Below are 55,540 nucleotides of genomic sequence, written 5' to 3' on the forward strand. Positions count from 1 at the left end.
TTCCAGTACATACAGGGCGCCGAGACAGGCAGCGGGCTGGGCAAGAATCGGGAGCTCGCAGCAGCGAGGCAGGGCATCGATGGCGCGCTTATCCAGGCCGAGAGCGTGAAGATCGCTAACAAGCGTGGGCGTTTTCACACGCAGTGCTGTGTCAAAGCCTTCGGGGATCAGATCACTGTCATACAGCGCCGCTTCCATTGGCTTATAAAAGCCGTAATACGCTTGGAGCAAGCGACGGTACCCCTTGGCATCCAAGTACTCGGAAAAAAACGGCAGGCGCTTTTCCAGCGCGACATGCAGCAGTGCTGTGCCTGTGCGCAGCGCTTCCAATAAAGAGGGCGCACCAACGTCATGGGCCTGTGACTGCATTCAGTAAGCTCGAACTGTAGGCCTTTCGGCGATGAGTGACGTGCGCAAATGGACGACGATTCTACACACCTCAAGGTCATCAGCCGCACGTAATGGGCGAAAATGCTGACAAACAAATCCGAAAAGTCGCTGCTTGCTCATTCAGAGACCATAGCGCACGCCGTGAAGTTCGGCTGAGATGATGTCGCGACGTTATCAATGCATGGACAGCCCCTGCTGGGACAGCGCCGCTTGCACACAGTCGATCAGGTGCTCAGTGCTCCAGGGTTTGGGCAAGAAACGCACCGACCCACCTAGTTGTGCTGCAATCCTGGTGTTTCCGGACGTCAGCACCACCGGCACCGTTGGCCACCGATGCGCGACCACTCGGCTTAAGTCATAACCGTTAAGCAAACCTGGCATCTGCACATCGCTGACGATCAGGTGCACCGGATCAGCCTCGCGCTCCAGGTAAATCATTCCCTCATCCGCCGAAGGAAATGACGTCACTACCGCCCCACAATCTTCCAGTACATCCACCATCAACGCCCGAATGATTTCGTCGTCTTCCAATACTAATATCGATGGCTGAGCCATTTTCGTTACTCCACCATCAGGGTTCATAAGGTGGAGTGGGTCAGGAATGTAAGAGTTTCGATGCGAAGTTTTTTTGCCGATGGATGGTCATGTTGCCGCACGGTTTGGTGTATTGGGCTGGCTAGCAGGCATAATTGCACCACCGTTGCTGCCAGCAGCACTCGATGTGGAGCCCCCCATGAAATACACCGCCTCACTGGCGCTGATTCTCGCCGCTGGTATGTCCAGCCCCCTGACCTATGCGGCGGGCGACGCCGAAGCGGGCGGCAAACTCTTCACCAAGACCTGCGGCGGCTGCCACAGTGTCGGCGAGGGCGCACGCGGTGGTTTCGGCCCTGAACTCAACGGCATCATCGGCCGACCTGCGGGGATTACCCCTGACTATCAGTATTCCGATGCGATGAAAAACTCCGGTGTGGTCTGGACCCGGGACAAACTCGCCGCCTACATCGAGGCGCCGAAGAAGGTGGTGAGTGGTACGCGGATGATCTTCTGGGGGATCAGTGACCAGGAGAAGATTGAAAACATCCTCGCGTATCTTGAGACGTTTCAGCCCAAGTGACGGCGTTGTCGGAGCGGAACATTTTGTTTAAATGCAGGTCCGTTCCTCACACCTATTTCACCGATAAGGACATCTCCCTGTGAAACGGATTGCACTGCTCTCCCTCATCACCCTGGCCCTTTGCGCCTGCCAATCCAACCAACGTGACTCATCGCCCAGCTTGTTTAAAGACGGCATTCAACTGCGCCAGAAAACCGTAGCTGTGGATGCGGAACACGCGAAAGTCATCATGAAGGCTTACGGTGGCACCAACCCCGTCCAGTTCGCCATCCGCCGCGAAGGTGACCCCGATCAACGCCTGGAAACCCTCGGTACCGTCGTGGACAACGGTGAAGGCCGGGTTTTCAACTGGATCGCCAAAGTCAACCAGACCGCGTCCAGTGCGGTGTTCAAACGCTTTCCGCAGTTGGAGATCCAGGCGGACCCCGGCAAGAAACTAACTGTATTCGGCAGGGCAGGAAGCGTGGGCAATGGGGCTTATTACAGCTGCGTGCCGCCGGAGAGCACGTTCATCCCGGAGAAGGCGAAGGTGTATCTGGTGGAGTTCCAGTTCACGCCTAGTCGTTCGGCGTGTGCGCAGCAGGTGTTTGATATTACGGATCCGGCGAATCGGGTGTTGATTGGGGGGGAGGGGAGTGAGGTGAAGGCGAGTTAAAAGGGGTTGATTGAACGGTGGGCGTTGTCCACCGTTTGCGTGGTAGCGGTTGGGCGAAAACCACTCCGTTGAAGGTGTGGGTGCAGCAGTCGCAAAAGGGTTTCATCTGTTCGGGCGTCAGCTGTGCGTTGACCTTTTGCAGCAGGCCGGCTTCGTCGACCCATAAGCCGCTGTAGTAGCTATTTTCATCCGCTCTCACGTAATCCTGCTTGTCGCATTCATGCAGCGCAACCATCCAAAACACTGGCTCTGGACGATCCAGGCGAGCGTTGGCTTCGCTGAAAACCTGATCCCACGGGTGGCCGACTTTGGATAGGAGAAACCGGAAGAGCGGGGTGTAATCAAAGCCATGCCGTTGATGGCTATGCATCGAACCGCGGTTTGATTGTTTGTCTTTTTCGCCCTTGGTGTGACGCTCATACTGATAGGCGCGACAACTGCCGTGGCGCACGCCGTGGGTTCGGGTGTTGACTGAGCGGTAGAGGAGGGGCTTTTGCAGCGTAGGTCTCATTGCATTAAGACTCCTTCTTAGGTTGCTTTGGAGGCGGTGGCCAGGCGCCTTGGTAGCGGAAGGAAATTTGGTAGTCGAGGTAGTCGGGTTCAATCATGTGCTGGAAATACGGCTGAATAATCGTTATCCAGTTAGGCAGCATGTTGAATACATCGGCATATATCGCGGTCTCCTCGCCTAAACCCAATGCTTCAAAAACACTGTCTGGATCTGCGATATCCGCTGAATACTCATCCGCCTTCAAGTCATTGCTGTGCTTTTGGTACCACCGCAATCTGATTTTCATCAGCATTATGGAAACCTCTCTCAATCGGTAATTGCGACGGTTTTGGTGAAGACGTAACGGGGAGGCGTGGCGCTCTGCGGTGTCTTATTACAGCTGTGTGCTGGTGATGAGCACGGTTTGCTCCGTAGAAGGCAAAGGTGTCTGGTGGAGTTCATGTTCAAACTCGATTCCTCGGCGTATGTGCGGCAGGTGTCTGATATTACTGATCCGGTGAATCGGGTGTTGATTGGGGGTAGGGGCGCGAGGCGAAAGAAGGTTAAGCGGACAGACCGAACAAATGCGGATGCTGCGCTTGGAAGGACCGGAAGGTTTGATACTTCCAGCGCTCTCCGCCAGTGGCCTCATCGGCCGTGCTGACTTCGCCGAAGTACCAATGCTCTGACTCGAAGACGTTTCCTTTTTCGTCCTCATGGACAAAATGAAAGCCAACCTCGTGAAGCCCCGGCGGAACTGTCAGTCCCCATTTGCTGGCAAGGCTTCGGCCGGTAATGCGGGTTTGGCGGAAGTACTCATAGTCGAAGGGTTGGGTGTGTCCGAGATAGCGGGCTTTGTCGGTATAGATACAAACACGGCTTGAGAACATGTCCGGGACCATAATGCAGGCGACAATCCAGCATTCGGGGTCATCGTCTGATCGCGCTTCAACCAGATGGCCTGCTACTTTGATCAACTGTTGAGCGCAATGCGCCAGAATTCCCGGTGTGGTTTGATAACCTTCAACAAGATTTTCGATAACGGGGATTCTTACGTTTACGTAGTCGGGTTGCGACGGTAACTTTTCGTAAAAGCAGCCTTCGAAGCTATCTGCCCAGCGGGTCAGGGCTCTGAGATGCCTGGGAATGTTGCGGATTTTTTTGTTTGTCAGTGACAGTTTGCGCATGAAGCTGAACTCTTTAAGTTTGTGTTATTCGTTTGCATTTTCGTAATCAAACGCGATGAAGTAATCGTTTTCTGAAAGAGTAATTTCATGAGAGAAATGTGCCTGTATGAGGGGTAGCCACTCCCTCCGCAGTTCAAGCATGCCATTATTGACGTCTTCATCTGCCGACAGCCCAAGCTTAGAAATCACGGAGTAGTCATCTCCTAAGTCTGCTGAGTTCTCCGTTCCGCTCAGCCGTTCTGTGGTTCTGTCGAACCATTCCAATCTCACTTTTAGTCCCATGTAGCCCTCATAGGTATTTTCTGATATTTCGTTTTTTCTTCGGTCCTTTTAGCTGCTCGCCGGTTACGTGGCTGAACGCACCTAGATGACTCCCATCACTTGCTAGATAAACTTCCAACTCCCCATGTTGAGAGTCCCATTCATAGATTCTCCGGCCTTTTTCCTCAATCCAACGCTCTCTCAACCCGGTACCACCCTGTCTGGGAGTCATGGGTTTTGCTTTTATCAGGTTTTCAAAGCCAGTTATTTGTTCAGTATTAGGCGCCTTGTGGTACTTGTGATCACCTGCCTTAACACTCACCACCACATACAGCGGCCGAACCCCCGACTCCACCGGGAACACCAGAATAAAATCCCGATACTCCGGCGGATAAATCGGGTTCACCAGAATCTGCGTGGCCTTCTCCGTCGGCGGGTAAATCCAGATCACCGGCGCTTGCGGTGCAGCCTCCAAGGCTGGAATACCTAACGTTTCACTAGGATCAATAGCGGGCGTCCAGATCAGCTCCACCCCTTCACCCAAATCCGCCACAAACTGATCGGCACGGCGTTGAAACTGCACCACATCAATCATTTGCCAATCGGCATTGTTGCCCGTGTAAAATCCATACCCCTTGAGCGTGCCGTCCTCGCGTTGCTCGATATGCAATCGCATCTGCGAACGCGCCCGTTGCATTGAACGCAATTGCTCCTCGCTGTAGAGCGCGCTATCACCCAGATCCGACGGCCAAGCCAGCGCTACCAACCCCGTCAACAAGCCACCGGCTACTGAGCCGACGGCGGTGGCTGCTGGCTCCAATACCGCCGAACGCAACGCCAACTGCCCTAAGCCAACGGGCAGTGCGCTGCCGCTGATCTTGCGCAAGGCAACCACGCCCTTACCGTCCACTTCGCGGCCACCCAACAGGCTTAAATGGCCGTACTCCTTGATCAGCTCCAACGGGACGTACCCGGCGGGATTGAAGTAATGGGTGATGCCGTCAGGCAGTTGGCAGGGCTTGATAAAAACGCAGCCGGGAGGTTTGGCTAGCGTAGGTGCTGGGGCGGGGAATGGCTCGAAATAATCAACAGACGGCGAATACGGCACACGCGACGGCTGCGGAGTCAGGATCGGGGGCAAGTCGAATCGTCGTACCGCCCCCTCCGATATTTTAATCCGGAAACATCTGTTGAATTGTTTAAGCAGCGAAAAGGCCTTGGGACGCCAAGGTCAGCTCAGCAGATGCTTGGAGATCAGCCTGGAGATCTCGACTATGGAAGTTTTCCCCGTGAACTCAAACTTCACCTTCCCCAGCGACGAAAAGTAAATCTCCAACTCCGAATCCAGATCAAATGTCCCGGACGTCTCCACCGAATACGCCACGATGTTCTTGTACGGCAGCGACGTGAAGTCCTTCTTGCTGCCAGTAATCCCCTGCACATTCACCGCGATAATCCGCTTGGTGGTAAACACCACGCCATCGCGCATGGCCTTGTACGCGTCGACTACTTCTTCGCCGTCCAGCAACAGGGCGGTGACGCGTTCGGCGTATTCGTTGTTTTGCTTGAGCTTGAAGAAACCTTTGTTGTTGAAGTCGATCATGTGCCTGCCTCTTGTGTGTATGCCGTTTTGCTCGCGGATCTGTATCTAACGCACGCATTTTGAACGCCCTACCATAGCGTCCAACCCTACAACGTTGACCAAATGTTTCGCGTCGACAGCACAACCGTCCAGGAGCCAAACCATGCCTGAAGTGTCCAGCTGGCTAGCCTATGCACTGATCTCCCTCGGCATGGTACTGACGCCCGGCCCGAACATGATTTACCTCATTTCCCGCTCGATCTGCCAGGGCCGCACCGCCGGGTATATTTCCCTGGCCGGCGTGGCGTTGGGTTTTCTGGTTTACATGCTGTGCGCGGCGTTGGGGATCACGGCCTTGGTCATGGCGGTGCCGTTTGCGTACGATGCCCTGCGTTTCGGCGGTGCGTTGTACCTGGCCTACATGGCTTGGCAGGCGATCAGGCCGGGTGGGCGCTCACCGTTCCAAGTGCGGGAGTTGCCCATGGACAGCCCGCGCAAGCTGTTCACGATGGGCCTGGTGACCAACCTGCTGAACCCCAAAGTTGCGGTGATGTACTTGTCGTTGCTGCCCCAGTTCATCGACCCGAATGGCCACGGCAGTGTGCTGGCGCTATCGCTGGTGCTGGGCTTTACGCAGATTTTTATCAGCGTGAGCGTCAACGCGGTGATCGCTACTCTGGCGGGTTCCATCGCGGTGTTTTTCGTCACCCGGCCGGGCTGGCAGGTAGTGCAGCGCTGGTTGATGGGGTCGGTGTTGATGGGGTTGGCGGTGCGTATGGCGGTGGAAGGGCGGCGGTAGGTTCGCCTACTGGATGTCTTTGAGGTAATCCCTGAGGTTGGTTAGCGGTGCACGCAGTTCATCGAGCTGATCTGCGTTTTGCACGTCAGCTGCCAGCCTCTGCAGTTCGCGGCCCATTACCGTGTCGGCCCCGCCCAATGCACTCAGTGCTTGATCAACACATTCCGCTATTTTGGATTGAATAACCGCCAAATTCTCCTGCCGCACCAACAACCCAAACACCTCCCGCTCATACCCATCCATCACCAGATCATCGCGCAAAAGCGGGCTGCCGCCGTCCGTCTCGTGCACCAGTTTCAGTGCGAAGAGCGCAACCGCTTCCAGCGTCAATTCCATGGTCTCGGTTCCTGGGGCTTTGGGGGGACGGCGATGATCCCTGTTCTATGGCTGAAAAAAAAGACCCGGGGCTGTATGCCGTCTGTTGCGGTGCGGTCGCTTTTGCTCGTTGTGGTGGCCACTTTTTCTCATTACCATTGGGAACAATTCTTATTCGTAGGGCTTTGTATGCCCCCGCTTCCCGAGTCCGTCGCCGCACCTTTCAGCGTTGGCAGCCTGTATTCGGCCCATCACGGCTGGATTCAACGCTGGCTGGCCAGAAAACTCGGCAATGTCAGTGATGCCGCCGAGCTGGCTCACGATGTCTTTGTCAGGCTGTTGAGCCATCCGCGCGAATTTGGCAGCGAGGGGCACGCGCGTGCGTACCTCAGCACCTTGTCACGCAATGTGTGCGTGGATTTTTTCCGACGCAAGCAGGTGGAGCAAGCCTGGCTTGAGGTGTTGGCGAGCCGACCTGAGGAATGCGCGCCGTCGGAAGAACACCGCGCGTTGGTGTTGGAGGCTCTGGTGCATTTGCAGGCGATGCTCGATCGCTTGCCGGCCAAGGTGTCCGAGGCGTTCTGCCTGGCCCAGATCGAGGGCTTGAGCTATCGCGAAATCGCGGCGCGCATTGGCGTGAGTGAGCGCACCGTCACCAAATACATCGGCCAGGCCATGTTCCAGTGCATGGTGCTGGAGGCCGAGTTGGACGGTGCCTTGTCATGAACACCCACCCCGGCGGCCTCGACCATGCCACCCTGCAACAAGCCGCTGACTGGTTCGCCCGCCTGAGTGCCGAGCCCAACGCCTTGCCACTGCATGAGGCCTGGCGCCAATGGCATGGACACAGTGAAACCAATCGCCTGGCCTGGAGCTATGTCGCACGCGTAGGGCAACGATTTGCGCCGTTGCAGGAAGATGTCGCGGGGGCCAATAAGACGCTGGAGAATTTGCGCCATTCCCAGCGTTCGCGGCGTCAGGTGTTGCGTGGGTTGTCGGTGGTCATGGGTGGCGCGTTGCTGGGGTGGGGCAGTTGGCAGCAGCGTTGGTTACCGGGGGCCTGGAATACGGATTTCCATACGAGCACCACAGTGCTGGGCGAGCAGCTTTTAGCCGACGGTACGCGCATCTGGCTCAACAGCGGCACGGCGTTGGATGTGAACTTCAACGCCGGCCAGCGCGAGTTGAAGCTCTACAGCGGCGAAATCCTGATCAACACCGGCAAGGACAGCCGGCCTTTTGTTGTCGACACGCCCCACGGCCGCTTGCGTCCGCTGGGTACACGATTCAGCGTGCGTGAACAGGACGGCCGCACCTTGCTCAATGTCTTTGAAGGCAGCGTGGAGGCGACCTGCGTTGATACCCATCAAACCCGCATCGTGCCGGCCGGGCAGGGCGTTACCTTCGACCGACAGCGTCTGGCCGCAACGCAACGCGCGCAGCCGGGGCGTGAGGCTTGGGCAAAGGGCGTGTTGATGGCGAACGATATGCGTCTGGAGGACTTTATCGGTGAACTGGCCAGTTATCGCCATGGCCATCTGGGAATCGATCCACAGGTCGCCAATCTCCGGGTGATGGGCACCTACCCGCTGCAAGACACCGATCAGGTCCTGGCCATGCTTGAGCAGGTACTGCCCGTGCGCATCGAGCGTCGATTTGCCTGGTGGACCACGGTGGTTCCGCGCTGACGGTTTTTTTGCATTCAGGCTTCCGGTTTTGATTTTTCATTCGAATTAGAGAAGGACAACGGCTTGATGCCTCCTTCGACCGGAACTGTTTTATGTCCTCATTCCTGCGTAACTCACCACAACCTTTAACGCTGGCTATCGCTTTCGCCTTGGCGATTCCCGCCTACCTGAGCATGGCGCCACAGGCGGTAGCCGCTGAACAGTCGAGCGTCCAGACCTACGATCTGCCCGCCGGCGCCCTGGCCGATCAACTCAACCAGCTCGCCGCGCAGGCCGGTATCTACCTGGCCGGTAATGCTGCGCTGACCGCCGGCAAGTCTGGCCCGGCGCTGCGTGGCAGCTACACGGTTGAGCAGGCACTCCAAACGTTATTGGCGGGCAGTGAACTGACGGTGGTGCAGACCGGCGAAGGGCGCTATCAACTATAGCCTGGCGCAGGCGGCGCCTTGCAACTGGGCGCGGTGTCGATTTCCGGCATGGCGCCGGGCTCCACCACCGAAGGTACCGGGCTGTACACCACCTACTCGTCCAGCAGTTCGACGCGGCTGAACCTGACCCAGAAAGAAACCCCGCAATCGCTCACCGTCATCACCCGCCAGCGCCTCGACGACCAGAAGCTCACCAACCTCACCGAAGTGCTGGAAGCCACGCCGGGCATCACCGTACTGCGCGTCGGTGTGGGTGCAGAGAACGATACGTACTGGTCCCGTGGATTCCAGATCAACAACTTCGAAATCGACGGCGTACCCACCTCGGCGCGCCTGGACAACACCACGCAAAACACCGCAATGTACGACCGCGTTGAAGTGGTGCGCGGCGCCACCGGCCTGATCAGCGGCTCGGGCACGCCCTCGGCGACCATCAACCTGATCCGCAAGCGTCCTACCGCCGAGGCCCAAGCCAGCATCACCGGCGAGGCCGGCAGTTGGGATCGCTACGGCACCGGTTTTGATGTGTCCGGGCCGCTGAACGACAGCGGCAATATCCGCGGGCGCCTGGTGGTGGACTACAAGAAACAGAACTCCTGGGTCGACCGCGTCAACACCGACTCCCAACTGGTCTACGGCATTTCCGAGTTCGACCTCAGCGAAGCGACCATGCTCACGGTGGGTTTCAGCTACATCAACAACCAGGTCAACGACCCGCTGCGTACTGGTTTCCAGATGTTCTACAGCAACGGCAACCGCACCCACTTCAGCCGCTCTGCCAACAGCGCACCGGACTGGGCCTACAACGACCGCAAGCAGACCAATGTCTTCACCTCCATCGAGCATCAGTTCGATAACGGCTGGAGCGGCAAGGTGGAAGTCAGCCATACCCAGAATGAGTTCGATGAGCTGATCAACTACATGAACGGTGATATCGACCAAGCCACCGGGCAGGGCGCCTACCTGTATCCCAACCGCTGGTCCGGCACGCCACGGCAGAACAACCTCGACGCCTACCTCACCGGGCCGTTCAACCTGTTCGGGCGCGAGCATGAGTTGATCGCCGGCGTCACGATGTCGCGCTACGAGGAAAACACCCCAAGCCACGGCGGCTGGTTTGGCCCCTGGACCGGCTATAACGGCACCGTGCCGAACATCTTCAATTGGAACGGCAGCGGCGCCAACCGCCCGGACACCACACCCGTGGGCAAAACCCACATCGAAGAAAACCAGTACGCGGCCTACCTGACCTCACGCTTCCACGTTACCGACAACACCGCCGTCACCGGTTATGAAGTGGGGCTCAAGGGGAGCTTCAACGACGACAAACTCAACGCCAGCCTGGCACTCTTCAAGATCGACCAGGACAACCTCGCGGTCTACGTGCGCAGCCCGGACATCTACCGCCTGGAGCAAGGAACGACCACCCAAGGCGTCGAGCTGGAACTCAACGGCGAACTGAGCGAAGGCTGGCAAGCGTCGGCGGGTTACGCCTACAGCGTAAGTACCAACCAGGATGACGAACGCATCGTCACCACCAGCCCGCGGCATAGCCTCAAGACGTTTACCACATATCGCCTGCCGGGCGTGTTCGACAAAGTGACCGTGGGCGGCGGGGTCAACTGGCAAAGCAAGACAGGGCAGGATCTGCATACGTTTGAGCAAGGCAGTTATGCGCTGACCAACCTGATGGCGCGGTATGAAATCAGTAAAAACCTCAGTGCGACGTTGAACGTCAACAACGTGTTTGATCGCAGTTATTACGCCTACGCCGATAGCTGGAGCGTCTACGGTGCGCCGCGTAACTTCATGACGAGCTTCAAATACACGTTTTGAGGATTAAGTTGCGGCGACCAAGGAACGATATTAATTAGCCATGTTCCTACGCGCAGTGCCAGGCTTCCCGGTCACACAGATGACCGGGTACAAGGCTCATTTGGCGCTGCGTTGACAGCCCGCACTTTACCCACTGACAAGGACGCAAACACCCATGCAACCATCTCCCACTCATGCCCCAGCCACCACGGGCGAACTGATCGCGACGTTCCGCCAAGGCAAAGCTTTCCTGATTTTCAGCCTGATATTGGCCGCTGCGCTTTTGGGCCTCGCCGTATTCGTCTTCTACCTGAGCACGATTGTGCCGATGGGCAATGACGGCCCGGTTAATGGAAGCTATTTCGAAATGATAGGCAGGGGGATATGAGATGGACGTGGTGAAGGTCCAGCAGCAACTGCGTGACTTTGCGAAGGAACGAGATTGGGAGCAGTTCCATACTCCCAAGAACCTTGCTTCTGCTCTGGCAGTGGAGGCGGCGGAGCTGCTTGAGAATTTTCAATGGTTAACTGATGAGCAGGCTCGCTCGGTCAAGGATGATGCTGATCGCATGCGCAGGATTGAGGAGGAAATTGCCGACGTAACATTGTATCTATTGCGTCTTGCTGATGTTCTTTCTCTGGACCTGCAGGTTGCAGTTGACCGGAAGCTGAAAATCAACGCTGATAAATACCCGGCTGATAAAGCTCGCGGGAATGCCAAAAAATACAACGAGCTCTAAGGACATGAATTAGGTATGGACATCACTTCACGGATTTTTGAGGGAATTGCAAAGGGTGAAGCCCGCAAGGCCAATGGCCCGATAGAGCATTGGCTGACTACCTTAGCCACAGGGTTTTGGGGCTTCGATGCTGATAAGGAAAGTGTTTGGAGCGAGCTGAAAGAGGGGGATGTTCTGGTCTTTCAGGCGATTCCACCGAACGACAACTTCGTCATAGGGCATAGTCCAAAAACGAAGACTTCTGGCTTCATTGGGGCTGGGATTGTTGAGCGTATTTCAAAAAAGACGGAACCTCGCTGGCTCTCCGAAGTGATCGAAAGCCAAAGCTCGAACGTCTCCTCCCCCATGATGTGGCCCAATTTAGTGCACTTTTCCGATGTGCTCTGGTTAGGGAATGTGGACCAAATTCCTGCGCAAACAGTGCAGGCTATGATTGAAGGATGTGCGGAAGAGAAACTTGACCTGGGCATTCATATTGCGCACTTGGCAAACAATCGCTTGACCCTCAACGCTATGAAGGATGTTGGCTTTACATATGCCCCAATGGGCACTGGCGGGCGTCTGAAGAATAATGCCGCCAAGCTTGCCGGGCTCTTCAAGGTTCAAGCGGGATTGGCAACTCACATTGTCTATGGTGCCGCTAGTCAACCGATTGTCGCTCCGTCGTCAACCGTCGACTTTGATCCTTCGGCCTTTACCTATGAGGGCACGCGCCTCCCGACAAAGAGTAAAGCCAAGCTCCCATCTACTTCTGAGCTGAAAGGCAAATCTCTGCGTAAGAGAGATTACCTACAGGAGGCTGCTAATAATCAAAGCCTCGGGCTTGCAGGTGAGTTGCTGGTATTTGAGAGAGAAAAGCATCGTGTGCGTATCGCGCTTGGTGATGAGTACGTTAGCCAGGTTGTGCATTTGCCGGTAACTGAAGGGGACGGTGCAGGCTATGACATCCGCTCTGTGCGAGACACAGGCTCAGGTGTGATCCCGTATTACCTAGAGGTCAAAACCACCTCGGGAGATGCAAACACCGCGTTCTTTATCTCTGAGAATGAGGTGAATTTTGCGGCAGATAACCCCCAGAGTTATGAGATTGTACGGATTCACTCTCTGGATATGCGCAAGCTAACGTACCAGGATTACAGGCTGTCTGCTGACGAGCTATTGAGCATGCCCAAAACCCCGGTGAGCTATCGAGTGAATGTAGGTATTGAGCCTGATCAGTTTGAGTGAGCATGTGATAGTGCTCGCTACTGATCCAGGTGTTAGGTGCAGCGAGAATAACTCAGGAGTTCGCCCTCGACGCCTCAAACCCGCCGGGGCCCCTGAGGATTTGTTGGTCACACGGGGCATGAAACCCGCGGGATCGTGGTAGCGGCAGTCGCACCAGCTTACTGAAATTTCAACGTTGAAATTGAAAGGATCTTGAAGAGAAAAGGCCATCCTTACCGGATCTGTAACGGTCATGGGTTTCGTTCAGGATAGTGAACGATTGTCCTGGTCAACTCGGTCAACCAGTCAACTAACTTTGGAGCCCAGCCACTAACGAGATCCGGCGGGTTTTATGCCCCGTGTCTATCCGAAATGCCCAGGGTCCCCAGCGGCTTTTCGATTCATAGGGCAAATGCACTGGTGAACAGCAGTTCGCCCGGTTCACCTGTTCACTAAGCTGGGCACCTCTCCACTGACACGATCATGCGGGTTTCTACCCCGTACCTGGAAGAATACTTCAGGGTCCCCACCATCGAACCAAAGCCAAGAGCGTGCCCCACCTCGATTCGCTGAAGGCGTAATACTAAAGGGGCTAGGGGGTTAGGTGCTGTGTATTCCTTGCCGCCGTCGACGCGTTTGCCGTTCGGCAGCCATTGAGCAAGCACGCGGTCGATGTTCTTCAAGGCAGCGATTTTTACGTCGGCAAAGCTGGGACGTTTTGAGGTGTTGCCGGTGCGTTGAGTCATGGCGTAGTCCTCGCTGCATACAGCGCATCGTTGACGTCATCGATCAGTGCTTTTGCCATCTCGCCCAGGTAGAACGCCGGCCAACTGAAACGCTCGCCCTCGTTACTCATGGCAGCATCGAGGGTCAGTTGATTGGCGTAGTGCTGGAACAGTGAAATTGCTTCAAGCGCATCCTCAAGGGGCACGCCTGCATTCACTCGGAATAGTTTCTGATGAGTGTCGTTAGCACAGGAGAATTCGGCACGCCCGAGAGTAGTGGCAGTGTTCACATGGCACCGCCTTTCTGGCCCATTGGCACAGAGGAGGCGTCACCGTACAAAGCGAGTGTTTTGATCAAGCCCAAAGTGCCGCGCACGTCCCAAATAACGGATGACAGCACACGGTTGGAGAGCGCGGGTTTATCACCGTCTAAATGATCTTCCAGCAGCATCAGAACTGAATCGGCACGGTCGAGGGCGCAGGTGATGGCATCGATGGGAATACCAGCTTCGGCTTCCTGGCTGACGCAGAGCAGGTCCTCGGGCAGTGAAAAACCTGGGAGCATGCTCATTGGGCACCCCCAGCGGCTTCGAGGGCGCGAGCCTTTGACATATGGGCGTTGTAACGAGAAAGACGTGTAGCGAGGCTGGAGTTGGCGTGTAAAGCGGCGAGAGCCATTGCTCGATGAGCAGCAGCGCGAATTTTGGACGGATTGAGGGCGTGCATGGGGCGAAACTCCTATTGTTGAGGAGCTGCCACACTTCGTCGCCAAACGAATTAGGGTGGCAGCTGTGCGCAGGTTGGCGAACCGGGACAATAGGAACCCGGCAGACCCGAAGGTCTCCCACGCACAGCCGCCATAACACGTGAATGCGGGCACAAAAAAAGCGCCTGCAATCGTAATGGGGGCGCCTGTGCGCCTATTGTAGATCGGGTCGCCAAACCCGGTTGCTGAATTTGCAGCGACGGCCAGAGAGTAACGTCCGTTTTTTGAAAGTGCAACTGTGCAGATCACTTGCAGATTTTTTCGATGCGGCATAAATTGCTCAGGCATGTAGATTTACCTCAACGCCTCCGGTTGCCGCCGGGGGCGTTTTCGTTTCAGGCATGGACTTCCCAGCGCAGGGAGACAAAGGGCAACAGGTCGCCTTCGAGGCAGGCGCGCGCATCCTCGTAGGCGTCGATTTGTTGGCCTTCGTCGACGATGATTGCTTGCGGGGCTTGGCAAGGAACTGACAATGCGCACCAGATGCCATCTCTCCATCGCATCACCATGACGTCCCGATTAAGGCGTTTTTGCTCCGTGCGGTAACGTTCAAAACGCTGCATACCGCGTGATGAGAAACCCACTTTTCTGAGTACAGAAAAGGGCTGCAGGATTGCCCTGTTGGCAGATCGATTTTTCATGCTGCCACCTGATCGCGGGCAGCGATGCGTGCTCGGGTCCATGCCTGCACTTCCCCCAATACCCACGCAACCGGAGCACTTCGAGCATTGCTGTTACTCAGCTTCACCGGCAACGGGAATCCGCTTTCAGGTTGACGCATCAGCTTGTAGATAGTCGGGCGTGCGAGCCCTACGATTGAAATGACCTCGGGCATGCGGATGAGGGTCATGGAGGGGTCATGCGAGGGAATTGCTTTTAATACTGTAGTCATATCGAGCTAACCCTTTGTTAATTGAGACAACGGGTCATACGCTACGCAGGGGAGGGAGAGTGGACTGTGTCCGCTCCCTTTTTTATTTCAAAGGTCTAAGGCCCAGAGCGGTCAAATGCTCTCGAATGGTTTTTTTTGTGCCGTGGCTCTTCCGTTCGAAAAGAATATTGGTCAGTTCAGCATCGGACAGACTACGTTTTTCACTTTTCCGGCCGCTAATGATTTGCTCTGCGGCTGCCTTAATTTTTGCCCGCCTATCCGTAGCGGAGGTCTGTATCGCTGAGTTGGGATTACGGTTCCCATTACCTGCTTCCTGGCCCCTTCTCGTCGCCTTTGTCGAAAAAGCGTCGTCGAGAATTCGATGCATCAGGCTTGATGTGTTGAAGCCTTTTTTAAACACATCCATCTGCTCCACTTGACGATAAAGGCTCGCCATCAACAAAGCCTGGTTCGCCTCACCTAACAACGTAGCGAAGTTTTCTCGTGCTCGGATTTCGTTTCCGCTACTGCGGTCTCGCTCTTTTTCAATCAGGGCAAGGTACTGGCGTGGTGAGTCATGTTTCAGCTGTTCTATGAGATCTGCATCAATGCCGTAGGTCGCAAGCTCAAGGTCGAATAGCCAATTTGCAAGCGTCTCCACTGCCTGGGTTCCCAGTACCAGGGCAAAGGTCGCCACGAGCTGTGAGTCTGCTGCGGAATGACTCACCCCAAGAAACCGTCGAATGACACTGGGCAATGAGCCTGCCTCTGCATAACTGGCATGCTCGCGAATTGGATCGCGAAGTCGATAAAGGGTTCTTGTTACCGACTCTGCGCACGGAGCGTAGGAGCCGTCCTCAAGCCAGAACGATGTAGCGGTGTTGATCAGATCGAAGGCATCTTTGAAGTGTTCGTTGAACTGCGGAAACAGCACAAGATTGCGAACGGCAATCTCGACTTCGTCCTGATCCCACACCAGGCACGTTACGTCGACGCCTGCAATTTCTAGCTCCTCTGCCTCGATGCCTCGCTCAATGTCCATTTAGGTCTCCCCGACGCCCCGAGGTCAGTGTGCTAACGCAGCGATTTGCGGATAAAAACGCGGATGCCAGCAGGGTCGCGGGTGTGGCGGTTCTGTAACACGACTCCACCATGTAACACGTGGTGCTCAGAATTTTTTCAGCGCGTGTAACGCTGAATATATTCAATAAATACAATGGGTTATTGGGCGACGTAACACGCGTAACACCCGTAACACGATTTTTGAGGAGGTATAGGGTTGACGGCTTCACACGGCCTTCCCAAATTGATCTTGCACTACATTTCCGGCCTCTAGGGAATCAAGGTGATCGGCGTACCATTGCATCATTTTTACGCGTTGCTCAAAGTATTGGGCCTTGTTGTATACCCCCGAGATGCCTTCTTCTTTGTGAGCCAACTGCGCTTCAACATGTTCCTTTGGCCAGCCATGTTCTCGAAGTAACGTGCTCGCGGTGTGTCGAGTACCGTGTCCTACTAGACGCCCTTTGTAGCCGATGGTAGCGAAGACTTTGTTAATTGTGTTTTCGCTGATGGTTGGGTTCTTTGCTCCGACGCCGGGGAAAAGCCAGCGACTCCGTCCCGTTAAACAGTGCAGATCCCTCAGTGCTGTAACGGCTTGGTGGGGAAGGGGGCATACAAAATCCCGACGCATCTTCATCTTGGCAGCAGGCGTCGTCCAAATGGCCTTCTCAAGATCGAACTCTTTCCATTCAGCCAAGCGGACCATGCCTGGGCGGGAGGCCGTCCAGATACAAAGCCATGCGGCGGTACGTGCCGTCAGTCTGCTCGGAGTGTTTTTGAGTGCTTGGAGGAACTCAGCGAGTTCAGGCTCCAGCAAGTGTGGATGCTGCTGAGTCTTGGGCGCCTGGGCGGCAATGTCGCGAAGGCGGCTGCCCGGATCGTTTTCGGTGAGTCCTAAACCAATCGCTCGGCCGAATATTTGGTTGATCCAGGTGCGGCACTTTTCCGCCACGTTGTGAGCGTCTCTAGCTTCGAGGGATGCTTGGAGATCTGCACAGTCGGTACGGGTGATTTCGTCGAGGGGCTTATCTCCCAATGCCGGGAGTATGTCCTTGTCGAGGTAGGTGCGGATTTTGTGAAGGGTAGAGGGTGCGAGGCCCTTTTCTTCTTTAGCCTTGAGCCAGGCCTCAGCAGCAGCTCGAAACGTTCGAGCCTTGGCCGCATCGATTGCAGCTTTAGCAGATCGTTTCTGCTCAAGGGGATCTGCGCCGCTACTCACTACTTTGCGTAGATCGGCAGCTTTCTCTCTTGCCAGCGCACCACTGACCTCTGGGTAACCCCCGAGCCCCATCCAGGCCCAATTGCCCGCCGGACGTTTGTAGCGTAGCTGCCAGGATTTACCACCATCAGGTTTGACCCTGAAGTAGAGGCCGTTTCCGTCTAGCTCCCTGTATTCCTTTGACTCCGGCTCCAGCCCTGCAAGCGTCGTGTCTGCGAGAGGGCGGCGCTTGATATCTGCGCGCTTCATCCTTGTATCCCAAAGTTCGGTATTTTTCTCAGGATACAAGCAGGGATACAGGGATACAACGGATAAGGGGATACAGAGGTAGATAGCCAGACACAAAAAAACCGGCTCAAGTAGCCGGTTTCTTTGGGCCTGAAAGCCTGGTAGAGACTTTCAGATACTGCTATATGGTGCCCCGAGGGAGAATCGAACTCCCACTTCTTTCGAAAACGGATTTTGAATCCGCCGCGTCTACCAATTCCGCCATCAGGGCTCAATGGCGGCGAAGTATAGAGATGAGATTACCGTTGGTCAATCACGTTTCATGGTCAATTTTCACTATTTCCGCTAGACTTCCCGGCCCTGCTAGACGAACCCCATCATGCGCGTTGCTGACTTTACTTTTGAGCTCCCTGATTCGCTGATCGCTCGCCACCCTTTGGCCGAGCGTCGCGCCAGTCGACTGCTGACCCTGGACGGGGTGAGCGGTGCCCTCGCACACCGTCAATTCACTGATTTGCTTGAGCATTTGCGCCCAGGCGATCTGATGGTGTTCAACAATACCCGGGTGATTCCGGCGCGGCTGTTTGGCCAGAAAGCTTCCGGCGGCAAGCTGGAAATTCTGGTGGAGCGGGTGCTGGACAGCCATCGTGTGCTGGCCCATGTACGCTCCAGCAAGTCGCCGAAACCGGGCTCGGTCATCTTGATCGATGGCGGCGGCGAAGCCGAGATGGTGGCGCGTCATGATGCGCTGTTCGAGCTCAATTTCGCCGAAGAGGTGTTGCCGCTGCTGGAGCGCGTCGGCCATATGCCGTTGCCTCCTTATATAGACCGCCCCGACGAAGACGCGGACCGCGAGCGCTATCAGACGGTGTACTCCCAGCGCCCCGGTGCCGTCGCTGCGCCGACGGCCGGGCTGCATTTTGACCAGCCGCTGCTGGATGCGATTGCCGCCAAGGGCGTCGAGACCGCTTATGTGACCCTGCACGTGGGGGCCGGTACGTTTCAGCCGGTGCGTGTGGATAACATTGAAGACCACCATATGCACAGTGAGTGGCTGGAAGTCGGCCAGGACGTCGTGGATGCGGTTAACGCGTGCAAGGCGCGTGGCGGGCGAGTGGTGGCGGTGGGGACGACCAGCGTGCGCTCGCTGGAGAGTGCGGCGCGTGATGGCGTGCTCAAGCCGTTCAGTGGCGACACCGATATCTTTATTTACCCAGGCCGGCCGTTCCATGTGGTCGATTGCCTGGTGACCAACTTCCATTTGCCGGAATCCACACTGTTGATGCTGGTGTCGGCATTTGCCGGTTACCCGGAAACCATGGCCGCTTATCAAGCCGCCATCGCTAACGAGTACCGTTTTTTCAGCTACGGTGATGCGATGTTTATCACCCGCAATCCGGCGCCGCGCGGCCCAGAGGAACAATCATGAGTCGTATGTCGTTTGAATTGCTGGCCACGGATGGTAAAGCTCGCCGCGGCCGTTTGACCTTTCCACGCGGAACCGTGGAGACCCCGGCCTTTATGCCAGTGGGTACCTACGGCACCGTTAAAGGCATGATGCCGCGCGACATCGTCGCCACCGGTGCCGAGATTATCCTCGGCAACACCTTCCACCTGTGGCTGCGCCCGGGCACGGAAGTGATCAAGAAGCATGGCGACCTGCATGACTTCATGAAGTGGCAAGGCCCGATCCTCACTGACTCCGGTGGTTTCCAGGTGTTCAGCCTGGGCGCCATGCGCAAGATCAAGGAGGAGGGCGTGACCTTCGCCTCGCCGGTCGACGGTTCCAAGGTGTTCATGGGCCCGGAAGAGTCGATGCAGGTGCAGCGCGACCTGGGCTCCGACATCGTGATGATTTTTGACGAGTGCACGCCGTACCCGGCTGACGAAGACGTCGCGCGGATTTCCATGGAGTTGTCCCTGCGTTGGGCCCAGCGTTCGAAGAATGCCCACGGCGACAACACGGCGGCGTTGTTCGGTATCGTCCAGGGCGGCATGCATGAAAGCCTGCGTAAACGCTCGCTGGAGGGCCTCGACAAGATCGGCTTTGACGGCCTGGCCATCGGCGGTTTGTCGGTGGGCGAGCCCAAGCACGAGATGATCAAGGTGCTGGATTACCTGCCGGGCCTGATGCCCGCTGAAAAACCTCGTTACCTTATGGGCGTTGGCAAACCGGAAGATCTCGTAGAGGGTGTGCGCCGCGGTGTGGACATGTTCGATTGCGTGATGCCAACCCGTAATGCCCGCAATGGGCATCTGTTCATTGATACAGGCGTGCTGAAGATCCGTAACGCGTTCCATCGCCATGATGATTCGCCGCTGGATCCCACCTGTGATTGCTACACCTGCCAGAACTTCTCCCGTGCTTATCTGCACCATCTGGACAAGTGCGGGGAAATGCTGGGTAGCATGTTGAATACCATCCACAATTTGCGTCATTACCAAGTCCTGATGGCTGGTTTGCGCGAGGCTATTCAACAGGGTACATTGGCCGCCTTCGTCGATGCCTTCTATGCCAAGCGCGGGCTCCCTGTGCCGCCCTTGGACTGAGTTTTCCGACCCTAAGATTCACTATTTGCAACTGGAGTGCTAAATGAGCTTTTTTATCTCTAACGCCATGGCTGACGCCGCTGCGCCTGCTGCTGCCGGCCCTATGGGCGGTGGTTTCGAGTGGATTTTCCTGGTCGGCTTCCTGGTCATCTTCTACCTGATGATCTGGCGCCCACAGGCCAAGCGCGCCAAAGAGCAGAAAAACCTGCTGGGCAGCCTGCAGAAAGGCGACGAAGTTGTGACCACCGGCGGCATCGCTGGCAAGATCACCAAGGTTTCCGATGCTTTCGTGGTGCTGGAAGTCTCCGACACCGTAGAAATGAAGTTCCAGAAGGGCGCCATCGCTGCCACGCTGCCAAAAGGCACGCTCAAAGCGATCTAAGTAACAACCTTTACCAATCGACGGGGCGCGCAAGGCGCCCCGCGTTATAAGCGGGCGGCGTGATGCTGAACAAATACCCTCTGTGGAAATACGTACTGATCCTGGCGGTGCTGGCGATCGGTTTTATTTATTCCGCTCCCAATCTCTATCCTGATGACCCTGCGATCCAGATCTCTGGCGCCAGCACTTCGCTGCAGGTCAATCAGGCTGATCTGGACCGTGCGAGCAAAGCGCTCACTGACGCGGGCATTCAGGTTAAAGCGGCAACTTTGGCGGCTGGTTCGAAAGGCGGCTTGTTGCGCCTGACCAAGCAAGAAGACCAATTGCCGGCTAAAGATGTCGTGCGCAAGGCCATGGGTGACGACTACGTCGTTGCATTAAACCTGGCACAGACCACGCCACAATGGCTGCGCAGCATTGGCGCGCACCCGATGAAGCTGGGTCTGGACTTGTCCGGTGGTGTGCACTTCCTGCTGGAAGTCGATATGGACAAAGCCCTCGACGCCCGTCTGAAAGTCTACGAAGGCGACGTGAAGAGCCTGTTGCGTAAAGAGCGCCTGCGTTATCGCAGCCTGCCGCAGCTCAACGGTGCCATCCAGCTGGGCTTCTCTGACGAAGCTTCCCGCGAACAGGCCCGTGCGCTGATCCGCAAGAACTTCAACGATTTCGATATCGTACCGGCTGACCTCAATGGCCAGGCTGTACTGCGTCTGGCGATGAGCCCGGCCAAGATCGCGGAAATCCGTGAATACTCCATCAAGCAGAACTTGACCACGGTACGTAACCGCGTCAACGAGCTGGGTGTGGCCGAGCCGATCGTTCAGCGCCAGGGTGCCAACCGCATCGTGGTTGAGCTGCCGGGCGTACAGGACACCGCTGAAGCCAAGCGTATCCTGGGTAAAACCGCCAACCTGGAATTCCGCCTCGCGGCTGAGCCGGGTGCTACCCGCGCCACTTCCGAAGAGTTCGAGTTCCGCGAAGGTAACCGTCCTCCAGCGCTGATCGAGCGTGGCTTGATCATCACCGGTGACCAGGTGACTGACGCCAAGGCGGGTTTTGGCGAGCACGGTACCCCTGAAGTGAACATCCGCCTGGATGGCCACGGCGGCGAACTGATGAGCCGCGCCACGCGCAGCAACGTCGGTCGCAGCATGGCGGTGATCTTCATCGAGCAACGTCCGATCACCACCTACGCCAAGCAAATGGTCAACGGCGTAGAGAAAGACGTACCGGTACAGACCTTCAAGGAAGAGAAGAAGATCATCAGCCTGGCGACCATCCAGTCGCCGCTGGGTGCTCAATTCCGCATCACTGGCCTGAACGGCCAGGGCGAATCCTCGGAACTGGCCTTGCTGCTGCGTGCCGGTGGCCTGGCTGCGCCGATGTACTTCGCTGAAGAGCGTACTATCGGCCCGAGCCTGGGGGCGGACAACATCACCAAAGGTATCGATGCGTCCCTGTGGGGGATGCTGTTCGTGTCCCTGTTCATCATTGCCATCTACCGCTTCTTCGGTGTCATCGCCACCGTGGCCCTGGCGGGCAACATGATCATGCTGCTGGCGCTGATGTCGCTGCTGGGTGCTACGCTGACCTTGCCGGGTATCGCCGGTATTGTGCTCACCATGGGTATGGCGGTAGACGCCAACGTGCTGATCTTCTCGCGGATTCGTGAAGAGATCGCCAATGGTATGACCGTACAGCGTGCAATTAACGAAGGCTTCGGCCGGGCATTTACCGCGATTCTCGACTCCAACCTGACCACATTGTTGGTGGGTGGGATTCTCTTCGCCATGGGCACCGGCCCGGTCAAGGGTTTTGCGGTGACCATGTCCCTCGGTATCTTTACCTCGATGTTCACGGCCATCATGGTGACCCGCGCAATGGTCAACCTGATCTATGGCGGGCGTGACTTCAAGAAGTTGTGGATTTAAGGGGCTGCCATGTTACGTACAATTAACTTCATGGGCGTTCGCAATATTGCGTTCGGCGCCACTGTGCTCCTTACCGTTCTGGCGCTGTTCAGCTGGTTCCATAAGGGCCTGAACTACGGGCTGGACTTCACCGGCGGTACGCTCATTGAGCTGACCTACGAGAAGCCGGCCGACGTTACCGTGGTGCGCAACGAGCTGGTCAAGGCCGGCTATCACGAAGCCATCGTGCAGAACTTCGGGGCGACCACCGATCTGCTGGTGCGTATGCCGGGCGAAGACCCGCAACTGGGTCACCAGGTCGCCGAAGCCTTGCAGAAGGTCGGCGGCGACAACCCGGCATCGGTTAAGCGCGTCGAATTCGTCGGCCCACAAGTCGGTGAAGAACTGCGCGACCAGGGCGGCCTCGGCATGCTGATGGCGCTGGCGGGTATCATGATTTACCTGGCGTTCCGCTTTCAGTGGAAGTTCGGTGTCGGCGCCATTGTTTCGCTGATCCACGACGTGATCGTGACCGTTGGCATCCTGGCTTACTTCCAGATCACCTTCGACCTGACCGTTTTGGCGGCCGTGCTGGCGATCATTGGTTACTCGCTCAACGACACCATCGTGGTATTCGACCGGGTTCGTGAGAACTTCCGGGTACTGCGCAAAGCGACGCTGATTGAGAACATCAATATCTCCACCACGCAGACCCTGCTGCGGACCATGGCGACGTCAATCTCCACCTTACTGGCGATTGCGGCACTGATGATCTTTGGCGGCGACAACCTGTGGGGCTTCTCCCTGGCGCTGTTCATCGGCGTGCTGGCGGGTACCTACTCGTCGATCTACATTGCCAACGTGGTGCTGATCTGGCTGAACCTCAACAGCGAAGACTTGATCCCTCCTGCCGCTACCGGCAAGGAGGTTGACGACCGCCCTTGATGGGGTGTCGTTGACTTGCTGTTACAAAGAAGGCACGAGTATTGAACTCGTGCCTTTTTTTTTGCTCCAAGGCTGGGTATAGCGCGGATCGTTCGGTCCGTTTGTGATGGTCAGGAGGTTCAACGTGAACAAGTCGTTACTGGTTGGTGCGGTATTGGGTGCTGTCGGTGTGACTGCCGGGGGTGCTGTCGCCACCTACAGCCTGGTAAAAAGCGGCCCTGAGTATGCGCAAGTGCTGGCGGTGCAGCCGGTGAAAACCCAGATCAAAACCCCGCGAGAGGTCTGCAAGGACGTCGCGGTAACCCGGCAGAAGCCGGTGCAGGATCAGCATCAGATCGTTGGTACCGTGGTCGGTGCGCTGGCCGGTGGCCTGCTGGGCAACCAGGTCGGTGGCGGCAATGGTAAGAAGCTGGCAACCGTAGCCGGTGCGGTCGGCGGTGGTTATGCCGGTAACAAGGTTCAGGAAGGCATGCAGAACCGCGATACCTACACCACTACCCAGACTCGCTGTAACACCGTCAACGATATCAGCGACAAGGTTGTCGGCTATGACGTGCGTTACACCTTGGATGGCAAGGAAGGCTCGGTGCGTATGGATCGTGATCCAGGCGGCCAGATTCCAGTCGACAAGGAAGGGCGCTTGGTGCTGGGCCAGAACCAGCAGTAATCCCAAGCCTGGTACAGATGCAAAAAATTGTGTGAGTTCAAAAATGTGGGAGGGGGCTTGCCGCCGATAGTGGTGGGTCAGTCAGCTTATTAGGTGCTGACCCACTGCAATCGGGGGGCAAGCCCTCTCCCACAATTGATTTGTGTTGTTGCTGGAGTTGCGGCAAACCTCAAATCCCAGGCATAAAAAAAGCACCCCTAAGGGTGCTTTTTTGTGCCTGCTCGCTTAGCGCTTCAGCGAAGCCGGCAGGTGCGGCTGGATCGCCGTCAGCACTGCCTTGAAGCATTTGGTGTTGCCGGCAACCACGTGGCCTTTCTCCAGGAAGTCATGACCACCGGTGAAGTCGCTCACCAGGCCGCCAGCTTCTTGAATGAGTAGTGCGCCTGCCGCCATGTCCCACTCGGACAGGCCCGACTCCCAGAATGCATCAAAACGACCAGCAGCCACATAAGCCAAGTCCAGGCTCGCTGCGCCAGCGCGACGGATACCAGCGGTCTGGCCAACCAGGGCGCGGAACATACCCAGGTAGTTTTCCAGGTTGTCCATCTGGTCGTCACGGAACGGGAAGCCGGTACCCAGCAGGGCGCCGTCGAGGCTGGTGCGACCGCTGACGCGCAGGCGACGACCGTTCAGTTGGGCGCCACGGCCACGGCTGGCGGTGAATTCTTCCTGGCGGACCGGGTCCAGCACAACAGCGTGTTCCAGGCGGCCACGGTATTTGCACGCGATGCTCACGGCAAAGTGCGGGATGCCGCGCAGGAAGTTCGTGGTGCCATCCAGTGGGTCGATGATCCACAGGTAGTCTTCGCCTTCGCCGCTACCTTTGTGCAGGCCGGTTTCTTCGCCGAGAATGCCGTGGGTAGGGTAGGCCTTGCGCAGGGCGTCGATGATTTTCTGTTCGGCGGCGCGATCCACCTCGGATACATAATCCTTGGCGTCTTTTTCGTCGACCTTGATGGTATCCAGGCGCTCGATGGAGCGGAAGATCAATTCACTGGCGCTGCGGGCGGCGCGCAGCGCGATATTCAGCATGGGCTGCATGGATAGGTCACCTAAGGTTGTTAAAGAAAGCCGAGCAGTTTAGCAGAAACTTTCTTCAGGTGAAGGACGACGTTAGCTTTCATGGCATAACCTTAGGCTGTTCTGTAAGATTTGCTCCCCTTTCCCGTGTCCGAGAGCGCCTCCCTTGCTGCAAAACATTCGTGTCGTCTTGGTCAATACCAGTCATCCCGGCAACATCGGTGGGGTGGCGCGAGCCATGAAAAACATGGGTCTGACGCGCCTGGTGCTGGTCGAGCCGCGCCTGTTTCCGCACCACGAAGCCGATGCTCGCGCGTCCGGCGCCAATGACCTCCTGGAAAAAGCTCAGGTCGTCGCCACTCTGGAAGACGCGCTGGTCGGCTGCAACCTGGTGCTTGGCACCAGCGCCCGCGACCGTCGCATCCCTTGGCCTCTGCTGGATCCGCGCGAGTGCGGCACCAAAGTGGTGGAAGAGGCCGCCGGCGGCGCGGAAATCGCCTTGGTATTCGGCCGTGAAGACTCCGGCCTGACCAATGAAGAGCTGCAGCGATGTCATTACCACGTGCACATTCCATCAGACCCTGAGTTCAGCTCGCTGAATCTCGGGGCAGCGGTGCAGGTGTTGACTTACGAAGTGCGCATGGCTTGGCTGGCCGCCGAAGGTCAGCCGAGTAAAGTGGAAAAGGATGAAGTTGCATCGACCAAAAGTGGCGAGTTGGCCACCATGGACGAGTTGGAGCGATTCTATGAGCACTTGGAGCAAACCCTCGTGGCCATCGAATTCCTCGATCCGGACAAGCCCCGGCACTTGATGGCGCGCCTGCGTCGCCTGTACGGGCGTAGCTCGGTGAGCCGAGCGGAAATGAATATATTGCGTGGCATCCTCACGGAAACCCAGAAAGCGGCCCGTGGCGAGCTTCTTAAGCGGAAGGATTAAAAATGTTCGAGCGTTTGCGAGAAGATATCCAGAGTGTTTTCCACCGTGACCCGGCGGCGCGCAACGCCTTTGAAGTGCTGACCTGCTACCCCGGCATGCACGCGATCTGGATTCACCGCCTGTCCGGCGCCTTGTGGGGCATGGGTTGGAAATGGCTGGCGCGGTTGGTGTCGAACTTTGGCCGCTGGTTGACCGGGATCGAGATTCATCCCGGCGCCAAAGTCGGGCGTCGCTTCTTCATCGACCATGGCATGGGGATCGTCATCGGCGAAACCGCTGAGATTGGCGATGACGTGACGCTGTACCAGGGCGTGACCCTCGGTGGCACCAGTTGGAACAAGGGCAAGCGCCACCCGACGCTGGGCGATGGCGTAGTGGTAGGGGCGGGCGCGAAGGTGCTCGGCCCGTTCACCGTCGGTGCCGGGGCCAAGGTGGGTTCCAATGCCGTGGTGACCAAGGCCGTGCCGCCTGGCGCTACCGTTGTCGGTATCCCTGGCCGAATCATCGTCAAGCCGGAAGCCGGTGATGAGCAAGAAGCCAAGCGCAAGGCCATGGCCGAGAAGATCGGTTTCGATGCCTATGGTGTCAGCGAAGACATGCCTGACCCGGTCGCGCGCGCCATTGGCCAGTTGCTCGACCACCTGCAAGCGGTGGACGGCAAGCTGGAGGGTATGTGCGGTGCGTTGAAAGACCTTGGCAGCCCTTACTGCGCCAAAGATCTGCCCGAATTGCGCGAAGAGGATTTTGCCGAGATCAAGGACGAAGCCGCCACCACCAAGGCCAGCTAAGGTCTAAAGACCGCTGCAAAACCCATGTGGGAGCGGGCTTGCTCGCGAATACGGAGTGTCAGTCACCAGGGATATCGACTGATTCACCGCTTTCGCGAGCAAGCCCGCTCCCACATTTGATGTCCTCTGGTCTCGCAATTTCCGTTCGACCTTGTTGCCGCTGTTCGTCCCCACCCCATCCTGCTATGATTCGCGCGCCCTTTTTACGGGTAATCCTGACTAAAGTACTAGGTCTTATAGTTGACTTAAATACTCGGGAATCGCATACTTGCTCCCATTCTGAAACACCTTGGTACTTGTCCATGAGACTGACTACAAAAGGCCGATACGCGGTGACCGCCATGCTTGACCTGGCTTTGCACGCGCAAACTGGGCCTGTGTCCCTGGCCGATATCTCCGAGCGCCAAGGCATTTCCCTGTCCTACCTCGAGCAGCTGTTCGCCAAGTTGCGCCGTAGCAATCTGGTTTCCAGTGTGCGTGGTCCAGGTGGCGGCTATCAACTGTCCCGCGATATGCAGGGCATCCAGGTGGCTCAGGTGATCGACGCGGTCAACGAATCCGTCGATGCGACCAAATGCCAGGGCCAGGGTGATTGCCACGCCGGCGACACCTGCCTGACGCACCACTTGTGGTGCGATCTGAGCCTGCAGATCCATGAGTTTTTGAGTGGTATCAGCTTGGCTGATCTTGTGACTCGCCGTGAGGTGCAAGAAGTAGCCCAGCGTCAGGACCAGCGCCGTTGCAACACCAAGGCGCCGCGTCTGGACAAGATTGAAGCGTCCGCCGTCGAGTGACAGCCGAAGAGCTAACGGCACGCCAGCCAGCCTGATTAGGAGAAAGTCCATGAAATTGCCGATTTACCTTGATTACTCAGCGACCACCCCGGTAGATCCGCGTGTCGCGCAAAAGATGAGCGAATGCCTGCTGGTTGACGGAAACTTCGGCAACCCTGCCTCCCGTTCCCACGTATTCGGCTGGAAAGCCGAGGAAGCGGTCGAGAACGCCCGTCGCCAGGTCGCCGACCTGGTTGGCGCAGACCCGCGTGAAATCGTCTGGACCTCCGGTGCCACCGAGTCCGACAACTTGGCAATCAAGGGCGCGGCGCATTTCTACGCGACCAAAGGCAAGCACCTGATCACCACCAAGATTGAGCACAAGGCTGTCCTCGACACCATGCGCCAACTGGAGCGTGAAGGTTTCGAGGTGACCTACCTCGAGCCAACCACCGACGGTATCGTCACCCCGGCCATGATCGAAGCCGCGCTGCGTGAAGACACCATCCTGGTTTCCGTGATCCACGTGAACAACGAAATCGGCACCATCAACGACATCGCGGCCATCGGCGAGCTGACCCGTTCCAAGGGCATCCTGCTGCACGTCGACGCTGCTCAGTCCACCGGCAAGGTCGATATCGACCTGTCGAAACTGAAAGTCGACCTGATGTCGTTTTCTGCCCACAAGACCTACGGTCCTAAAGGCATCGGCGCGCTGTACGTGAGCCGCAAGCCTCGCGTGCGCATTGAAGCGACCATGCACGGCGGCGGTCACGAGCGCGGCATGCGTTCGGGCACCCTGGCGACCCACCAGATCGTCGGCATGGGCGAAGCCTTCCGCGTAGCCAAGGAAGACATGGCTGCCGAAAACGTGCGCATCAAGGCACTCAGCGATCGCTTCTATAAGCAGGTCGAGAACCTTGAAGAGCTGTACATCAACGGCAGCATGACCGCCCGTGTACCGCACAACCTGAATTTGAGCTTCAACTATGTCGAAGGCGAGTCGCTGATCATGGCGCTCAAGGACCTGGCGGTTTCGTCCGGCTCGGCCTGCACCTCGGCCTCGCTTGAGCCTTCGTATGTTTTGCGCGCCCTGGGCCGCAACGACGAACTGGCACACAGCTCGATCCGCTTTACGTTCGGCCGCTTCACCACCGAAGAGCAAATCGACTACGCCGCGCAAAAAGTTTGCGAAGCTGTCAACAAGCTGCGCGTTCTGTCGCCGCTGTGGGACATGTACAAAGACGGTGTCGATATTTCCAAGATCGAGTGGGCGGCACACTAACTATAGAAGCCGCCACCCCAGCTCTGTAGCAACGTGGCGGAAAACGCAGGCGTTTCTACAGGGTTCCAGAGCGGCCCTGATGAGTGAGGATTCAGTACCATGGCTTACAGCGAAAAGGTCATCGACCACTACGAAAACCCGCGCAACGTCGGCAAGATGAACGCGGAAGACCCTGATGTCGGCACCGGCATGGTCGGCGCTCCGGCGTGCGGCGATGTGATGCGCCTGCAGATCAAGGTCAACGACGCTGGCGTTATCGAAGACGCCAAGTTCAAGACCTACGGCTGCGGTTCGGCCATCGCCTCCAGCTCCCTGGCGACAGAATGGATGAAAGGCAAGACCCTGGATGAGGCTGTCACTATCAGCAACACCCAGCTGGCCGAAGAACTGGCCCTGCCGCCAGTGAAAATCCACTGCTCGGTACTCGCTGAAGACGCCATCAAGGCGGCCGTTCGCGACTACAAGCAGAAGAAAGGCTTGATCTAAGCATTTGGCGACAGGTAAGGAGTCAACGATGGCTATCAGCATGACAGAAGCGGCTGCGCAGCACATTCGCCGCTCCCTGAATGGGCGCGGTAAAGGTGAGGGGATTCGTCTGGGTGTTCGCACCACGGGCTGTTCCGGCCTTGCCTACGTGCTGGAGTTTGTCGACGAGGTGGTTGCGGAAGACCAGGTGTTCGAAAGTCACGGCGAGAAAGTGATCATCGACCCTAAAAGCCTGACCTACCTGGACGGCACCGAACTCGATTTCGTCAAGGAAGGGTTGAACGAAGGCTTCAAGTTCAACAACCCCAACGTACGCGGTGAATGTGGCTGCGGCGAAAGCTTCAACATCTGAGGCTATTCGTGGGCACTCCTTGTCATTTCGCTTTATTCGAGCTGCAGCCGAGCTTTCGGCTGGACCTCGAGCAGCTTGCCACGCGCTACCGAGAACTGGCGCGTGGAGTGCATCCGGACCGCTTCGCTGACGCTTCCGAGCGTGAGCAACGCCTGGCGCTGGAGAAATCGGCCAGCCTCAATGAGGCCTATCAGACGCTGAAAAACCCGCCCAAACGTGCGCGCTATCTGCTCGCAATGAATGGTGGCGAGTTGCCGCTTGAAGTCACGGTGCACGACCCCGACTTCCTGATGCAGCAGATGCAGTGGCGCGAAGAACTCGAAGACTTGCAGGACGAAGCCGATGTGGCGGGTGTCGCAGTCTTCAAACGTCGTCTGAAAGCGGCCCAGGATGAGCTCAACGAAAGCTTCGCAGCTTGTTGGAATGATGCAGCGCAACGCGAACAGGCCGAACGCCTGATGCGGCGCATGCAGTTCCTCGACAAGCTCTCCTACGAAGTGCGCCAGCTAGAAGAGCGCCTCGACGATTAACCCAGTGCTGCCCGTGATGCACGCCTGATAGACAGATAAGACCTGATTACCATGGCCCTACTGCAAATCGCCGAACCCGGCCAAAGCCCCCAACCGCACCAGCGTCGCCTGGCGGTCGGTATTGACCTGGGCACTACCAATTCTCTGGTTGCTGCCTTGCGCAGCGGCCTGTCCGAACCGCTGCCCGACGCCGATGGCCAGGTGATCCTGCCGTCTGCCGTGCGTTACCACGCTGATCGCACCGAAGTCGGTGAGTCGGCCAGATTGGCAGCGTCTACCGATCCTTTGAACACTGTGCTGTCGGTCAAGCGCTTGATGGGTCGTGGGCTGTCCGACGTCAAGCAACTGGGCGACCAACTGCCGTACCGCTTTATCGGCGGCGAATCCCATATGCCGTTTATCGATACCGTCCAGGGCCCGAAAAGCCCGGTGGAAGTGTCGGCCGATATTCTCAAGGTGCTGCGCCAGCGTGCAGAAACCACCTTGGGCGGCGAACTGGTAGGGGCTGTGATCACCGTGCCGGCGTATTTCGATGACGCCCAGCGCCAGGCGACCAAGGACGCGGCGAAACTCGCCGGCCTGAACGTGTTGCGCCTGCTCAACGAGCCGACCGCAGCCGCTGTGGCTTACGGTTTGGACCAGCATGCCGAAGGCCTGGTCGCGATTTACGATCTGGGCGGCGGTACCTTTGATATTTCGATCCTGCGCCTGACCGGCGGTGTTTTTGAAGTGCTGGCCACCGGTGGTGACACCGCCTTGGGTGGCGATGACTTCGATCACGCCATCGCGGGCTGGATCATCAGCAGTGCCGGCTTGTCTGCCGACCTCGACCCGGGCGAACAGCGCAACCTGTTGCAAACTGCCTGTGCCGCCAAGGAAGCGCTGACGGAGGCTGTATCCGTTGAAGTGTCCTACGGCACTTGGTCGGCCCAGCTGACGCGCGAAGCCTTCGATTCGTTGATCGAGCCGATGGTCGCTCGTAGCCTCAAGGCCTGCCGCCGCGCTGTGCGTGATTCCGGTGTCGAGCTGGAAGATGTCGGTGCCGTGGTCATGGTTGGCGGTTCTACCCGCGTGCCACGTGTTCGCGACGCTGTCGCCGAGGCCTTTGGTCGCCAACCGCTGACCGAAATCGATCCGGATCAAGTGGTCGCCATTGGCGCTGCAATCCAGGCCGATACCCTGGCCGGCAACAAACGTGATGGTGGCGAACTGCTTCTGCTTGACGTGATTCCACTGTCCCTGGGGCTGGAAACCATGGGCGGCCTGATGGAGAAGGTGATCCCACGCAACACCACCATCCCCGTCGCCCGCGCCCAAGACTTCACTACTTACAAAGATGGCCAGACGGCCATGATGATTCATGTGCTGCAAGGCGAACGCGAGCTGATCAGCGATTGCCGCTCCCTGGCGCGCTTTGAGTTGCGCGGCATTCCGGCGATGGTGGCCGGTGCCGCGAAGATCCGCGTGACCTACCAGGTCGACGCCGATGGCCTGCTCAGTGTCGCTGCGCGCGAATTGGCTTCGGGCGTTGAAGCCAGCATCCAGGTCAAGCCGTCCTACGGCCTCACCGACGGCGAAATCGCCAAGATGCTCAAGGATTCGTTCCAATACGCCGGTGACGACAAGGTCGCCCGCGTACTGCGTGAGCAGCAAGTCGATGCCCAGCGCCTGCTCGAAGCCGTGCAGGGTGCCCTGGATGCGGACGGCGAGCGCCTGCTGGACGCCGAAGAGCGCATGGTTATCGACCTGCAGATGCAGGAGCTGGCCGAACTGATGAAAGGCACCGATGGCTACGCCATCGAGCAACAGACCAAGCGTCTGTCGCAAGTGACCGATGCCTTTGCCGCCCGCCGTATGGACCAGTCGGTAAAAGCCGCCCTGGCGGGGCGCAACCTGAATGAACTCGAGGAATAATTAATGCCGCAGGTCATTTTTCTGCCACACGCCGAGCATTGCCCGGACGGTATGGTCGTGGAGGCTGAGACCGGCAAGTCCATCCTCGAAGTTGCCCATGACAACCACATCGAAATCGAAAGCGCCTGCGGCGGTGTGTGCGCCTGCACCACTTGTCATTGCGTCATTCGCGAGGGCTTCAACAGCCTTGAAGAGGCTGATGAGCTGGAAGAGGACTTTCTTGATCGTGCGTGGGGCCTGGAAGCGACTTCGCGTCTAAGCTGTCAGGCAAAGGTCGGGACGGAAGACATCACCGTCGAAATTCCGAAGTATTCCCTCAACCATGCAGCCGAAGCGCCGCATTGATTCAAGGAAATGTCATGAGCCTGAAATGGGTTGATGTACAAGAAATCGCTATACAACTTGCTGAAGCTCATCCTGAGGTCAATCCTCTTACGGTCAACTTCGTCAAGCTGCGCAATCTGGTAATGGCGCTGCCGGACTTCGACGACATCCCTGACCGGGGTGGCGAAAAGGTCCTGGAGGCGATTCAAGGCCTGTGGATCGAAGAAGCAGACTGAGCCGCCTTTTTACGCAGTTAGGCAATACCCAATAACCCGCGTATAATTCGCGGGTTTAATTTTTCGTAAATTACCGTTTCTGGAGTTACACCATGGCTGTTCAACGTACTTTCTCCATCATCAAGCCTGACGCTGTTGCAAAAAACGTCATCGGCGAGATCACCACTCGTTTCGAAAAAGCCGGCCTGAAGGTTGTAGCTTCGAAACTCAAGCAACTGTCCAAAGCTGAAGCTGAAGGCTTCTACGCTGAGCACAGCGCTCGTGGCTTCTTCGGCGACCTGGTTGCCTTCATGATCTCCGGTCCTGTTGTTGTTCAGGTTCTGGAAGGCGAAAACGCTATCGCTCTGAACCGCGAGCTGATGGGCGCTACCAACCCTAAAGAAGCTGCTGCCGGCACCATCCGCGCTGACTTCGCTGAATCCATCGACGCCAACGCTGTACACGGTTCGGACTCCGAAGCCGCTGCTGCCCGCGAAATCTCGTACTTTTTCGCTGCTACTGAAGTAACCGCTCGCTAAGCATTGGCTTAAAGAGTGAGGGTGAATCCATGACGACATCGACTGTTAAAACCAACCTGCTGGGTCTGACTCAGCCGGAAATGGAGAAATTCTTCGACTCAATCGGGGAGAAGCGCTTCCGTGCCGGTCAGGTAATGAAATGGATTCACCACTTTGGCGTCGACGATTTCGACGCCATGACGAACGTCAGCAAGGCCCTGCGCGACAAGCTCAAAGCCATCGCTGAGGTCCGTGGTCCCGAGGTTGTCAGCGAGGACATCTCCACCGACGGCACCCGTAAATGGGTGGTGCGTGTGGCGTCCGGCAGTTGCGTCGAGACCGTGTACATTCCCCAGGGCAAACGTGGCACTTTGTGCGTTTCGTCCCAGGCAGGCTGTGCCCTGGACTGCAGTTTCTGCTCCACCGGCAAGCAAGGCTTCAATAGCAACCTCACCGCCGCCGAAGTCATCGGCCAGGTGTGGATTGCCAACAAATCCTTTGGCAGCGTCCCGGCGACCGTCGACCGTGCCATCACCAACGTGGTGATGATGGGCATGGGTGAGCCGCTGCTGAACTTCGACAACGTGATCGCGGCCATGCACCTGATGATGGACGACCTGGGCTACGGCATCTCCAAGCGCCGTGTGACCCTGTCGACCTCCGGCGTGGTGCCGATGATCGATGAGTTGGCCAAGCACATCGACGTCTCCCTGGCGTTGTCGCTGCACGCACCGAATGACGCATTGCGTAACCAATTGGTGCCAATCAACAAGAAGTATCCGCTTAAGATGCTGCTCGAATCTTGCCAGCGCTACATGGCAACTTTGGGCGAGAAGCGCGTGTTGACTATTGAGTACACCATGCTCAAGGACATCAACGACAAGGTTGAACACGCGGTCGAGATGATCGAACTGCTCAAGAACACCCCGTGCAAGATCAACCTGATTCCGTTTAACCCGTTTCCCCATTCTGGCTACGAGCGGCCGAGCAACAACGCCATCCGCCGTTTCCAGGATCAACTGCATCAGGCCGGTTACAACGTCACCGTGCGCACCACCCGTGGTGAAGACATCGACGCCGCCTGTGGCCAATTGGTAGGGCAGGTGATGGACCGCACCCGCCGCAGCGAACGTTATATCGCCGGACGCGAACTGAACGCCGCCGACGATTTGCCGCTGATTGCTGTGAATCGAATCTGAGAGAGGATCTCTATGCCCTTGCGCCTTGCGCTGCTTTTGCTGGTTACCGGTCTCGCGGCCGGTTGTGTTTCATCGGGTTATGACAGCCCTATGCACACGGGTAAAGGCCGTGATGAGGCGCGAGTTGCCTATGTGCAATTGGGCTTGGGTTACCTGCAGCAAGGCATGAGCGAGCAGGCCAAGGTGCCGTTGAAGAAGGCCCTTGAGCTGGACAGCGACGATGCTGACGCCAATGGCGCGCTGGCACTGGTGTTCCAGGCCCAGGCCGAGCCTGAACTGGCTGAGCAGTATTTCCTCAAGGCACTCGCCTCAAAACCTGCAGGCCCGCGGCTGCTGAACAATTACGGCAGCTTTCTGTTTGCGCAGAAACGTTATGACCAGGCCGCTCGTTATTTTCAGCAAGCCAGCGCCGATACCCTTTATCCTGAGCGTTCGCGGGTGTTCGAGAACCTCGGGGTGACCTCCATGCGTCTCGGTCAACGCGACAGCGCCCGCCAACAACTGGAAAAAGCCCTGCATTTGAACGGTCGCCAGCCTCGGGCATTGCTCGAAATGGCTGAGTTGTCCTACGAAGACAGGCATTATGTGCCGGCACGTGACTATTACGAGCGTTTTAGCCTGCTCAGCGGGCAAAATGCACGTAGTCTATTGCTCGGTGTGCGCCTGGCGACGGTTCATGAAGAACGCGACACAGCCGCACGTTTTGGCCAGCAACTCGAACGACTCTATCCCGGTACGCCGGAATATCAGCAATACCTGTCGGAGCAATGATGAAAGCGGCGCACCCGGAAGTTGTAGCAGCTAATCGCGTAAACCCAGGCGACACCTTGCGTCAGGCCCGCGAAAGCAATGGTTGGTCGCTGGCGGAAGTGGCCCTCAAGCTCAATTTGACCACCACGTCCCTTGGCAACCTGGAAGCCGGCGCGTTCGATAAGCTGCCTGGGCATACCTTTGCCCGTGGCTATATCCGTGCCTATGCCAAATTGCTGGGTATTGACCAGGCCATATTGGTCCAGCAATTCGATCAATTCACCGGTACCGACTCCCAAGGCAGCAATGTGCATGGCTTGGGTCGAATCGAAGAGCCAGTGCGGGTTTCCCACACTATTTTGCGAATTGTCAGCCTGTTGTTGCTGGTTGCTGTCATTGGCGGCGGTTTCGTCTGGTGGCAAGACCAGGCCTCCCAGCGCACCAAGGACATGACCAGCAACGCCATGGAGCACGTCGAAGTCGAAAGCGCCGACGGCACCACTCAGATTCATCCGCTGGACGAGCCGGAAGACCAGGCCGTTGTCGAAGGTCAGGCCGCGCCTGAAGCGCCAACTGCCACTGAGCAGCCAGCACCGGAAACCGCGCCTGACGCGACCGCTGCCCTACCGACTCCCGCGACACCGGCTGCACCGGCTCACACGCCGACCGCCCCTGTTGCCCAGGCCCATACCCCGGCCGCTCCTGCGCAGGCGCCAGCGACTCCAGCTCCAGCCACTACGATTTCGCCGCCCACCACCCCAGCGTTGATCGCCGGTGATGGCCGCGTACAGATCACCTTTGTCGCTGACTGCTGGACGCAACTCACCGATGGTAATGGCAAAGTGCTGTTCAGCGGTCTGAAGCGTAAGGGAGATACGCTTGATCAGGGCGGCAAGCCTCCTTTGACGCTGCGTCTGGGCTTTGCCCGCGGCGCGCAAGTGGCCTATAACGGCCAGCCTGTAGACGTGGCGCCGTTCACCAGTGGCGAGACAGCTCGCCTGAAGTTGGGACAATAGTCATGCACGGCGAATCTCCAATCAAACGTCGCGTATCGCGCAAGATCTGGGTCGGCTCGGTGCCGGTGGGTGGCGATGCCCCCATCGCGGTACAAAGCATGACCAACAGCGACACCAATGACGTGGCCGCCACCGTTGCCCAGATTAACCGCCTGGAAGCCGCTGGCGTGGACATTGTGCGGGTGTCCGTGCCGGACATGGACGCTGCCGAAGCTTTCGGTCGCATCAAGCAACTGGTCAAGGTGCCGTTGGTTGCCGACATTCACTTCGACTACAAGATCGCATTGCGCGTAGCCGAGTTGGGTGTGGATTGCCTGCGTATCAACCCGGGCAACATCGGTCGTGAAGACCGTGTTCGCGCTGTGGTTGATGCTGCTCGTGACCGTGGCATTCCGATCCGCATCGGCGTCAACGCCGGTTCCCTGGAAAAAGACCTGCAAAAGAAATACGGCGAGCCCACCCCGGCAGCGCTGGTTGAATCGGCACTGCGCCACGTCGAACACCTTGAACGCCTGAATTTCCAGGACTTCAAGGTCAGCGTAAAGGCCTCCGACGTGTTCATGGCGGTCGAAGCCTACCGCTTGCTGGCTAAGGAAATCGTACAGCCACTGCACTTGGGTATCACTGAAGCGGGCGGTTTACGTTCAGGCACAGTGAAATCTGCGGTGGGTCTCGGTATGCTGCTCGCCGAAGGGATTGGCGATACTATCCGCATCTCCCTGGCGGCAGACCCCGTAGAGGAAGTGAAAGTCGGTTACGACATTCTCAAATCCCTGCGTTTGCGTTCCCGTGGCATCAATTTCATTGCCTGCCCGAGCTGCTCGCGGCAGAACTTCGACGTGGTGAAAACCATGAACGATCTGGAATTGCGCCTCGAAGACCTGCTGGTGCCGCTGGATGTTGCAGTGATCGGTTGCGTGGTGAACGGGCCAGGCGAAGCCAAGGAAGCCCATGTGGGCCTGACTGGCGGTACCCCGAACCTGATCTACATCGACGGCAAGCCGGCGCAGAAGTTAACGAATGACAATCTGGTGGATGAGCTCGAAAGGCTGATCCGCCAGAAAGCGGCCGAAAAGGTTGCAGCTGACGCAGCGCTGATAGCGCGCGGCTGATTGAACGAATTTAAGGATTTGATGTGAGCAAGTCTCTGCAAGCCATTCGTGGCATGAACGACATCCTGCCGGAGCAGACGCCGCTGTGGCGCTACTTCGAAAGCACTGTCGCGCGCCTGCTGGATAACTACGGTTACAAGCAGATCCGCATGCCGATCGTCGAGTTCACCGAGCTGTTCAAGCGCTCCATCGGTGAAGTGACTGACATCGTCGAAAAAGAGATGTACACCTTCGAAGACCGCAACGGTGACTCCCTGACCTTGCGTCCGGAAGGTACTGCCGCGTGCGTGCGCGCCGTGCTTGAGCATGGTCTCACCGGTGCTGGCCAGCCGCAGAAGTTGTGGTACATCGGCCCGATGTTCCGCCACGAGCGTCCGCAAAAAGGCCGTTATCGCCAGTTCCACCAGATCGGCCTGGAAGTGTTCAACATCGATGGCCCAGACATTGATGCCGAGCTGATCGTATTGACCTGGCGCCTGTGGGGCCTGCTGGGCATCCGCGACGCGGTCAAGCTTGAGCTCAACAGCCTGGGCACCAGCGAATCCCGCGGCCGCTACAAGGTGGCCCTGGTCGAGTACCTGTCAGCCCACCTGGACAAGTTGGACGAAGACAGCCAGCGCCGTCTGAAGACCAACCCGCTGCGCGTACTGGACACCAAGAACGCCGATACCCAGGCCGTATTGGTCAATGCGCCGAAAATGGCCGATTACCTGGACGACGAATCCCGTATCCACTTCGAGGGCCTCAAGGCTCGCCTGGATGCGGCCGGTATTCCGTTCGTGATCAACACCAAGCTGGTGCGCGGCCTCGACTACTACAGCAAGACCGTGTTCGAGTGGGTCACCGACAAGCTCGGCGCCCAGGGCACCGTGTGTGCCGGTGGCCGCTACGACGGCCTGGTCGAGCAGATGGGCGGCAAGCCGACCACGGGTGTGGGCTTCGCCATGGGCATCGAGCGGCTGATCCTGCTGCTGGAAACCCTGGAGCAAGTCCCTGAAGAAATTTCCCGTCAGGTGGACGTGTACCTCTGCGCCTTTGGCGAGGCTGCCGAACTGGCGGCCCTGGCCCTGAGCGAAAAAGTGCGCGACCAACTGCCGAACCTGCGCCTGCAGGTCAATGCCGGCGCTGGTAGCTTCAAGAGCCAGTTCAAAAAGGCCGACAAGAGCGGTGCGCTGTATGCACTGATCCTCGGCGATGACGAATTGGCCCAGCAAGTGATAGGTTTTAAACCCCTGCGTGGCCAGGGCGAGCAACAGAACATTGCCTTTGATGCGCTCGCTGCGCACTTGGCCACCTGCGTCGTGCAGGGTTGAAGCTGTCGAACAGCCGAATTTAGCGATTAAGGAGTATTGGGGTGTCGAGTTCTGATGATGATCAACTGGCCGAGTTCAAGGACTGGTGGCAGCGTAATGGCAAGCCCCTGGTTACTGGCGGTCTGCTGGCTTTAGTAGTGGTGTTCGGCTGGCAAGCCTGGACCAAATATCAGGCCAACCAGTCCCAAGGCGCCTCGATCCTCTATCAGCAATTGCTGGAAACCACGCTGACGCCAGATGGCAAGCCGGACCCCGCGCAGGTCGCTGACCTGGCCGGCAAGCTGAAGAACGAATTCGGCGGTAGCACCTACGCCCAATACGGCAGCCTGTTCGTCGCGAAAGTTGCGGTCGACACCGGCAAGCTGGACGACGCCGCCGCAGAACTGAAGGCTGTCGCCGACAAGCCGACCAACCCGACCCTGGGTGAAATCGCACGTCAGCGCCTGGCTCAGGTACTCGCGGCACAGAATAAGGCTGACGAAGCACTCAAACTGCTCGACGGCGATGCTGACAAGGCATTTGTAGCCACTCGCGAAGAGCTCAAGGGCGACCTGTTGGTCCAATTGGGTCGTACCGACGAAGCCAATGCTGCGTACAAAAAAGCCAAGGCGGCGCTGTCTGATGAAGCGGCGGTCGGTGGCTTACAAATCAAGCTGGACGACTTGGCCAAAGGGGATGCGTGACGTGATCCGTTGGAAACATGCAGCATTGCTGGCTCTGGCCGTTCTGGCCGCGGGTTGCAGCAGCAACAGTAAAAAAGAACTGCCTCCTGCCGAGCTGACCAGCTTCAAGGAAGAAGTGGTCCTGCAAAAGCAGTGGAGCCGCTCCATTGGTGACGGTCAGGGCGACACCTACAACATGTTGGTACCGGCAATCGACGGTGACAACATTGTGGCCGCTGACGTGACTGGCGTTGTGACCTCCATGGACCGCATGAACGGCGACGTGAAGTGGTCCAAGGATCTCGAATTGCCTGTCTCCGGCGCCGTAGGCGTGGGTTATGGCATGGTGATGCTCGGCACGCTCAAGGGCGAAGTCGTGGCGCTGGATTCCAGCACCGGTGAAGAGAAATGGCGCGCTCGCGTGACCAGTGAAGTACTCGCACCGCCTGCTACCAACGGCGATATCGTCGTGGTACAGACGCAGGACGACCGCGTCATCGGCCTCGACGCCAGCACTGGCGAACAGCGTTGGTTGTACGACAGCACCCCTGCGGTACTGACGTTGCGTGGTACCAGTGGTCCGATTGTGACCAACAATCTGGCCGTTGCGGGCCTGTCGACCGGTAAAGTGGTCGCCCTGAACACTCAGAACGGCGTGCCGGCCTGGGAAACCCGTGTGGCCATTCCGCAAGGTCGTTCCGAGCTGGACCGCGTAGTGGACATCGACGGCGGCTTGCTGTTGTCCGGTGAAACCCTCTATGTCGCCACTTACCAGGGCCGTGTTGCCGCACTGGACCTGCAGAGCGGCCGCGTTAACTGGCAGCGTGATGCTTCCAGCTACGCAGGTGTCGCCCAAGGGTTTGGTAGCGTCTACGTAAGCCTTGCGTCCGGCACCGTTGAAAGTGTCGACGAGCGTTCCACCACTGCACTGTGGAGCAACGACTCCCTGGCTCGCCGCCAACTGTCGGCACCGGAAGTGTTCTCCAGCTACGTCGCGGTCGGTGACTTCGAAGGCTACCTGCACCTGCTGAGCCAGGTAGACGGTCGCTTCGTAGGTCGCGAGCGTATCGACAGCGACGGCCTGCGTGCGCGTCCGCTGGTGGTGGGTAACATGCTTTATGTGTATGGCAACAGCGGCAAGCTGGAAGCCCTGACCATCAAGTAAGAACTATGCTTGGGGTAACACCCAGGCGGCCTCGCTTCGGCGAGGCATGCGGCATCTGATGATGCTGCCCCGAGCACCAGCCGCTGCCTTGCAGCGGCTTTTGTATTTTCTGAAATAACGAAGTGGAGAGCCGCATGGTTCCCGTAATCGCCCTGGTGGGCCGACCTAACGTCGGCAAGTCCACCTTGTTCAATCGCCTGACCAGGACTCGCGACGCCATCGTCGGCGACTTGTCCGGTCTGACCCGTGATCGCCAATACGGTGAGGCAAAGTGGCAAGGGCGCTCCTACATTATTGTCGACACCGGTGGTATCTCCGGTGACGAACATGGCATGGACGAAAAGATGGCCGAGCAGTCGCTGCTGGCCATTGAAGAAGCTGATGTCGTGTTGTTCCTGGTGGACGCCCGTGCGGGCTACACCGCTGCTGACCAGATGATTGGCGAGCACCTGCGCAAGCGCAACAAGCGTTCCTATCTGGTCGCTAACAAGATCGACAACATCGATCCTGAGCAGGCCCGTGCCGAATTCAGCCCGATGGGCCTGGGCGACGCGATCCCGGTCGCCGGTGCTCACGGTCGCGGCATCACCCAGATGCTGGAAATTGCCCTTAGCACTTTCCCAAAGGATGACGCTGAGGAAGAAGAGGGTGAAGAAGAGATCGTCGCCGAAGGTGAGGAAGCCAAGCGCATTCCTGGCCCGAGTGAAAAAGACGGTATCAAGATCGCCATCATCGGTCGCCCTAACGTCGGCAAGTCGACCCTGGTCAACCGCATGCTCGGTGAAGACCGGGTAATCGTCTATGACGAGCCCGGCACCACCCGCGACAGCATCTACATCCCGTTCGAACGTAACGAAGAAAAATACACGCTGATCGACACCGCTGGTGTGCGCAAGCGCGGCAAAATCCACGAGGAAGTTGAAAAGTTCTCGGTGGTGAAAACCCTGCAGGCGATCAAAGACGCCAACGTGGTGATCTTCGTGATGGACGCCCGCGAAGGCGTGGTCGACCACGACCTCAACCTGCTGGGCTTTGCCCTTGAGGCTGGTCGGGCACTGGTGATCGCGATCAACAAGTGGGACGGCATGACGCCGAGCGAGCGCGATTTCGTCAAGATCGAGCTGCAGCGTCGCCTGTTCTTCGTCGAGTTCGCCGATATCCACTTTATCTCGGCACTGCACGGCACCGGCGTGGGTAACCTCTACGCGTCCGTACAGAACTCGTTCAAGTCCGCGGTCACCCGCTGGCCGACCAACCGCCTCACCCAGATCCTGGAAGATGCGGTGGGCGAGCATGCACCGCCGATGGTCAACAACCGCCGGATCAAACTGCGTTACGCCCACTTGGGTGGTGCCAACCCGCCGATTATCGTGATCCACGGTAACCAGATCGAGAAGGTGCCCAAGTCCTATGTGCGTTACCTGGAAAACACCTATCGCCGTGTCTTGAAGCTGGTCGGTACGCCGATCCGTATCGAGTTCAAGGGTGGCGAAAACCCGTACGAAGGTAACAAGAACAGCCTCACCGACCGCCAAGTGAACAAAAAGCGCCGGATGATGACGCACCACAAGAAAGCCGACAAAAAGCGCCGCGACAAGCGCTGACATCGACTTATCAAAAAAGGGCTCTTTAGGAGCCCTTTTTTGTGCGCGACGGTTTGTGCCTTGACCCGCTGCAATTGGCAGCTTAAAACTTGGGGCTCACCTGCAGGGGCCTCCGATGATCACCAGCAAGCTGCCGAATGTCGGCACCACCATTTTCACCACCATGTCGCAACTCGCTGCCGAAACCGGTGCGCTCAACCTGTCCCAGGGCTTCCCGGACTTCAATGGTCCCCAAGGCTTGCTCGATGCCGTGGGCAAGCACGTTGCCAGCGGACACAACCAATATTCACCGATGACTGGCCTGCCAGCCCTGCGCCAGCAAGTGGCGGCCAAGATCGCCCGCAGCTATGGCGCCGCTGTCGATGCCGACAGTGAAGTCACCATCACCCCTGGTGCCACGGCGGCGATCTTCTGCGCGATCCAGGCGGTGATTCGCGGTGGCGATGAAGTCATCGTGTTCGACCCTTGCTACGACAGCTATGAGCCCTCGGTGGAGCTGGCCGGTGGCCGCTGCGTGCATGTGCAATTGAGCCTGCAAGGCTTTGCGCTCGACTTCGAAAAGATCAAAGCCGCGCTGTCGCCGCGCACCCGCATGATCATCCTCAACACGCCGCACAACCCCACTGGCGCCTTGATCAGTCGCGCCGAGTTGGACCAGTTGGCGGAGCTGATCCGCGACCGCGATATCTACCTGGTCAGCGACGAGGTCTACGAACACTTGGTATTCGACGGTGTGCCCCATGTCAGCGTGCTAGCCCACGAAGAACTGTATCAGCGCGCGTTCGTGGTCAGTTCCTTCGGCAAGACCTACCATGTCACCGGCTGGAAAACCGGTTACGTCGTCGCACCACCGGCCCTCACGGCCGAGCTGCGTAAGGTGCATCAATACGTCAATTTCTGTGGCGTAACCCCGCTGCAGTTCGCGCTGGCTGACTTCATGGCCGAGCACCCGGAACATGTGGATGAACTGCCGGCCTTCTACCAGGCCAAGCGCGACCTGTTCTGTGACCTGCTGGCACCGTCACGTTTCAGCTTTACCCGCGTCACCGGCACCTACTTCCAGTTGGTCGATTACTCACAGATCCGCCCGGATCTGGACGACGTCGCCATGTCCCTGTGGATGACCCGCGAACACGGCGTGGCAACCATCCCGGTCTCGGTGTTCTACCAGACCCCACCGCAAGGCCAGCGCCTGGTGCGCCTGTGCTTTGCCAAACGCGAGGAAACGCTGCAACAAGCAGCCGAAAAACTATGCGTGATCTGAGTGCATTGCCAAACCTGAACATCGCCCTGGTCCAGACCACCCTGGCCTGGCACGACCGCCAGGCCAATCTCGAGCACTTCGAGCTGTTGCTGGAGCAGGCCAAAGGCGCCGACCTGATGGTGTTGCCGGAGATGTTTACCACCGGTTTCTCCATGGAGTCAGCCACGCTGGCGGAACCGGAGAACGGCCCGACCCGTCGATGGCTCCAGGCCCAGGCAGCGAAGTACAACGCAGTGATCACCGGCAGCGTGATCATCCAGGCCGCCGACGGCAGCCACCGCAACCGCCTGCTGTGGGCGCGGCCGGATGGCGAGGTGTTGCATTACGACAAGCGCCACCTGTTCCGCATGGCCGGTGAGCACGATCACTACACCCCCGGCGAGCGGCAGGTGCAGTTTGAGTTGAAGGGTTGGCGTATTCGTCCGTTGATTTGCTACGACCTGCGCTTTCCGGTGTGGAGTCGTGATGCCCAAGATACCGACCTGCTGTTGTACACGGCCAACTGGCCGGGCGCGCGGCGCCAGCATTGGAATCGGTTGTTGCCGGCGCGGGCGATTGAAAACCTGTGCTACGTGGCGGCAGTGAATCGGGTGGGGACGGACGGGAAGGGGTTTGCCTACACCGGGGATAGTCAGGTGTTGGACTTCCAGGGTGAGACCTTGCTGAGTGCGGGGGAGGCGGATGGGGTGTTTCAGGTGTGCCTGGAGGCGGCCGAGCTGGCGGCGTACCGTACGCGGTTTCCGGCGAACCTGGATGCCGATAGCTTTCAGTTTGTCTGAAAGACCGCCATCGTGGGCAAGCCCGCTCCCACATTTTGATGTGTGAACCCAGTCAAGTGTGGGAGCCGGGCTTGCCCGCGATGAGGCCTTCACAAACAGCACAAAATCCAAGCCCAACAAAAAGGCCCCTGAGTTCTCACCCAGGGGCCTTTCGCCTTTCAGCAGTCAGTTACGCCGCTTTGGCTTCCAACTGGCTCAACGACCGGTTCAGCGCACTGAACAGCGCTTTAAAGCTGGCAGTGGTGATGTTTTCATCAATCCCCACACCATGCACCGGACGCTCACCGTTCACACGCAGCTCAATGTAGGCCGCCGCTTTGGCGTTGGTGCCTGCGCCGATTGCATGTTCGTTGTAGTCCATGATCTCTACACCAATCGGCAGGCCTGCCACCAGCGCTTCCAGCGCGCCGTTGCCTTTGCCTTTCCAGTGCAGGTTGGTTTCGCCCTGACCCTTGCCCGAGACTTCCACCTCGACAAAGCTGTTGCCATTCTCTTCCTGCAGACGATGGCTGACCAGCGCGTACGGGGTGTTGGCTTGCAGGTATTCACGCTGCAGCAACGCGTAGATCTGCGGCGCGGTCATCTCCAGGCCGACGCGGTCGGTCTCGGCCTGTACCACTTGGCTGAACTCGATCTGCATGCGGCGCGGCAAGCTGATGTCGTATTCCTGCTCCAGCAGGTAGGCGATGCCGCCTTTGCCCGACTGGCTGTTTACACGGATCACCGCTTCGTAGCTGCGACCAATGTCCGCTGGGTCGATCGGCAAGTACGGCACTTCCCACAGCGCATCGTCTTTCTGCTGGGAGAAACCTTTGCGGATCGCATCCTGGTGGGAGCCGGAGAACGCGGTGTGCACCAGGTCGCCAACGTACGGGTGACGTGGGTGCACCTGGATCTGGTTGCACTCTTCGACGACTTTGCGCACGCCGTCGATGTCGGAGAAATCCAGCTGCGGGTCGAGGCCCTGGGTGTACATGTTCAAGGCCACGGTGACCAGGTCGACGTTACCGGTACGCTCGCCGTTGCCGAACAGGCAGCCTTCGACACGGTCGGCGCCGGCCATCAGGCCCAGCTCGGTGGCGGCCACGCCGGTGCCTCGGTCGTTGTGGGTGTGCAGGCTGATGATCACGCTGTCACGACGGTTGATATGGCGACCGAACCACTCGATCTGGTCGGCATAGATGTTTGGCGTGGCGCATTCCACGGTGGCCGGCAGGTTGAGGATCATCTTGTGCTCAGGCGTCGGGTTCCACACCTCGATCACCGCGTCACACACTTCCTTGGCGAACTCCAGCTCAGTCGCGCTGAAGGTCTCCGGGGAGTATTCGAAGGTCCATTGGGTCTCCGGCTGCTGGGCGGCGTATTTGACGAACAGCTTGGCGGCGTTGACCGCGATGGCCTTGATGCCGTCCTTGTCCTGGTTGAACACGATGCGACGGAACGACGGCGATGTGGCGTTGTACAAGTGAACGATGGCTTTCTTGGCGCCGCGCAGGGATTCGAACGTGCGCGCGATCAAGTCTTCACGGCCCTGGGTCAGCACCTGGATGGTGGTGTCCTCGGGGATGTGGTTGTCTTCGATCAGGGTGCGTACGAAGTCGAAGTCGGTTTGCGACGCAGCCGGGAACGAGGCTTCGATTTCTTTAACGCCTACCGCTACCAGGGTCTTCCAGAAGCGCAGCTTTTTTGCGGCGTCCATTGGCTCGATCAGCGACTGGTTGCCATCACGCAGGTCGGAGCTGCACCAGATCGGCGCTTCGGTGATGGTCTTCGATGGCCAGGTGCGGTCCGGGATATCGATGGTCGGAAACGCGCGGTACTTCGAAGACGGGTCTTTGAGCATGCTCATCGGGAAATCCTTTGTAGTAGGGGCCGAGAAAAGGCGGCCTGCCGTAGAACTGTTTTTAGGGATAAAACGTATAGACGAGGCAGATCGATTCAGCTTGGCAGTCGTGCGCTGACGAGGCACAAACTGCGGTGCTGGCGGAGCTGAATGAGGGTGTGAGAGGTTTTCATAAGCTCAACCCTAACCGCCGGGGTGAAAGATGGCAAGCAGTCGAGAAAAATTGAGAGAAGTTCTGTTATCTGCGTAGGAAACGAGATTTTGTGCTTGTTTATAAGGTGAGGGCTGGTTTTAATTGCGCGCCCATTATCGAGCGCGCAATCGGACGGTTCAGGGTTGGAACGCGCCGATAAAGATTGCCGGGTCGACCCGTGCATCGTTCAGGCTGACATTCCAGTGCATGTGCGGTCCGGTCGCACGGCCCGTTGAACCGACCTTGCCGACCACTGCGCCGCGCGTGAGTTGATCGCCCACTTTCACGTCGATCTTCGACATGTGGCAGAACATGCTGATAAAGCCCTGGCCGTGGTCGACGAACACCGTATTGCCGTTGAAGAAGTAGTTACCGGTGAGAATCACCTTGCCGTTCGCCGGGGTCTTGATTGGAGTGCCCGCGGGTACGGCGAAATCCAGGCCGGAATGCGGATTGCGTTCTTCACCGTTGAAGAAACGGCGTACGCCAAACTTGCTCGACAGCGGCCCGTTCACCGGTTTATCCAGCACCAGGTTGCTCGGCAGGTTCGGGTTGAAACTGCGGTAGGCCTTGAGCTGCACCGCCAGTTCGCCTTCGATGCGCTTGAGTTGCGCCGGTTCAGGGTTTACCTGGCTTTTGTTTTTCAGGGTGATGCGCTGTTCCGGGTACTTCTTGTAACCGACGATAAACGGCAGGCTGCGCCCGCCGCTGCTGAGGCGCTCGTTGCCCGGTTTAACGGTCAACGGGATGCCGACAATCGCCAGCCAGTTGTCCGCCTCCTTCACCACCAGTACCGGTTTGCCTTGATAGGTGGCTTTCGGCGCTGCCGCCGAGGGGCCGAGTTCTACGACTGCAACGCCACCCGGCACGGGTTTGTTCAAGGTGCGCGTGATATAGCTGTCGGCCTGGGCATTTACGGCGAGGCACAGCAGCATCAACAGACTAAAGAGACGTGGCATTAATCAATCCAATAACGAAAGGGTGACGGGTGTCAGGTGGTTGTCTTCCACCCGCACTTGCAATTGGCCCTCACCGAGACGCGCGGTGAGGCGCTGGCCGGTGTGGGTCTGCGCGGCGTTGCGAATGGCCTGGCCGCGTTCGTCCAGCAGGATGCTGTAACCACGGCCCAGGGTCGCCAGCGGGCTGACCACCTGCAGCGTCTGCACCTGGCTTTGCAGTTGCAGGCGCCGCGCCTTGAGGCCTTCGCGCATGGCGCGGGGCAGGCGTTCGGCGAGGCTGTCCAGGCGCTGACGCAGCAGGGCCAGTTGGCGGCCGGGGTGTTGGCCGGCAAGACGGGTTTCCAGGCGGATCAAGCGTTCGCGCCGGGTATTGAGGCTGCGCTCGAACGCACGGCGCAGGCGCATGTCCAGGTCATCCAGGCGCTGGGCCTGTTGGCGCAGACGCTCGCCAGGGTGACGCAGACGTCGGGCCATGCCTTCCAGGCGCAGGCGGTCATGGCTCAGGCGATTGCGCATCAGCATCACCAGGCGACGGTGCAGGTTTTCGACTTGGCGTACCAAGTGGCTGGCGTCCGGCGCGAGCAATTCCGCCGCAGCGGATGGGGTAGGGGCGCGGACATCGGCGACGAAATCGCTGATGGACACATCGGTCTCATGGCCAACGGCGCTGACGATCGGTGTGACGCAGGCGTCTACCGCGCGTGCCACGGCCTCTTCGTTAAAGCACCAGAGGTCTTCCAGCGAACCGCCACCACGCGCCAGGATCAGCGCATCAAAGCCCCGTGCGTCGGCGAGTTTCAGCGCACGTACGATCTGCGGGATGGCTTCGCGGCCTTGCACGGCTGTGGGGATCAATGTCAGCTCAACGTTCGGTGCCCTGCGGCGGAACACGCTGATGATGTCGCGGATCACCGCGCCGGTTGGCGAGCTGATAATGCCGATGCGCCGAGGATGCGCCGGCAGCGGCACTTTACGTTCAGCGCTGAACAGACCTTCGGCGCTGAGCTTTTCTTTCAGCGCATCGAACGCCAGGCGCAACGCGCCATCACCGGCCGGTTCAACGGTATCGAGGATCAGTTGGTAATCACCCCGGCCTTCAAACAGCGAGACCTTGCCACGCACTTTCACCGCCAGGCCATCCTTCAGCGCCTGGCGAACCCGCGCGGCGTTATTGCGAAACAGCGCGCAACGCACCTGGGCGCCGCTGTCCTTGAGGGTGAAATACACATGGCCGGAGGCCGGGCGGGCGAGGTTGGAGATCTCGCCTTCGACCCAGATATTGGTGAACACGTCTTCCAGCAACACCCGCGCGCGGCCGTTGAGCTGGCTGACAGTCAGGACTTCGCGGTCCAGGCCCAGTCGGGCAAAAGGATCTTTAATCATGGGCGGCAGTTTATAGGCATTCGCGCAGTGTTTGACAGAATTGCTCCACCAGCGCACTTGGCGCCTGCGCGCAGGCGAGGGCCACGGTGCTGAGGCAGTCCGGGTCGGCCAGGGGCAGAAAGTGCACGTTGACCGGGGCGATGTCCCGCATGGATTTTGGTAACAAGGCAATACCGAAGCCCGCCTGGATCAGCTGCAACTGGGTGGTCTTGCGGGACATCACCCGCGCGGCCTTGGGGAAAAATCCCGCGCGCATGCACAACTCGGCTGACAGATAACTCAGGCCGCCGCGCTGGGGATGGGGGATCGAGATAAACGCTTCGTCCTTCAATTGCTCCAGTTCGATAGGCGCATTGCTGCGCGCCAGCCCATGATTCGGCGGCACCGCCAGCAACAGTTGCTCGCTATATAAAGGCACGACTCGCACGCCTTCGCGCTGGCGCAACACGGGCAGGCGCAAGAGCCCGACGTCCAGGCGTCCGTCGGCGATCTCTTCCAACTGCGCTTCTGAAGACAGTTTAACGATGTCCATCGACACCCCTGGGCAGCGTTCCAGCCATGTGCTGATACCTTGCAGCAATGGGCCGCTCATCGGCACGGTGCTCGAATGGCTCAGGCGCAGCGTGCCCAATTCGCCATTACCCACTTGGGTTGCCATCTCGCTGGCCTTGAGTAATTCGCTCAGCAGGTTGCGGGCTCGGGGATAGAAGGCTTCACCCGCAGCCGTGAGTCGCGGCTGGCGCGCCATGCGTTCGAATAACGGGGTTTGCAGGTGGGTCTCCAGCTCCTTAATCTGCCGGCTCAGCGCTGACTGCGCCACAAACAGACGCTCGGCGGCGGCAGTGAAGCTGCCGCTGTCGGCGATTTCAACGAAGTAGCGCAGTTGGCGGGTGGAAATCACGCGTCATGCCTTTTCGAGATGGGTGGATGGCTTTGAAGATATTAGTCGCATCGCTCACCGCTGGCTAAAGTGATTGCCATCTCTAATAAGGAATTACCCATGAGCCCGGTCGAGTTGATGAGCCAGTGGTCGTTTGATGGTATGGATTGGTTGGTCATCGGCCTGGGCATCGTTGTGGCCTATATCGTATTTGGCATCGCCGGCTTTGGTACGGCGTTGGTGGCGGGGCCACTGCTGATCCTGTTTATGCCACTGTCGAAAATCATCCCGCTGCTGGTGCTGCTGGATTTTGTCGCGGCCTTTGGCAACCTGCTGCAAGCGCGGCGTGATGTGAACAAGCCGGAACTGCTGCGGTTACTGCCGTGCATGGCGATGGGTTGCACACTGGGCGTGGTGTTTTTGCTAAACCTGCATTCGGACCTGTTATTGCTGCTGATGGGCCTGTTCATCAGTGCCTACGCTCTCTACAGCCTGGCGGTAAAGGCGCGGCCGGCTCAGCTGGCGGCGGGATGGTCGATTCCGATGGGCACCGTGGGCGGGTTATTTGGTGCGTTGTTCGGCAGTGGCGGCTTTCTCTACGCGATCTATCTGAATAGCCGCCTGCCCAAGGACGCGGCGCGCGCCACCCAGAGTGCGTTGATCAGTTGCAGCACGGTGGTGCGCCTGAGCTTGTTCCTGATTGCCGGGGTGTATGCGGATTTGCCGTTGTTGATGTTGGCGGTGTGCCTGTTGCCGGCGATGGCGCTTGGGCTGTGGTGTGGGCGCAGGTTGACGATGCGCATGTCCCGTGAAGCGTTTGTAAGATTGGTGACCTGGCTGGTGCTGGCGAGCGGTATTGCCTTGATCGGGCGCTACCTGAGCACTTGACCTCATTTCTTCAGGGATTAAGCTGCCAGCCTTCAGGGCCTCATCGCGGACAAGCCCGGCTCCCACAGTTGATTGCGATTAAATGTGGGAGCCGGGCTTGCCCGCGATGGCGCCAGTAGCCACACCGCAGGACTCTCATGAATTCCCAAAGCATCCTTGTCCCCAAAATCTCCACCTTGCCCGTCCACGAACCCCGCGCCCGGGCGATCGTGCGCTGGCTGGTGCGCAAGAACATCATCAAGGAAGAGCTGACCACCTGTGGCCGCACCGGCAACCGCATGGCCTACGCCCTGGCCGATGGTGCCCGCGCCGTGGTGCTGCACCCCGAGGCGCTGCCGTTCAACGAGCCGATCAACGGCCTGGAAATCATCTACAAGCGCTGCATCTACACGCCGGCCAAGGGCTTTCTCGAAGAAGCCGGCTGCCCGGAATGCCGCAAGGAAGTCGGCGAAGCCTTGTTCGACAGCCTGGAAGATTGGATGCCCGGCCACACCGATAACTTCACCTGCCCGCTGTGTGGGCATGAAGACGACATCAATGGGTTCCTGTTCCTACAGGAATGCGGGTTTTCCAACCTGGGATTCATTTTCAACAACTGGGCGGAGGCGGGGTTCAAGCAGAGCTTTATCGACGAATTTGCCGATTGGCTGGACCAGAAGATGAGTTGGGTCAAAGTCGAGCTTTAACCCTTCTATCAGTATTACCAAGTTTGTCAGAGTTTTACATTGAGCCCGACAGGGTGCATGTATATAATGGCGCGCTTCCATTTTCCCGCTCGGGAGCCCCCGCGATGCTGCGTATCAGCCAAGAAGCTCTGACATTCGACGACATTCTCCTAGTGCCCGGTTATTCCGAGGTGCTTCCTAACGAAGTCAGTCTCAAGACCCGCCTAACCCGTGGCATCGAGCTGAATATTCCCCTGGTTTCCGCTGCCATGGACACCGTCACTGAAGCCCGTTTGGCAATCGCCATGGCTCAGGAAGGCGGCATCGGCATCATCCACAAGAACATGACCATCGAGCAGCAAGCTGCCGAAGTGCGCAAGGTCAAGCGTTACGAAGCTGGTGTGGTGAAAGATCCCATCACCATCGAAGCCGACGCTACCGTGCGTGACCTGTTCGAACTGACCCGCATGCACAACATCTCCGGCGTTCCGGTGTTGCACGATGGCGACCTGGTCGGCATCGTCACTTCCCGTGACGTGCGTTTCGAGAACCGCATGGAAGTCACTGTCCGCGACGTGATGACGCCTAAAGAGCGCCTGGTCACTGTCCGCGAAGGTGCCGACAAGAATGATGTGCGCGAATTGCTGCATAAAAACCGCATCGAGCGCGTGCTGATCGTCGACGACAAATTCGCCCTCAAGGGCATGATGACCGTCAACGACATCGAAAAAGCCAAGGCTTACCCGCTGGCGAGCAAGGATGACCAAGGTCGTCTGCGCGTTGGCGCCGCCGTCGGTACCGGTAAAGACACCGGTGACCGCGTTTCGGCCCTGGTCGCTGCCGGCGTTGACGTGGTGGTGGTCGACACCGCCCACGGTCACTCCAAAGGCGTGATCGACCGCGTGCGTTGGGTCAAACAGAACTTCCCTGATGTACAAGTGATCGGCGGCAACATCGCCACCGGCGCAGCGGCCAAGGCCCTGGCTGAAGCGGGCGCCGATGCAGTCAAGGTCGGTATCGGCCCTGGCTCGATCTGCACCACCCGTATCGTTGCCGGTGTGGGCGTGCCGCAAATCAGCGCCATCGCCAACGTCGCCGCTGCCCTTGAAGGCACCGGCGTTCCGTTGATCGCCGACGGCGGCATCCGTTTCTCCGGTGACCTGTCCAAGGCCATCGTTGCCGGTGCTTCCTGCGTGATGATGGGCTCGATGTTCGCCGGTACTGAAGAAGCGCCAGGCGAGATCGAACTGTTCCAGGGCCGTTCCTACAAGGCTTACCGCGGCATGGGTTCGCTGGGCGCCATGTCCCAGGCGCAAGGTTCTTCCGACCGTTACTTCCAGGACTCCTCGGCAGGCGCCGAGAAACTCGTCCCGGAAGGCATCGAAGGCCGTGTGCCGTACAAAGGCACACTGAGCGCGATCATCCATCAACTGATGGGCGGCCTGCGTTCCTCGATGGGCTACACCGGCAGCGCCGACATCGAAGAAATGCGCACCAAGCCAGAGTTCGTGCGGATCACCGGCGCCGGCATGGCTGAATCCCATGTCCACGACGTGCAGATCACCAAGGAAGCGCCAAACTACCGCGTAGGTTGAGGCTTCCAGCAAAACGTTAAGTAACCGGGGCTGTTCTTTCAGCCCCGAGTTGTTTCTGATTCATTAGACGAGACTGACTTCATGGCCCTCGACATTCACGCCCACCGCATCCTGATCCTCGACTTCGGTTCCCAGTACACCCAGCTGATTGCCCGCCGCGTGCGTGAAATCGGCGTGTACTGCGAACTGCATCCGTTCGACATGGACGACGAAGCGATCCGCGAATTCGCACCTAAAGGCGTCATCCTCGCCGGTGGCCCCGAGTCCGTGCACGAAGCCAACAGCCCGCGTTGCCCGCAGGCTGTATTCGATCTGGGCGTGCCGGTCTTCGGTATTTGCTACGGCATGCAGACCATGGCCGAGCAACTGGGCGGCAAGGTCGAAGGGTCCGAGCTGCGTGAATTCGGTTATGCCCGTGTCGACGTGGTCGGCAAGAGCCGCCTGCTGGACGGCATCGAAGACCACATCGACGCCGACGGCCTTTTCGGCCTTGATGTGTGGATGAGCCACGGTGACAAAGTCACCAAGATGCCGGAAGACTTCCATATCCTGGCCAGCACGCCGAGCTGTCCGATCGCCGGCATGTTCAGCGACGAGCGCCGTTACTACGGCGTGCAGTTCCACCCGGAAGTGACCCACACCAAACAAGGCGGCCGCATCCTGTCGCGCTTCATCCTCGACATCTGCGAGTGTGAAGCCCTGTGGACGCCGTCGAAGATCGCTGAAGACGCCATCGCCAACGTGCGCGCCCAAGTCGGTACCGACAACGTACTGCTCGGCCTGTCCGGCGGTGTTGACTCCTCCGTGGTTGCTGCGCTGCTGCACAAAGCCATCGGCGACCAGCTGACCTGCGTCTTCGTCGACAACGGCCTGCTGCGCCTGCACGAAGGCGAGCAAGTGATGGCCATGTTCGCCGAGAACATGGGCGTCAAGGTGATCCGCGCCAACGCCGAGGACCAGTTCCTCAACAACCTGGCCGGCGAGTCCGACCCAGAGAAGAAGCGCAAGATCATCGGTCGCACCTTCATCGACGTCTTCGATGCCCAGGCCAAACACCTGGACAACATCAAGTACCTCGCCCAGGGCACCATCTACCCCGACGTGATCGAGTCGGCCGGCGCCAAGAGCGGCAAGGCCCACGTGATCAAGTCCCACCACAACGTGGGTGGCCTGCCTGAGGAAATGAACCTCAAGCTGGTAGAACCGCTGCGCGAACTGTTCAAGGACGAAGTCCGCCGTCTGGGCCTGGAACTCGGCCTGCCGTACGACATGGTCTACCGCCACCCATTCCCAGGCCCGGGCCTGGGTGTGCGTATCCTGGGTGAAGTGAAAAAGGAATACGCCGACCTGCTGCGTCGCGCCGACCACATCTTCATCGAAGAACTGCGCAAGGCCGACTGGTACCACAAAGTCAGCCAGGCCTTCGTGGTCTTCCAGCCAGTTAAGTCGGTTGGCGTAGTAGGCGATGGCCGTCGTTACGCATGGGTTGTGGCCCTGCGTGCCGTAGAAACCATCGACTTCATGACTGCGCGTTGGGCACACCTGCCGTACGAACTGCTGGAGACTGTCAGCGGCCGTATCATCAATGAGATCGAAGGTATTTCGCGCGTGACGTATGACGTGTCGAGCAAGCCGCCGGCGACGATTGAGTGGGAATGATCCTGCGTTAGCAGGTAAATGCTGAACAACAAAACCCCGGCCATGTGCCGGGGTTTTGTGTTTATGGCATGTAAGTCTTTGGTCAAAAACCGTATCAGATAAACAATACTCAGAATGAAATGCATCATATAGGGTGCATAAATTCAGATTTATCTATTCATGCAGTATATGGGGGGCATTTTGATATGGAAGAGTTAGGCAAATTGATCCGTAGCCTCCGTAAAACAGCGGGCCTTTCACAAAGTCAGCTTGCGCACCGTCATGGCATGAGCCGCTCCACCATTTCGGGGGGCGAGAACAACACGATCTCCGAAGTGGGAATTCGCAAAGTCGAAGCGATCCTCGAGGGCTTGGGGTACGAATTGACCGCCATACCAAAACGTCGGCGCAAAACCCTCGATGAATTGAAATCAGTAAGCTTCCATGATGAGTCAAAGGGATCGGTTGTATATCGGCGAAGCACTCACCCAGAGTTCGCGGCGGTAGGAGAGAAGATGACTGCTGCATGGACGGCAGGGCTGGCAAAAAGTATCGCAGTGCAATGATCTTCCCGGTTGATGCTTACCGCCGCGCAATATCCGAAAAGTAAAACTTATCCAACGTATGCCGCGACTCGGTGTACTCGAACTGCCGACCATCCTGCAAAAACGTCTGGTTGCTCACCACGATCACATGGCTCTGCCCTTCGAGGTCGAGGTGTGCCTGGTCGTCCTTGCCGCGTGGCAGGGCTTCGATGGTGCGTTGGGCGTAGGCAATTTGCAGCTGCAAAGTCTGTTCGATAAACGCGTAGATCGACTGTTCGGCAATCGAGCGGTCCAGGCCGGGGATCACATCAGCGACGAAGTGGTTGATGTCGAGGATCACGCGTTTACCGTCGATGCGCCGTACCCGTTTGATGCGGGTGATCAGCGTACCGGGCTCTGCTTCGATGTGCTGCAGCAGTGAACCCTCCAGTGGGAATTGGGTGAACTCGACCACTTCAGTGCGTACGTCGTCGCCCAAGTCGGCGTGGGTTTCGTGGAAGCTGACGATGCCGCCGAGTTGGAACTCAATCGGGTTAGGCGACAACACGAATGTGCCCTTGCCATGGATTTTTTGCGCGAACCCACGCTCCTGCAACTGCTCGATGGCGCGGCGCACGGTGCCTCGGCTGGCTTGGTAGCTGTCCATCAGTTCGGTTTCGGAGGGAAGGCGCGTGCCGCGCTGCAGGCGTTCGGTGGTGATGCTGGCAAGCAGATCCGTGTAGATCTGGTTGTATTTGCTCATGGGGATGGCTCTTTGCCGGGGTTGCGGTCAAGGCAGGAACCTTAGTGGCAGAGAGGGGGTTTGTCCATTAGACCCTTGGATTTATGCGGCTTGCAGCGATGCGGTGGCCTACAGGAAATAAACAAAATCAAACTCGTACAGACGAGTTGTTGCTTTAACTCGTACAGACGAGTACTTTTGCCCCTGGCGTGCTGCCAATGACTGC

Annotated in this window: 61 protein-coding genes, 1 tRNA gene and 2 pseudogenes (1 of these 64 running past the window's edge); 41 read left to right on the plus strand and 23 right to left on the minus strand. The window is 58.2% G+C overall.

Annotation, left to right across the window (positions count from 1 at the left end):
• Both BFP95_RS13360 and BFP95_RS13365 read right to left on the minus strand, forming a co-directional pair.
• Positions 1-369, minus strand: the 5' portion of a protein-coding gene (locus BFP95_RS13360; protein ID WP_065874497.1) for a biliverdin-producing heme oxygenase. The gene continues 246 nt to the left of window position 1, outside the view; the window shows 369 of its 615 coding nt (coding positions 1-369); the start codon lies at positions 367-369; its stop codon lies off the left edge, out of view.
• A 195-nt stretch (positions 370-564) separates the two neighbouring features.
• Entirely contained in the window at positions 565-945 is a 381-nt protein-coding gene (locus BFP95_RS13365; RefSeq protein WP_065874498.1) for a response regulator, read from the minus strand.
• 178 nt (positions 946-1,123) lie between these two features.
• Between BFP95_RS13365 and BFP95_RS13370 the strand changes: the two genes are divergently transcribed.
• Positions 1,124-1,507, plus strand: coding sequence for a c-type cytochrome (locus tag BFP95_RS13370; RefSeq protein WP_065874499.1), 384 nt, complete (start codon positions 1,124-1,126; stop codon positions 1,505-1,507).
• A 79-nt stretch (positions 1,508-1,586) separates the two neighbouring features.
• Positions 1,587-2,162, plus strand: a complete 576-nt coding sequence (locus BFP95_RS13375) for a hypothetical protein (protein ID WP_065874500.1) — start codon at positions 1,587-1,589, stop codon at positions 2,160-2,162.
• Here BFP95_RS13375 and BFP95_RS28985 read toward each other — a convergent pair.
• The 6 genes from BFP95_RS28985 to BFP95_RS13400 form a co-directional block, all read right to left on the minus strand.
• Positions 2,101-2,673: a hypothetical protein gene (locus tag BFP95_RS28985; RefSeq protein WP_345945868.1), complete on the minus strand. Its 573-nt coding sequence runs from the start codon at positions 2,671-2,673 to the stop codon at positions 2,101-2,103. The two genes, BFP95_RS13375 and BFP95_RS28985, sit on opposite strands and share 62 nt — an antisense overlap.
• A gap of 4 nt (positions 2,674-2,677) precedes the next feature.
• Entirely contained in the window at positions 2,678-2,965 is a 288-nt protein-coding gene (locus BFP95_RS13380; RefSeq protein ID WP_065874501.1) for a colicin E3-like toxin immunity protein, read from the minus strand.
• A gap of 250 nt (positions 2,966-3,215) precedes the next feature.
• The gene (locus BFP95_RS13385) at positions 3,216-3,839 is read right to left on the minus strand and encodes a DUF3916 domain-containing protein (protein WP_065874502.1); all 624 of its coding nucleotides are present in this window, start codon (positions 3,837-3,839) and stop codon (positions 3,216-3,218) included.
• Positions 3,840-3,863: 24 nt separating this feature from the next.
• The gene (locus BFP95_RS13390) at positions 3,864-4,121 is read right to left on the minus strand and encodes a colicin E3-like toxin immunity protein (protein WP_065874503.1); all 258 of its coding nucleotides are present in this window, start codon (positions 4,119-4,121) and stop codon (positions 3,864-3,866) included.
• A gap of 7 nt (positions 4,122-4,128) precedes the next feature.
• A complete protein-coding gene (locus BFP95_RS13395) occupies positions 4,129-5,241 on the minus strand; it encodes an S-type pyocin domain-containing protein (RefSeq protein WP_256534209.1) in 1,113 nt (370 codons plus the stop codon).
• Positions 5,242-5,331: 90 nt separating this feature from the next.
• Entirely contained in the window at positions 5,332-5,703 is a 372-nt protein-coding gene (locus BFP95_RS13400) for a PH domain-containing protein (RefSeq protein ID WP_065874507.1), read from the minus strand.
• 142 nt (positions 5,704-5,845) lie between these two features.
• On the opposite strand from BFP95_RS13400, the gene BFP95_RS13405 reads away from it, so the two are divergent.
• Positions 5,846-6,481, plus strand: coding sequence for a LysE family translocator (locus tag BFP95_RS13405; protein WP_065910281.1), 636 nt, complete (start codon positions 5,846-5,848; stop codon positions 6,479-6,481).
• A 6-nt stretch (positions 6,482-6,487) separates the two neighbouring features.
• Here the strand turns inward: BFP95_RS13405 and BFP95_RS13410 are convergent, their stop codons facing one another.
• Positions 6,488-6,817 carry a hypothetical protein gene (locus BFP95_RS13410; protein ID WP_065910283.1) on the minus strand — a complete coding sequence of 110 codons (330 nt, stop codon included), beginning with the start codon at positions 6,815-6,817 and terminating at the stop codon, positions 6,488-6,490.
• Between the two features lie 168 nt (positions 6,818-6,985).
• Between BFP95_RS13410 and BFP95_RS13415 the strand changes: the two genes are divergently transcribed.
• The 6 genes and pseudogenes from BFP95_RS13415 to BFP95_RS13440 all read left to right on the plus strand — a co-directional run bounded on the left by BFP95_RS13415 (position 6,986) and on the right by BFP95_RS13440 (position 12,694).
• Complete coding sequence (locus tag BFP95_RS13415; RefSeq protein WP_065874510.1) at positions 6,986-7,522, plus strand: sigma-70 family RNA polymerase sigma factor; 537 nt, start codon at positions 6,986-6,988, stop codon at positions 7,520-7,522.
• A complete protein-coding gene (locus BFP95_RS13420) occupies positions 7,519-8,484 on the plus strand; it encodes a FecR domain-containing protein (RefSeq protein WP_083207108.1) in 966 nt (321 codons plus the stop codon). Before BFP95_RS13415 ends, BFP95_RS13420 begins: the two co-directional genes overlap by 4 nt.
• A 92-nt stretch (positions 8,485-8,576) precedes the next feature.
• Positions 8,577-10,748 (plus strand): annotated as a pseudogene (locus tag BFP95_RS13425) (TonB-dependent siderophore receptor).
• 154 nt (positions 10,749-10,902) lie between these two features.
• The gene (locus tag BFP95_RS13430) at positions 10,903-11,115 is read left to right on the plus strand and encodes a hypothetical protein (protein ID WP_065910285.1); all 213 of its coding nucleotides are present in this window, start codon (positions 10,903-10,905) and stop codon (positions 11,113-11,115) included.
• A 1-nt stretch (position 11,116) separates the two neighbouring features.
• Entirely contained in the window at positions 11,117-11,467 is a 351-nt protein-coding gene (locus BFP95_RS13435) for a nucleotide pyrophosphohydrolase (RefSeq protein WP_065910287.1), read from the plus strand.
• A 15-nt stretch (positions 11,468-11,482) separates the two neighbouring features.
• On the plus strand, positions 11,483-12,694 hold the full coding sequence (locus BFP95_RS13440) for a DUF3883 domain-containing protein (protein ID WP_065910289.1): 1,212 nt from the start codon (positions 11,483-11,485) through the stop codon (positions 12,692-12,694).
• A 431-nt stretch (positions 12,695-13,125) separates the two neighbouring features.
• Here the strand turns inward: BFP95_RS13440 and BFP95_RS13445 are convergent, their stop codons facing one another.
• From BFP95_RS13445 to BFP95_RS13480, 8 genes are all read right to left on the minus strand, one after another.
• Positions 13,126-13,419 (minus strand): hypothetical protein, encoded by a 294-nt coding sequence (locus BFP95_RS13445; RefSeq protein WP_065910291.1) that lies wholly within the window; start codon positions 13,417-13,419, stop codon positions 13,126-13,128.
• Positions 13,416-13,688 (minus strand): DUF3077 domain-containing protein, encoded by a 273-nt coding sequence (locus BFP95_RS13450; protein ID WP_065910293.1) that lies wholly within the window; start codon positions 13,686-13,688, stop codon positions 13,416-13,418. The genes BFP95_RS13445 and BFP95_RS13450 overlap by 4 nt, the downstream gene beginning before the upstream one ends.
• Positions 13,685-13,969, minus strand: coding sequence for a hypothetical protein (locus BFP95_RS13455; RefSeq protein ID WP_065910295.1), 285 nt, complete (start codon positions 13,967-13,969; stop codon positions 13,685-13,687). Before BFP95_RS13455 ends, BFP95_RS13450 begins: the two co-directional genes overlap by 4 nt.
• A 530-nt stretch (positions 13,970-14,499) precedes the next feature.
• The gene (locus BFP95_RS13460) at positions 14,500-14,805 is read right to left on the minus strand and encodes a hypothetical protein (protein WP_065910297.1); all 306 of its coding nucleotides are present in this window, start codon (positions 14,803-14,805) and stop codon (positions 14,500-14,502) included.
• Complete coding sequence (locus tag BFP95_RS13465) at positions 14,802-15,056, minus strand: helix-turn-helix transcriptional regulator (protein ID WP_026078127.1); 255 nt, start codon at positions 15,054-15,056, stop codon at positions 14,802-14,804. Before BFP95_RS13465 ends, BFP95_RS13460 begins: the two co-directional genes overlap by 4 nt.
• An 82-nt stretch (positions 15,057-15,138) precedes the next feature.
• Positions 15,139-16,077, minus strand: a complete 939-nt coding sequence (locus BFP95_RS13470; RefSeq protein ID WP_065910299.1) for a hypothetical protein — start codon at positions 16,075-16,077, stop codon at positions 15,139-15,141.
• Positions 16,078-16,323: 246 nt separating this feature from the next.
• Positions 16,324-17,565, minus strand: a complete 1,242-nt coding sequence (locus BFP95_RS13475; RefSeq protein WP_065910301.1) for a tyrosine-type recombinase/integrase — start codon at positions 17,563-17,565, stop codon at positions 16,324-16,326.
• A gap of 165 nt (positions 17,566-17,730) precedes the next feature.
• Positions 17,731-17,815: transfer RNA gene (locus tag BFP95_RS13480), tRNA-Leu, on the minus strand.
• Positions 17,816-17,923: 108 nt separating this feature from the next.
• Between BFP95_RS13480 and queA the strand changes: the two genes are divergently transcribed.
• The 6 genes from queA to BFP95_RS13510 all read left to right on the plus strand — a co-directional run bounded on the left by queA (position 17,924) and on the right by BFP95_RS13510 (position 23,998).
• The gene (gene queA, locus BFP95_RS13485) at positions 17,924-18,973 is read left to right on the plus strand and encodes a tRNA preQ1(34) S-adenosylmethionine ribosyltransferase-isomerase QueA (RefSeq protein WP_065874516.1); all 1,050 of its coding nucleotides are present in this window, start codon (positions 17,924-17,926) and stop codon (positions 18,971-18,973) included.
• 5 nt (positions 18,974-18,978) lie between these two features.
• The gene (gene tgt, locus BFP95_RS13490) at positions 18,979-20,094 is read left to right on the plus strand and encodes a tRNA guanosine(34) transglycosylase Tgt (RefSeq protein WP_175403018.1); all 1,116 of its coding nucleotides are present in this window, start codon (positions 18,979-18,981) and stop codon (positions 20,092-20,094) included.
• Between the two features lie 43 nt (positions 20,095-20,137).
• Complete coding sequence (gene yajC / locus BFP95_RS13495) at positions 20,138-20,476, plus strand: preprotein translocase subunit YajC (protein WP_003175975.1); 339 nt, start codon at positions 20,138-20,140, stop codon at positions 20,474-20,476.
• Positions 20,477-20,538: 62 nt separating this feature from the next.
• Positions 20,539-22,407 carry a protein translocase subunit SecD gene (gene secD, locus BFP95_RS13500; protein WP_065874518.1) on the plus strand — a complete coding sequence of 623 codons (1,869 nt, stop codon included), beginning with the start codon at positions 20,539-20,541 and terminating at the stop codon, positions 22,405-22,407.
• A gap of 9 nt (positions 22,408-22,416) precedes the next feature.
• Positions 22,417-23,331: a protein translocase subunit SecF gene (gene secF, locus BFP95_RS13505; RefSeq protein WP_065874519.1), complete on the plus strand. Its 915-nt coding sequence runs from the start codon at positions 22,417-22,419 to the stop codon at positions 23,329-23,331.
• A 124-nt stretch (positions 23,332-23,455) separates the two neighbouring features.
• Positions 23,456-23,998 (plus strand): glycine zipper 2TM domain-containing protein, encoded by a 543-nt coding sequence (locus tag BFP95_RS13510; RefSeq protein ID WP_015885750.1) that lies wholly within the window; start codon positions 23,456-23,458, stop codon positions 23,996-23,998.
• A gap of 225 nt (positions 23,999-24,223) precedes the next feature.
• On the opposite strand, the gene suhB is transcribed toward BFP95_RS13510, so the two are convergent.
• Positions 24,224-25,039 (minus strand): type III secretion system regulator SuhB, encoded by an 816-nt coding sequence (gene suhB / locus BFP95_RS13515; protein ID WP_003175971.1) that lies wholly within the window; start codon positions 25,037-25,039, stop codon positions 24,224-24,226.
• A gap of 145 nt (positions 25,040-25,184) precedes the next feature.
• Between suhB and trmJ the strand changes: the two genes are divergently transcribed.
• The 21 genes from trmJ (at position 25,185) to BFP95_RS13620 (ending at position 44,004) form a co-directional block, all read left to right on the plus strand.
• Complete coding sequence (gene trmJ, locus BFP95_RS13520; protein WP_065874520.1) at positions 25,185-25,955, plus strand: tRNA (cytosine(32)/uridine(32)-2'-O)-methyltransferase TrmJ; 771 nt, start codon at positions 25,185-25,187, stop codon at positions 25,953-25,955.
• Between the two features lie 2 nt (positions 25,956-25,957).
• Positions 25,958-26,743: a serine O-acetyltransferase gene (cysE, locus tag BFP95_RS13525; protein ID WP_065874521.1), complete on the plus strand. Its 786-nt coding sequence runs from the start codon at positions 25,958-25,960 to the stop codon at positions 26,741-26,743.
• A gap of 302 nt (positions 26,744-27,045) precedes the next feature.
• Positions 27,046-27,537 (plus strand): Fe-S cluster assembly transcriptional regulator IscR, encoded by a 492-nt coding sequence (gene iscR / locus BFP95_RS13530; RefSeq protein WP_065874522.1) that lies wholly within the window; start codon positions 27,046-27,048, stop codon positions 27,535-27,537.
• A gap of 49 nt (positions 27,538-27,586) precedes the next feature.
• The gene (locus tag BFP95_RS13535) at positions 27,587-28,801 is read left to right on the plus strand and encodes an IscS subfamily cysteine desulfurase (protein ID WP_065874523.1); all 1,215 of its coding nucleotides are present in this window, start codon (positions 27,587-27,589) and stop codon (positions 28,799-28,801) included.
• Positions 28,802-28,900: 99 nt separating this feature from the next.
• The gene (gene iscU, locus BFP95_RS13540; RefSeq protein ID WP_003175965.1) at positions 28,901-29,287 is read left to right on the plus strand and encodes a Fe-S cluster assembly scaffold IscU; all 387 of its coding nucleotides are present in this window, start codon (positions 28,901-28,903) and stop codon (positions 29,285-29,287) included.
• Positions 29,288-29,315: 28 nt separating this feature from the next.
• The gene (gene iscA, locus BFP95_RS13545) at positions 29,316-29,639 is read left to right on the plus strand and encodes an iron-sulfur cluster assembly protein IscA (protein ID WP_003175963.1); all 324 of its coding nucleotides are present in this window, start codon (positions 29,316-29,318) and stop codon (positions 29,637-29,639) included.
• 8 nt (positions 29,640-29,647) lie between these two features.
• Entirely contained in the window at positions 29,648-30,169 is a 522-nt protein-coding gene (hscB, locus tag BFP95_RS13550; protein WP_065910303.1) for a co-chaperone HscB, read from the plus strand.
• Positions 30,170-30,220: 51 nt separating this feature from the next.
• Positions 30,221-32,083 carry a Fe-S protein assembly chaperone HscA gene (hscA, locus tag BFP95_RS13555; protein ID WP_065889994.1) on the plus strand — a complete coding sequence of 621 codons (1,863 nt, stop codon included), beginning with the start codon at positions 30,221-30,223 and terminating at the stop codon, positions 32,081-32,083.
• Positions 32,084-32,086: 3 nt separating this feature from the next.
• A complete protein-coding gene (fdx, locus tag BFP95_RS13560) occupies positions 32,087-32,428 on the plus strand; it encodes an ISC system 2Fe-2S type ferredoxin (RefSeq protein ID WP_015885743.1) in 342 nt (113 codons plus the stop codon).
• Positions 32,429-32,442: 14 nt separating this feature from the next.
• Positions 32,443-32,643 carry a Fe-S cluster assembly protein IscX gene (iscX, locus tag BFP95_RS13565; protein WP_032879605.1) on the plus strand — a complete coding sequence of 67 codons (201 nt, stop codon included), beginning with the start codon at positions 32,443-32,445 and terminating at the stop codon, positions 32,641-32,643.
• Positions 32,644-32,735: 92 nt separating this feature from the next.
• Positions 32,736-33,161, plus strand: a complete 426-nt coding sequence (gene ndk / locus BFP95_RS13570; protein ID WP_003175956.1) for a nucleoside-diphosphate kinase — start codon at positions 32,736-32,738, stop codon at positions 33,159-33,161.
• A 29-nt stretch (positions 33,162-33,190) separates the two neighbouring features.
• A complete protein-coding gene (gene rlmN / locus BFP95_RS13575; RefSeq protein WP_049711635.1) occupies positions 33,191-34,339 on the plus strand; it encodes a 23S rRNA (adenine(2503)-C(2))-methyltransferase RlmN in 1,149 nt (382 codons plus the stop codon).
• A gap of 12 nt (positions 34,340-34,351) precedes the next feature.
• Positions 34,352-35,110 carry a type IV pilus biogenesis/stability protein PilW gene (pilW, locus tag BFP95_RS13580; RefSeq protein ID WP_065874527.1) on the plus strand — a complete coding sequence of 253 codons (759 nt, stop codon included), beginning with the start codon at positions 34,352-34,354 and terminating at the stop codon, positions 35,108-35,110.
• Positions 35,110-36,105: a RodZ domain-containing protein gene (locus BFP95_RS13585; RefSeq protein ID WP_065874528.1), complete on the plus strand. Its 996-nt coding sequence runs from the start codon at positions 35,110-35,112 to the stop codon at positions 36,103-36,105. Before pilW ends, BFP95_RS13585 begins: the two co-directional genes overlap by 1 nt.
• A 2-nt stretch (positions 36,106-36,107) precedes the next feature.
• Positions 36,108-37,217, plus strand: a complete 1,110-nt coding sequence (gene ispG, locus BFP95_RS13590) for a flavodoxin-dependent (E)-4-hydroxy-3-methylbut-2-enyl-diphosphate synthase (RefSeq protein ID WP_017736818.1) — start codon at positions 36,108-36,110, stop codon at positions 37,215-37,217.
• A gap of 23 nt (positions 37,218-37,240) precedes the next feature.
• Entirely contained in the window at positions 37,241-38,530 is a 1,290-nt protein-coding gene (gene hisS, locus BFP95_RS13595) for a histidine--tRNA ligase (protein ID WP_049711638.1), read from the plus strand.
• A gap of 41 nt (positions 38,531-38,571) precedes the next feature.
• Positions 38,572-39,213, plus strand: coding sequence for a YfgM family protein (locus BFP95_RS13600; RefSeq protein WP_065874529.1), 642 nt, complete (start codon positions 38,572-38,574; stop codon positions 39,211-39,213).
• Positions 39,206-40,357, plus strand: coding sequence for an outer membrane protein assembly factor BamB (gene bamB / locus BFP95_RS13605; protein ID WP_049711640.1), 1,152 nt, complete (start codon positions 39,206-39,208; stop codon positions 40,355-40,357). The genes BFP95_RS13600 and bamB overlap by 8 nt, the downstream gene beginning before the upstream one ends.
• A gap of 134 nt (positions 40,358-40,491) precedes the next feature.
• Complete coding sequence (der, locus tag BFP95_RS13610) at positions 40,492-41,961, plus strand: ribosome biogenesis GTPase Der (RefSeq protein ID WP_049711641.1); 1,470 nt, start codon at positions 40,492-40,494, stop codon at positions 41,959-41,961.
• A 115-nt stretch (positions 41,962-42,076) separates the two neighbouring features.
• Positions 42,077-43,225, plus strand: a complete 1,149-nt coding sequence (locus BFP95_RS13615; RefSeq protein ID WP_065910305.1) for a pyridoxal phosphate-dependent aminotransferase — start codon at positions 42,077-42,079, stop codon at positions 43,223-43,225.
• On the plus strand, positions 43,213-44,004 hold the full coding sequence (locus tag BFP95_RS13620; protein WP_065874531.1) for an amidohydrolase: 792 nt from the start codon (positions 43,213-43,215) through the stop codon (positions 44,002-44,004). Before BFP95_RS13615 ends, BFP95_RS13620 begins: the two co-directional genes overlap by 13 nt.
• A gap of 169 nt (positions 44,005-44,173) precedes the next feature.
• Here the strand turns inward: BFP95_RS13620 and leuA are convergent, their stop codons facing one another.
• The 4 genes from leuA to BFP95_RS13640 all read right to left on the minus strand — a co-directional run bounded on the left by leuA (position 44,174) and on the right by BFP95_RS13640 (position 49,283).
• Positions 44,174-45,853: a 2-isopropylmalate synthase gene (leuA, locus tag BFP95_RS13625; RefSeq protein ID WP_065874532.1), complete on the minus strand. Its 1,680-nt coding sequence runs from the start codon at positions 45,851-45,853 to the stop codon at positions 44,174-44,176.
• 324 nt (positions 45,854-46,177) lie between these two features.
• Positions 46,178-46,999 (minus strand): M23 family metallopeptidase, encoded by an 822-nt coding sequence (locus BFP95_RS13630; protein WP_065874533.1) that lies wholly within the window; start codon positions 46,997-46,999, stop codon positions 46,178-46,180.
• Positions 47,000-47,002: 3 nt separating this feature from the next.
• A complete protein-coding gene (gene xseA / locus BFP95_RS13635) occupies positions 47,003-48,382 on the minus strand; it encodes an exodeoxyribonuclease VII large subunit (protein ID WP_065874534.1) in 1,380 nt (459 codons plus the stop codon).
• A gap of 10 nt (positions 48,383-48,392) precedes the next feature.
• A complete protein-coding gene (locus tag BFP95_RS13640; protein ID WP_065874535.1) occupies positions 48,393-49,283 on the minus strand; it encodes a LysR family transcriptional regulator in 891 nt (296 codons plus the stop codon).
• A 99-nt stretch (positions 49,284-49,382) separates the two neighbouring features.
• Between BFP95_RS13640 and BFP95_RS13645 the strand changes: the two genes are divergently transcribed.
• From BFP95_RS13645 to BFP95_RS13665, 5 genes and pseudogenes are all read left to right on the plus strand, one after another.
• A complete protein-coding gene (locus BFP95_RS13645; protein WP_065874536.1) occupies positions 49,383-50,150 on the plus strand; it encodes a sulfite exporter TauE/SafE family protein in 768 nt (255 codons plus the stop codon).
• Positions 50,151-50,287: 137 nt separating this feature from the next.
• A complete protein-coding gene (locus BFP95_RS13650; RefSeq protein ID WP_065874537.1) occupies positions 50,288-50,836 on the plus strand; it encodes a sugar ABC transporter ATPase in 549 nt (182 codons plus the stop codon).
• 104 nt (positions 50,837-50,940) lie between these two features.
• Positions 50,941-52,410, plus strand: coding sequence for an IMP dehydrogenase (guaB, locus tag BFP95_RS13655; RefSeq protein WP_065874538.1), 1,470 nt, complete (start codon positions 50,941-50,943; stop codon positions 52,408-52,410).
• Between the two features lie 81 nt (positions 52,411-52,491).
• Positions 52,492-54,069, plus strand: coding sequence for a glutamine-hydrolyzing GMP synthase (guaA, locus tag BFP95_RS13660; RefSeq protein WP_064053754.1), 1,578 nt, complete (start codon positions 52,492-52,494; stop codon positions 54,067-54,069).
• A 185-nt stretch (positions 54,070-54,254) separates the two neighbouring features.
• Positions 54,255-54,497, plus strand: a pseudogene (locus BFP95_RS13665) (helix-turn-helix domain-containing protein); the annotation flags it as partial.
• 133 nt (positions 54,498-54,630) lie between these two features.
• Here the strand turns inward: BFP95_RS13665 and treR are convergent.
• Complete coding sequence (gene treR / locus BFP95_RS13670) at positions 54,631-55,335, minus strand: trehalose operon repressor (RefSeq protein ID WP_065874539.1); 705 nt, start codon at positions 55,333-55,335, stop codon at positions 54,631-54,633.
• Positions 55,336-55,540: the final 205 nt, after the last annotated feature.

The sequence above is a fragment of the Pseudomonas sp. 58 R 12 genome, from assembly GCF_900005865.1.
Lineage (GTDB): Bacteria > Pseudomonadota > Gammaproteobacteria > Pseudomonadales > Pseudomonadaceae > Aquipseudomonas > Aquipseudomonas tritici.

Excerpts from the sequence above, each read along its gene's own strand:
- BFP95_RS13365 (WP_065874498.1), bottom strand. The coding sequence starts at position 945 with ATGGCTCAGCCATCGATATTAGTATTGGAAGACGACGAAATCATTCGG.
- BFP95_RS13370 (WP_065874499.1), top strand. The coding sequence starts at position 1,124 with ATGAAATACACCGCCTCACTGGCGCTGATTCTCGCCGCTGGTATGTCC.
- BFP95_RS28985 (WP_345945868.1), bottom strand. The coding sequence starts at position 2,673 with ATGAGACCTACGCTGCAAAAGCCCCTCCTCTACCGCTCAGTCAACACC.
- BFP95_RS13380 (WP_065874501.1), bottom strand. The coding sequence starts at position 2,965 with ATGCTGATGAAAATCAGATTGCGGTGGTACCAAAAGCACAGCAATGAC.
- BFP95_RS13385 (WP_065874502.1), bottom strand. The coding sequence starts at position 3,839 with ATGCGCAAACTGTCACTGACAAACAAAAAAATCCGCAACATTCCCAGG.
- BFP95_RS13390 (WP_065874503.1), bottom strand. The coding sequence starts at position 4,121 with ATGGGACTAAAAGTGAGATTGGAATGGTTCGACAGAACCACAGAACGG.
- BFP95_RS13400 (WP_065874507.1), bottom strand. The coding sequence starts at position 5,703 with ATGATCGACTTCAACAACAAAGGTTTCTTCAAGCTCAAGCAAAACAAC.
- BFP95_RS13405 (WP_065910281.1), top strand. The coding sequence starts at position 5,846 with ATGCCTGAAGTGTCCAGCTGGCTAGCCTATGCACTGATCTCCCTCGGC.
- BFP95_RS13410 (WP_065910283.1), bottom strand. The coding sequence starts at position 6,817 with ATGGAATTGACGCTGGAAGCGGTTGCGCTCTTCGCACTGAAACTGGTG.
- BFP95_RS13415 (WP_065874510.1), top strand. The coding sequence starts at position 6,986 with ATGCCCCCGCTTCCCGAGTCCGTCGCCGCACCTTTCAGCGTTGGCAGC.
- BFP95_RS13420 (WP_083207108.1), top strand. The coding sequence starts at position 7,519 with ATGAACACCCACCCCGGCGGCCTCGACCATGCCACCCTGCAACAAGCC.
- BFP95_RS13430 (WP_065910285.1), top strand. The coding sequence starts at position 10,903 with ATGCAACCATCTCCCACTCATGCCCCAGCCACCACGGGCGAACTGATC.
- BFP95_RS13435 (WP_065910287.1), top strand. The coding sequence starts at position 11,117 with ATGGACGTGGTGAAGGTCCAGCAGCAACTGCGTGACTTTGCGAAGGAA.
- BFP95_RS13440 (WP_065910289.1), top strand. The coding sequence starts at position 11,483 with ATGGACATCACTTCACGGATTTTTGAGGGAATTGCAAAGGGTGAAGCC.
- BFP95_RS13445 (WP_065910291.1), bottom strand. The coding sequence starts at position 13,419 with ATGACTCAACGCACCGGCAACACCTCAAAACGTCCCAGCTTTGCCGAC.
- BFP95_RS13455 (WP_065910295.1), bottom strand. The coding sequence starts at position 13,969 with ATGAGCATGCTCCCAGGTTTTTCACTGCCCGAGGACCTGCTCTGCGTC.
- BFP95_RS13460 (WP_065910297.1), bottom strand. The coding sequence starts at position 14,805 with ATGAAAAATCGATCTGCCAACAGGGCAATCCTGCAGCCCTTTTCTGTA.
- BFP95_RS13465 (WP_026078127.1), bottom strand. The coding sequence starts at position 15,056 with ATGACTACAGTATTAAAAGCAATTCCCTCGCATGACCCCTCCATGACC.
- BFP95_RS13470 (WP_065910299.1), bottom strand. The coding sequence starts at position 16,077 with ATGGACATTGAGCGAGGCATCGAGGCAGAGGAGCTAGAAATTGCAGGC.
- BFP95_RS13475 (WP_065910301.1), bottom strand. The coding sequence starts at position 17,565 with ATGAAGCGCGCAGATATCAAGCGCCGCCCTCTCGCAGACACGACGCTT.
- queA (WP_065874516.1), top strand. The coding sequence starts at position 17,924 with ATGCGCGTTGCTGACTTTACTTTTGAGCTCCCTGATTCGCTGATCGCT.
- tgt (WP_175403018.1), top strand. The coding sequence starts at position 18,979 with ATGTCGTTTGAATTGCTGGCCACGGATGGTAAAGCTCGCCGCGGCCGT.
- yajC (WP_003175975.1), top strand. The coding sequence starts at position 20,138 with ATGAGCTTTTTTATCTCTAACGCCATGGCTGACGCCGCTGCGCCTGCT.
- secD (WP_065874518.1), top strand. The coding sequence starts at position 20,539 with ATGCTGAACAAATACCCTCTGTGGAAATACGTACTGATCCTGGCGGTG.
- secF (WP_065874519.1), top strand. The coding sequence starts at position 22,417 with ATGTTACGTACAATTAACTTCATGGGCGTTCGCAATATTGCGTTCGGC.
- suhB (WP_003175971.1), bottom strand. The coding sequence starts at position 25,039 with ATGCAGCCCATGCTGAATATCGCGCTGCGCGCCGCCCGCAGCGCCAGT.
- cysE (WP_065874521.1), top strand. The coding sequence starts at position 25,958 with ATGTTCGAGCGTTTGCGAGAAGATATCCAGAGTGTTTTCCACCGTGAC.
- iscR (WP_065874522.1), top strand. The coding sequence starts at position 27,046 with ATGAGACTGACTACAAAAGGCCGATACGCGGTGACCGCCATGCTTGAC.
- BFP95_RS13535 (WP_065874523.1), top strand. The coding sequence starts at position 27,587 with ATGAAATTGCCGATTTACCTTGATTACTCAGCGACCACCCCGGTAGAT.
- iscU (WP_003175965.1), top strand. The coding sequence starts at position 28,901 with ATGGCTTACAGCGAAAAGGTCATCGACCACTACGAAAACCCGCGCAAC.
- iscA (WP_003175963.1), top strand. The coding sequence starts at position 29,316 with ATGGCTATCAGCATGACAGAAGCGGCTGCGCAGCACATTCGCCGCTCC.
- hscA (WP_065889994.1), top strand. The coding sequence starts at position 30,221 with ATGGCCCTACTGCAAATCGCCGAACCCGGCCAAAGCCCCCAACCGCAC.
- fdx (WP_015885743.1), top strand. The coding sequence starts at position 32,087 with ATGCCGCAGGTCATTTTTCTGCCACACGCCGAGCATTGCCCGGACGGT.
- iscX (WP_032879605.1), top strand. The coding sequence starts at position 32,443 with ATGAGCCTGAAATGGGTTGATGTACAAGAAATCGCTATACAACTTGCT.
- ndk (WP_003175956.1), top strand. The coding sequence starts at position 32,736 with ATGGCTGTTCAACGTACTTTCTCCATCATCAAGCCTGACGCTGTTGCA.
- rlmN (WP_049711635.1), top strand. The coding sequence starts at position 33,191 with ATGACGACATCGACTGTTAAAACCAACCTGCTGGGTCTGACTCAGCCG.
- pilW (WP_065874527.1), top strand. The coding sequence starts at position 34,352 with ATGCCCTTGCGCCTTGCGCTGCTTTTGCTGGTTACCGGTCTCGCGGCC.
- BFP95_RS13585 (WP_065874528.1), top strand. The coding sequence starts at position 35,110 with ATGAAAGCGGCGCACCCGGAAGTTGTAGCAGCTAATCGCGTAAACCCA.
- ispG (WP_017736818.1), top strand. The coding sequence starts at position 36,108 with ATGCACGGCGAATCTCCAATCAAACGTCGCGTATCGCGCAAGATCTGG.
- bamB (WP_049711640.1), top strand. The coding sequence starts at position 39,206 with ATGCGTGACGTGATCCGTTGGAAACATGCAGCATTGCTGGCTCTGGCC.
- der (WP_049711641.1), top strand. The coding sequence starts at position 40,492 with ATGGTTCCCGTAATCGCCCTGGTGGGCCGACCTAACGTCGGCAAGTCC.
- BFP95_RS13615 (WP_065910305.1), top strand. The coding sequence starts at position 42,077 with ATGATCACCAGCAAGCTGCCGAATGTCGGCACCACCATTTTCACCACC.
- BFP95_RS13620 (WP_065874531.1), top strand. The coding sequence starts at position 43,213 with ATGCGTGATCTGAGTGCATTGCCAAACCTGAACATCGCCCTGGTCCAG.
- leuA (WP_065874532.1), bottom strand. The coding sequence starts at position 45,853 with ATGAGCATGCTCAAAGACCCGTCTTCGAAGTACCGCGCGTTTCCGACC.
- BFP95_RS13630 (WP_065874533.1), bottom strand. The coding sequence starts at position 46,999 with ATGCCACGTCTCTTTAGTCTGTTGATGCTGCTGTGCCTCGCCGTAAAT.
- xseA (WP_065874534.1), bottom strand. The coding sequence starts at position 48,382 with ATGATTAAAGATCCTTTTGCCCGACTGGGCCTGGACCGCGAAGTCCTG.
- BFP95_RS13645 (WP_065874536.1), top strand. The coding sequence starts at position 49,383 with ATGAGCCCGGTCGAGTTGATGAGCCAGTGGTCGTTTGATGGTATGGAT.
- BFP95_RS13650 (WP_065874537.1), top strand. The coding sequence starts at position 50,288 with ATGAATTCCCAAAGCATCCTTGTCCCCAAAATCTCCACCTTGCCCGTC.
- guaB (WP_065874538.1), top strand. The coding sequence starts at position 50,941 with ATGCTGCGTATCAGCCAAGAAGCTCTGACATTCGACGACATTCTCCTA.
- guaA (WP_064053754.1), top strand. The coding sequence starts at position 52,492 with ATGGCCCTCGACATTCACGCCCACCGCATCCTGATCCTCGACTTCGGT.
- treR (WP_065874539.1), bottom strand. The coding sequence starts at position 55,335 with ATGAGCAAATACAACCAGATCTACACGGATCTGCTTGCCAGCATCACC.